Source organism: Streptomyces sp. NPDC043853 (genome assembly GCF_056436025.1).
In genome coordinates, this window is record NZ_JBWKDJ010000001.1 from 1,028,777 (window position 1) to 1,085,794 (window position 57,018).

The following is a 57,018-nucleotide window of genomic DNA, read 5'->3' on the forward strand; positions in this document are numbered from 1 at the left end:
ACCCGTTCAGCCCAACAACGACACGACCGGCGTGGCGCGTGAGACGCGGTTGCCAATCCCACCCCGATGTGAGTTAGGTTAGGCATACCTAAGTCAGCTCGTCGTCCAACCCTCGGGATGGAGAGATCCGCATGCGCCTGCCCGGCTTCCCCGCCTCCGACCCCGCCCCAGCGCGGCCCACCGACGCCGAGCGGGTCCGGTCGGTGCTCGCCGCGGCCCACTCGATGAGCGTGGTCGTCGACGGGCTGCGCACCGAGGTCCACCGCCTGGACGGCACCGACGTGCTCGGCCGCTTCCACCTCCACCCCGCGCCCGGTCTCTCCGGCCCGGAGCGGCTCGCGCGGGTCGGGGACCACCCGCCCGTCCGGCTGGAGTTCACCGATGTCGCGCCCACCCCGGTCCGCGATCGCGTACGCGCCCGGGTCACCGTACTCGGCCGGCTGCTCACCCCGTTCCCGGCGGAGCTCTCGGACGCCTCGGCTCCCTCCGCGAGCACCTGCGTGGAATACGCGCAGGCCGTCCTGGAGACCCCCGAGGGCATCTCGTACGTCGGCCTGGACGAGCTCGACGAGGCGTACCCCGACCCGCTCGCCACCCACGAGGCCGGCATGGTCACCCATCTGCTGGACGGACACGCCGATCTGGTGCCGCTGCTCCTCCGGCTGGCCCCGCCGCCCGCCCCGGGCTCCGCGGTGGTGCGCGTGCTGCCGCTCGCGATGGACCGCTACGGGCTCACCCTGCGCATGGAGTTCAGGCAGGGGCACCACGACGTGCGGCTGCCCTTCGCCTCCCGGCTCGACGACGTCGACCAGTCCGGCGCGCAGATCCACGCGCTCGTCAGCAAGGCCCGCCGCCTGTCCCACCGGAACACCCTGCCGGCCTGAGCCCGGCCGGAGCCCGGCCCGACCCGGCCCCGGACCGGACCGGCCCGCCCCGGCCCCCGGAATACCTCCGCGCGGCGCCCGGTTGGCCTTGATCATGAAGGCAATAACGTACAGCGCATACGGAACACCCGCCGCCCTGGAACTCGTCGAGGCTCCGTTACCGAAAGTCGGCCCCGAAGAGGTCCTCGTCCGGGTGAAGGCCGCCGGAGTCAACCCGATCGACTGGAAGGTGGCCGCCGGATACCTCGACTCCACCCTGGAGGTCCGATACCCCGTCGTCCCCGGGTGGGACGTGGCCGGAATCGTCGAGGCGGTCGGCGAGGACACCACCGACTACGCCGTGGGCGACGAGGTGTACGGGTACGTCCGCAAGGAGTGGGTGGAGCTGGGCACCTACGCCGAGCTGGTCTCCGCCCCGGTACGGACCCTCGCCCGCAAGCCCCGGGGGCTGACCTTCGAACAGGCGGCGGGCATTCCGCTGGCGGGCCTGACGGCGTACCAGGCGCTGCGGCGGGTGGGCGTGAAATCCGGCGAGACCGTGGTGATCCACTCGGCGGCCGGCGGAACCGGGTCGCTCGGCGTCCAGATCGCCGTCGCCCTCGGCCTGCGCGTGATCGGCTCGGCCGGCGCGCACAACCACGACTACCTGCGTTCGCTCGGTGCCGAGCCGGTCCTCTACGGCGAGGGGCTCGGGGACCGCATCCGCGCGCTGGCGCCCGAAGGGGTCGACGCCGGCCTGGACTTCTACGGCGACGGGGTCGAGCTGTTGCTGTCCCTGGTCCGGGAGCAGGGGCGGGTGCTCTCGATCGCCGATCAGGACGCCGAAGCCAAGGGCGCCAAGAAGATGTGGGCCCGGCCGGACAGCGCCGACCTGACCTTCCTCACCGAACTCGCCGACGCCGGGAAGCTGTCGATCAGCGTGGAGCACGCGCTGCCGCTCGCGGAGGCCGCGCGGGCCTGGGAGCTGAGCACCTCCGGCCGCACCCGCGGCAAGATCGTCCTGACCGTCTGACGCGGCCCGCACCCGGGCCGGCGGCAGCAGGCGCGGGTGCCGCCGGAGTCCGAGCCCTGGACTCCGGCGGCACCCGCGGCCTACGACGGCGGCCGGCTCCGGGGGCACGCGGTCATTGCGCGGCCCGTGCGTACCGGTTGGCCGGGCGGGGCAGTCCGTAGTGCTCGCGCAGGGTGCGGCCGGTGTACTCGGTGCGGAACAGGCCGCGCCGCCGGAGGATCGGGACGACGTGGTCGACGAAGTCGGTGAGGCCGGTGGGCAGCACCGGCGCCATGATGTTGAAGCCGTCGGCCGCGCCACTGACGAACCACTCCTGGAGCTGGTCGGCGATCTGCTCCGGGGTGCCGGCGAACACCCGGTGGCCGCGGCCCGCGCCGAGCCGGGCGATCAGCTCGCGCAGGGTGAGGTCCTCGCGCCGGGCGAGTTCGGCGACCAGGGTGAACCGGCTCTTGTTGCCGTTGATGTCGCGTTCCCCGGGCAGGTCGGGCAGCCGGCCGTCGAGCGGAAGCCCGGTCAGGTCCACTCCGAGCATGCCGGAGAGCTGGGCCAGCCCGTACTCGGGCACCTGCAGGTCGGTGAGCTCCTGCTCCAGCGCTCTGGCCTCGGCCTCGGTGGAGCCGATCACCGGGGCGATGCCGGGCAGGACGAGCAGGTCGTCCTCGGCGCGGCCGTGGCGGGCGAGGCGGGATTTGAGGTCCTTGTAGAAGGTCTGGCCGTCGGCGAGGGTCTGCTGCGCGGTGAACACGGCCTCGGCGTACTGCGCGGCGAACTCCTTCCCGTCCTCGGAGGATCCGGCCTGCACCAGCAGCGGGCGGCCCTGCGGGGAGCGGGGCACGTTGAGCGGTCCGGCCACCTGGAAGTGGGTGCCGCGGTGGGCCGCCGGGTGGAGCTTGTCGGTGTCGGCGTAGACGCCGGCCTCCTTGTCCAGGACGATCGCGTCGTCCTCCCAGCTGTCCCACAGCTTGCCAGCCACCTCCAGGAACTCGCGGGCCCGTTCGTAGCGGACGGCGTGTGCCAGGTGCTCGTCCCGGTTGAAGTTCCGGGCCTCGTCGAGGGTGCCGGAGGTGACGATGTTCCAGCCGGCGCGGCCACCGCTGATGTGGTCGAGGGAGGCGAACGCGCGGGCCAGGTTGTAGGGCTCGTTGAAGGTGGTGGAGACGGTGGCGATCAGTCCGATCTGCTCGGTGACCGCGGCGATCGCGGACAGCAGGGTGAGCGGCTCGAACCCGCCGAGGGCGTTGTGCCGGGCCTTGCCCCACAGGGCGACGCCGTCGGCAAGGAAGATCGAGTCGAGCCTGCCGCGCTCCGCGGTCCGGGCCAGCTCCTGGAAGTAGGACAGGTCCGTGATCCGCTCGGGCCGGGAGCCGGGGTGCCGCCAGGCGGCGTCGTGGTGGCCGGCGTTCATCAGGAACGCGTTGAGGTGGAGGGTGCGGGGCGTCTGGGTAGTCATCTGCGTTTCCCTAGGCGGAGGCGGGGACGCGCCACAGGCTGAGGCGGCGTTCGACGGTGACGAGGAGCTGGTTGAAGGCGACGCCGATCGCGGAGATCGTGATGATGCCCGCGTACATCTGCGGGATCGCGAAGTTGAACTGCGAGGCGTTGACGAGGTAGCCGAGGCCGGCCTTGGCGCCGATCATCTCGGCGGCGACCAGGACCAGGATGGAGACGGCGCCGGCCAGCCGGATGCCGGTGAAGACGGTCGGGACGGCCGCCGGGAGGATGACCTTCTGGAACATCCGGGGCGTGGACAGGTCCATCGACCGGGCGAGTCTGACCAGGGTCGGGTCGGCGTTGCGGACGGCACTGATGGTGTTGAGGAGGATCGGCCAGACGCAGGCGTAGACGACGATGGACACCTTCGAGGTCTCGCCGATGCCGAGCAGCAGGACGAAGACCGGCAGCAGGGCCAGGGCCGCGGTGTTGCGGAACACCTCCAGCAGCGGTCCGAGCAGGTCGGCGACGGGCCGGTACCAGCCGATCAGCAGGCCGAGGGGGACGGCGACGGCCACGGCGATGCCGAAGCCGCCGAAGGAGCGGACCAGGCTGGCCTTCGCGTGCTCGGCGAGCTGTCCGTCGCCGAGGAGCTCCCACCAGGCGGCGGCGACCTCGCTGACCGGCGGCAGGAAGGTGGCGTCGACCAGGCCGGCGCGCGGGGCGATCTCCCACAGCGCGAGCAGGGCCAGGATCGCGGCGCTCCGGAGGAAGAGGGTCCTCGCTCCCCGTACGACGGACCGGGCGACGGCGGACAGGGTGGCGGCGGCCCCCCGACGGAGCACGGCCGTGGCGGTGGTCGCGGCACCGGCCGCGGCCGGTGCCGCCTCGGGCTCCGTGCGCTCCGTACCCCTCGTACGCTCCGTACGCTCCCTACCGCCGCCGGCCGGGGTGCCGGGGGCCGGGGCGCCCGCGGCCGCGGCCGCGGCCGCCAGGACGGTGATATCGGTTCCGGTGGTCATGCTGCCGCCGCCTCCTTCTCCAGTTGCCGGGCGCGGGCCACCTCGTCGTGGAGCAGGGTCCAGATCTCGTGCCGTCTGCGGGCGAACTCCGGGCTGGACCGGAGGGCCTCGCCCAGCAGTCCCTCGCTCTCGCCGAAGGTGACCGGGACGACCTCCTTGATCCGGCCGGGCCGGGAGGTCATCACGGCGACCCGCCGGCCCAGGTAGACCGCTTCCTCTATGCCGTGCGTGATGAACACCACGGTCTTGCCGGTGCTCTGCCAGATGCGTCGGAGCTCGTCCTGGAGCGATTCGCGGGTCTGCGCGTCGAGCGCCGCGAAGGGCTCGTCCATCAGCAGCACGTCCGGGTCGTAGGCGAGGGCGCGGGCGATCGCCACGCGCTGGCGCATGCCGCCGGACAGCTCGTGCGGGTGCCGGTCCTCGAACCCGGTGAGCCCCACCAGGTCCAGGAACTCCCGGGCGCGGGCGGCGCGCTGCCGGCGCGGCACCCCGGTGGCCTCCAGGCCGAACTCGACGTTGCCCTGCGCGGTGCGCCAGGGCAGCAGCGCGTACTGCTGGAAGACGATGCCCCGGTCCAGCCCCGGTCCGGTGATCGGCTTCCCGTCGAGCAGGATCCGTCCGCCGCTGGGCCGGGACAGGCCGCCCAACAGGTCCAGCAGGGTGGACTTGCCGCAGCCGCTGGGTCCGACGACCACCAGGAACTCGCCGTCGGCTATCTCCAGGTCGATGCCGTCGAGGGCGGTGAACCCGCCGAACGCCTTGTGCACGCCCTCGATCACGATCTTCGCCATGGCGGACGTCACCCCTTCCCGTAGCCGTTGAACTCGTTGGTGTAGAGCTCGGCGGCCTGCAGGCGGCCCTGCTTGATCTCGCCGCGCTCGCCGAGCCAGTCCAGCCACAGCCGGAAGTGCTTGTCCTCGATCCGGCCGCCCGTCTCGGCGACGCCGTAGGAATGCCAGTACTTGAGGTTCGCGGCGTCCTCGTTCCGCCCGCGCTTCCCGACGATCTCGGTCTGCCGGGCGACGACCTGCTCGCGCGGGGTGCTGCGGGACCACTCGATGGCCTTGGCCACGCCGGTGACGAAGGTTCGGACGGTGTCCGGGTTCTGCTTGATGAAGCGCTGAGTCATGATGTAGGTGCCGGCGCTGAACGGGCCGAGCAGCTGGGTGTCGGTGAACAGCGGGCGGATGCCGCCGGTCGCCAGGGCCTTGTCCCGCAGGATGCCGCTGAGCACACCGACTTCGATCTGCTTCTGCCGGATCGCCTGCTCGGTGTTGACGGGCGGCACCACCAGCGGCTCGACCTCGCCCGCCTCGGACGCGGAGAGTCCGTTGCGGCTCAGGTAGATGTCGAGCAGGGCCTGGTAGTGGGCGCCCAGGGTGTTCATCCCGACCTTCTTGCCGATCAGGTCCCTGGCCGAGCGGATCGGGCTGTCCTCCAGCACGTAGTAACCGCCGTAGGTGTGCTGGTCGGAGCCGTAGGAGGAGATGACGGCCTTGATCGGCGCCCCGCCGGCGGCCAGCTTGATGACCGCGCCGTTGAACGCGCTGCCGAAGTGGGTCTGGCCGGTGGCGGCGGACTGGATGTCCTGCGGGCCGCTGATGGTGTTGCCGACCCACTCCAGCTCGAGGTCTCCGAGGAGGCCGAGGTCGGCGGCGAGCTCCGGGAGGGTGACGGCGCCGACCGCGCCCTGGTACTTGAGGGTCTTCACCTGGCTGCCGGAACCGGCGCCGCCGCCGGCCGTGGCCGTGCCGCAGCTCACCGCGGCCGCCGAGATGCCGAGCAGGGTGAGGAACTGGCGCCTGGAGGTGGTGGACGGGGTGAGTGCTGCGGGCATGGCTGGTTCCTGGATGGTGAGTCGGTACGGGGAGGGGTGGGTCAGCCGGCGGTGGTGACGGCCGAGGCGCCGGCGCGGACGGAGTGGGCGCGTACGGCGTGGGCGCGTACGGCATCTGCGAACTCGTCGACGGCCTGGTACAGGTCGAGTTCCGCCTCGGGGCGGAGCCGGCCGGACCCGGCGGGGCCGCGCTCCACCACGGAGTCGAGGACGAACCGGCCCGCGGTGACGTGCCGGGCGCCGAGCGCGGAGAGCACCGGGCGGAGGGCGTAGTCGAGGGTGAGGACGTGGGCCAGGCTGCCGCCGGTGGCGAGCGGCAGCACCGTCTTGCCGTGCAGGCCGTCCTGCGGGAGCAGGTCGAGGAAGGCCTTCAGCAGACCGGTGTACGAGGCCTTGTAGACGGGGGTGGCGATGACCAGGCCGTCGGCCTCGGCAACTGCCTCCAGCGCGCGGCGCAGCTCCGGCTGCCCGGTGCGGGCGGCCAGCAGGTCGGCCGCCGGGAGCTCACGGACGGGGAGGTGCCCGGTGTCGAAGCCGGCGTGCGTGAGACGGCTCAGGGCGTGCTCGGCGACGACGGCGGTGCGGGAGTGGACGGAGGGGCTGCCGGTGAGAGCGAGGATGCGGGGCACGGTTTTCTCTTTCCGGGGATTCGGCGGTGCGGGGATCGGGGACGCGGGCGGATCGCGGACGCGGAGGCCCGTGCGGTCAGACGGGTTCGGGAGCGGTGGATCCGGGAGCGGTGGATTCGGAAGCGGTGGACTCCCCGGAGGCGATGCCGAAGCCGGGCGCGGGGACCGTCTCCGGGCTCAACAGCACGGAGGCACGGCCGTCCGCGCCCACCGGGACGTCGCCGTCGACGGTGACCCGGCGCAGGGTGCGCTCGTGGTCGTCGGAGTCGTCCACCCCGTAGTGCTGGGTGGCGCGGTTGTCCCAGATGGCGACGTCACCGGACTGCCAGCGCCAGCGGACGGTGTTCTCGGGGCGCTCGATGTGCTCCTGGAAGAGGTCCAGCAGCGCACGGGAGTCGCGGCCGGTGAGGCCCTGGACGCGCTGGACGAAGTTGCCCAGGAGCAGGGTGCGTTCGCCGGTCTCGGGGTGCACGCGGACGACCGGGTGCTCGGTCCGGAAGGTGGTGGAGGTGAAGACCTCGCGGTACTGGGCGAGGGCCTCGGGCAGCGCGTCGGGCTTGAGCGCCACGTAGTCGTACTCGTTGGTGTGGACGGCGCGGAGGGCGTCGGCGAGGGCGCGGAGCGGCTCGGGCAGGTGGTCGTAGGCGGTGGCGGTGTTGGCCCAGAGGGTGTCGCCGCCGTACGGGGGGATGGTGACGGCGCGCAGGATGGAGAAGGCCGGGTAGGCGGGCACGAAGGTGACGTCGGTGTGCCACTGGTTGGCACGGGCGCCGTGGTGGGAGTCGATGCCCAGGGCGTAGCGGCCGTCGGCGGAGGGGACGGTGGGGTGGGCGACCGGGGTGCCGAGCAGCCGGGCGAAGGCCTCGTGGCCCTCCTCGTCCAGGTGGTGCTGGCCGCGGAAGAAGACGACCTTGTGGGCGAGTGCGGCGTGCCGGACGGCGGTGACGGTCTCGGGGTCGAGGTCCCCGCCGAGCCGGACCCCTTCGATGACGGCGCCGATGCGGCCGCCGACGGGCGTGACGGTGATCTCGGAGGCGGCGATCTCGGACGGGGTGCTCTGGGAGGCGGAGGTCGGGGTGGCGGTGGCCATGGTGGCTCCTCGGGGCGGTCGGAGGGTCGGACGGGCGGTGGTGCAGTGCCGTCGGCGCGCAGCGGCGCGGAGGCAGGGGTGCGCAGGCACGGCGACACGGGTGGCACGGGTGGCATGGGTGGCACGGGTGGCACGGGTGTTGGGGGTGACACGGGTGGTGCGGCGTGCGAGCGGTGTGGGTGTGACAGGGACGGCGTGCGCGCGGTGTCGGCGGTGTACGCGGTACGGCGGTACGGGGGCGGGACCCGACCGGCCCCGCACGGCGGAGGCCACTGGGCCCGCGCCCGCCCGGGGCGTGTCACGCCTACGTCGGCCGACGGGGTACGCGGATCGATCGTTTGCTCAGCGGAAGGCGTAGGGCGCGCGACGCCGGTGCCGCAGCGGCACACGGTGCGTGCCGGGCGGCACCGGTGGCGCCGGCGGCGCGCCGGTGGTGCCGGTGGTGCGCCGGTGGTGCCGGCGGTGCCGGGTGCGCTCAGGCGGAGCAGGAGGGGGCCGTACAGCGGCCCGGACACGCGGTCGGCACGGTGGTGGTGCCGCCTGAGGTGTGGAGCCGCTCGGCGAATCGCTCGGTTGCGGACATGGCCAGGAGCGTGTCATCGGGGCCCCGGCCGGTCAAGGAGGTACGGAGCTCCGTCCGGTCCGGCCGGGCCCATGCTCCCCCGACCCGGCGCAGCCCCGCCAAACCCCCTCTGACCTGTGATTTCTTCTCGCCGGCCGGGGTTCTCCGGGAGTCCGCCGGCACCGTCGGGGTCCCGCCGGATTTCACGGCACCGCAACGCGTCCGCCACGCCGCCGCACGCTCCGCCACGTCCCGTACACACGAGAACCGGCCACTGGCGGCACCGTCGAACCTGCCGTGCCCGCGCGACCGGGGCCACCCCGAACCGGCGCACATGTCCCGCTCGGCACCGGTCTTCGAGAACATGGCCGGTATGCCCGGTATCCCCGCTATCGGCTGGTTACTCATGGGTGCGAGATCACATCCGGTGGTTATGGTCTCGCCTGAGCGACCCCCCTAGCATTCGAGCCATGACGGTCCTGCCTGATGACGGGCTCTCCCTGGCCGCCGAGTTCCCTGACGCGACGCATGAGCAGTGGCAGCGCCTGGTTGAAGGCGTACTGCGCAAGTCGGGCAAGGAACCTGTCGGCGCGGCCGCGGAAGACGCGTTGTCCACCCAGCTCCAGGACGGGCTCAGCACCCGCCCGCTGTACACCGCGGCCACCTCCGCCGCGCCCGACGCCGGCGGCGCCGGCCTTCCGGGGTTCGCGCCCTACGTGCGCGGCGGCCGCGCGGCCGGCAACGCCGCGACCGGATGGGACGTACGCCAGCGGCAGCTGCACACCGACCCGGTCCGGCTGAACGAGGCCGTCCTCACCGACCTGGAGAACGGCGTCACCTCGCTCTGGCTGGCCGTCGGCCGGGGCGGCGTCCCGGTCTCCGGGCTGGCCCGCGCACTGGCCGGGGTCTACCTCGACCTGGCCCCGGTCGCCCTGGACGCCGGCGCCGAATACGCGCAGGCCGCACGGGAGTTGTTCGGCCTCTACGCCGAGCGCGGGGTGTCCCCCGAGGACGCCCGCGGCAGCCTGGGTGCGGACCCTCTCGGCCACGAGGCCCGTACCGGCGAGGTCCTCGACCTCGGACCGGCACTCGCGCTGGCCCGGGAGACCGCGGAGACCTGGCCCGGCCTGCGGGCCCTGACCGTGGACGCGCTGCCCTACCACGAGGCGGGCGGTTCGGCGGCCGAGGAGCTCGGCCTCTCGCTGGCCGGCGGCGTCGCCTACCTGCGGGCCCTGACCGAGGCGGGCCTGACCGTCGAGGCCGCCCTGGGACAGCTGGAGTTCCGCTACGCCGCCACCGCCGACCAGTTCCTGACCATCGCCAAGCTGCGCGCCGCGCGCCGCCTGTGGGCGCGGGTCGCCGAGGCGTCGGGCGCCCCGGAGGCGGGCGCGCAGCGGCAGCACGCGGTGACCTCGCCGGTGATGATGACCCGGCGCGACCCGTGGGTGAACATGCTGCGCACCACGGTGGCCTGCATGGCCGCCGGGGTCGGCGGCGCGGACGCGGTGACCGTGCTCCCCTTCGACCACGAGCTGGGCCTGCCGGACGCGTTCGCGCGCCGGATCGCCCGCAACACCTCCACCGTGCTCCTGGAGGAGTCGCACCTGGCCCGGGTGATCGACCCGGCCGGCGGCTCCTGGTACGTGGAGTCCCTGACGGACGAACTGGCCCACGCGGCCTGGGAGTTCTTCCGCGAGATCGAGAAGGCGGGCGGCCTGCCGGCCGCGCTGCGCTCCGGCCTGGTCGCCGAGCGCCTGGCCGCGACCTGGGCCGAGCGCTCCAAGAAGCTCGCCAAGCGCCGCGAACCCGTCACCGGGGTCAGCGAGTTCCCGAACCTGGGCGAGAAGCTGCCGGTGCGCGAGCCCGCCCCGGCGCCGCTCTCCGGCGGTCTGCCGCGGGTCCGCCGCGACGAGGCCTACGAGGCCCTGCGGGCCCGCTCGGACGCGCACCTCGCGGCGACCGGCACCCGGCCGCGGATCTTCCTGGCCGCGCTCGGCACGGCCGCCGCGCACACCGCCCGCGCCGGCTTCGCCGCCAACCTCTTCCAGGCGGGCGGTATCGAGCCGGTCCACGACCCGGTGTCGGTGGACGCGGCCACGGCCGGCCCGGCGTTCGCCGCGAGCGGCGCCACGACGGCCGTGCTGTGCTCCAGTGACGCGCTGTACGAGGAGCAGGCCGCCGGGGTCGCGCAGGCGCTGCGCGACGCCGGCGCCACGACCGTGTTCCTGGCCGGCCGGCCCGGCACCGCCGCCGGCTCCGTGGACGAGTACGTCTTCGCGGGCTGCGACGCCGTCGCCGTGCTGTCCTCCGTTCTCGACCGGATGGGAGTGTCCTGATGGGGATCCCCGACTTCGCCGAGCTGCCGCTCGGGCCGGGCGCCCCCGCCGGGGCGACCGAGGACCAGTGGCGGGCGGCCGTCAAGGAGTCCACCGGCACCGCCGCCTCCGACCTGCTGTGGGAGACCCCCGAGGGCATCGGGGTGAAGCCGCTGTACACCGGGCGGGACCTGGAGGGCCTGGACTTCCTGGAGACGTACCCGGGCGTGGCCCCGTACCTGCGCGGCCCCTACCCGACGATGTACGTCAACCAGCCGTGGACGATCCGGCAGTACGCGGGCTTCTCCACCGCCGAGGAGTCCAACGCCTTCTACCGGCGCAACCTCGCGGCCGGCCAGAAGGGCCTGTCGGTCGCCTTCGACCTGCCCACGCACCGCGGCTACGACAGCGACCACCCGCGGGTCACCGGTGACGTCGGCATGGCGGGCGTCGCCATCGACTCCATCTACGACATGCGGCAGCTGTTCGACGGCATCCCGCTGGACAAGATGTCGGTGTCGATGACGATGAACGGCGCGGTGCTGCCCGTTCTCGCCCTCTACATCGTGGCGGCGGAGGAGCAGGGCGTCTCCCCCGACAAGCTCGCCGGGACCATCCAGAACGACATCCTCAAGGAGTTCATGGTCCGCAACACCTACATCTACCCGCCGAAGCCGTCGATGCGGATCATCTCCGACATCTTCGCCTTCACCTCGCAGCACATGCCGCGCTACAACTCGATCTCCATCTCCGGGTACCACATCCAGGAGGCGGGGGCGACGGCCGACCTGGAGCTGGCGTACACCCTGGCGGACGGTGTGGAGTACCTGCGGGCCGGGCAGGGCGCCGGGCTGGACGTGGACGCGTTCGCGCCCCGCCTGTCGTTCTTCTGGGCGATCGGCATGAACTTCTTCATGGAGGTCGCCAAGCTGCGCGCGGCCCGCCTGCTGTGGGCGAAGCTGGTGAAGCAGTTCGACCCGAAGAACACCAAGTCGCTGTCCCTGCGCACCCATTCGCAGACCTCCGGCTGGTCGCTGACCGCACAGGACGTCTTCAACAACGTGACGCGCACGTGCATCGAGGCGATGGCCGCCACCCAGGGCCACACCCAGTCGCTGCACACCAACGCGCTCGACGAGGCCCTCGCCCTGCCGACGGACTTCTCGGCCCGCATCGCCCGGAACACCCAGCTGCTGCTCCAGCAGGAGTCGGGCACCTGCCGCGTCATCGACCCGTGGGGCGGCAGCGCCTACGTCGAGAAGCTGACGTACGACCTGGCGCGCCGGGCCTGGCAGCACATCCAGGAGGTCGAGGCGGCCGGCGGCATGGCGCAGGCCATCGACGCGGGCATCCCCAAGCTCCGGGTGGAGGAGGCCGCGGCCCGCACCCAGGCGCGGATCGACTCGGGCCGGCAGCCGGTGATCGGCGTCAACAAGTACCGCGTCGAGAACGACGAGCAGATCGAGGTCCTGAAGGTCGACAACTCCTCGGTGCGCGCCCAGCAGATCGCCAAGCTGCGGCGGCTGCGCGAGGAACGCGACGAGGCGGTCACCCAGGACGCGCTGCGCGCCCTGACGAACGCGGCGGACCGCGGCGACGGCAACCTGCTCGCGCTGGCGGTGGACGCGGCCCGCGCCAAGGCCACGGTGGGCGAGATCTCGGACGCCCTCGAGAAGGTGTACGGCCGGCACGCGAGCCAGATCCGTACGATCTCCGGTGTGTACCGGAACGAGGCAGGAGAGTCCCCGAACGTGGAGCGCACCCGCGCCCTGGTGGACCGGTTCGAGGAGGCGGAGGGCCGCCGTCCGCGCATCCTGGTCGCCAAGATGGGCCAGGACGGCCACGACCGCGGCCAGAAGGTGATCGCCACCGCCTTCGCCGACCTGGGCTTCGACGTGGACGTCGGCCCGCTGTTCCAGACCCCGGCGGAGGTGGCCCGCCAGGCCGTCGAGGCGGACGTCCACGTGGTGGGCGTGTCCTCGCTGGCCGCCGGCCATCTGACCCTCGTCCCGGCGCTGCGGGAGCAGCTCGCGGAGGAGGGCCGTGAGGACATCATGATCGTGGTGGGCGGCGTCATCCCGCCCGCCGATGTCCCCACGCTGCTGGAGATGGGCGCGACGGCGGTCTTCCCGCCCGGCACGGTCATCCCGGACGCGGCGCACGACCTGGTGACGCGGCTCGCCGCGGACCTGGGCCACGAGCTGTAGGCGGGGGCGGCCGCGGAATGCCCCCTCGTACTCGGATCGACATCGAGGCGTACGCGAAGGGTGTGCTCGACGGGAAGCGCGCGCAGATAGCGCGCGCGATCACCCTCGTGGAGTCCACCCGTGCCGACCACCGGGTGCTGGCCCAGCAGCTGCTGTCGGAGCTGCTGCCGCACTCCGGCGGTGCGCGCCGGATCGGCATCAGCGGTGTCCCCGGCGTGGGCAAGTCCACCTTCATCGACGCCTTCGGCACGATGCTGACGGGCCTGGGGCACCGGGTGGCGGTGCTGGCGGTGGACCCGTCCTCGACCCGGACGGGCGGCTCCATCCTGGGTGACAAGACCCGGATGGAACGCCTGTCGGTGGACCCGGCGGCCTTCGTCCGTCCCTCCCCCTCGGCGGGGACCCTGGGCGGGGTCGCGAAGGCCACCCGCGAATCCATGATCGTGATGGAGGCGGCGGGCTACGACGTGGTGCTCGTGGAGACGGTCGGCGTCGGCCAGTCGGAGACCACGGTCGCCGGCATGGTGGACACCTTCCTGCTGCTCTCCCTGGCCCGTACGGGCGACCAGTTGCAGGGCATCAAGAAGGGCGTCCTGGAACTGGCGGACGTGCTGGCGGTGAACAAGGCCGACGGCCCGCACGAGCGCGACGCGAAGGCGGCGGCCCGCGAACTGTCCGGCGCCCTGCGCCTGATGCACCCGGCCGACGCCGCCTGGACCCCGCCGGTCCTGACGTGCAGCGCCCGCGAGTCCGCCGGGCTGGACGAGGTCTGGTCCCGCCTGGAGGCGCACCGCGAGCTCCTGTCGGGCACCGGCCGCCTGGCCGCGAAGCGGGCGTCCCAGCAGGTGGAGTGGACCTGGTCGATGGTCCGCGAGGCCCTGCTGGAGCGGCTGCACGCCCACCCGGGCGTCCGGAGCCTGGCCCCGGAACTGGAGGCGGAGGTCCGGGCCGGCCGGCTGACCGCGACATCGGCGGCTGACCGCATCCTGGGGGCGTTCGGGGAGGCGTGAGCCACCGGGTCAGGCGTACCGCACGCGCACCTCGGGGGCTAGGGCGTCGACGTGGTGGACGCGGTCGGGCGGAACGGGCAGGACGAGGTATTCCAGTTCCGGCAGGCCCGCCAGCGATGCCAGGTCGAGGGCGCCCCTCGCTCCCGGAGCCGCGCGCAGGGTGAGCCCCTTCAACCGGGGGCACGCGCCCCGCAGGCGGTCGAGGACCAGTTGGCCGTCGTAGGCACCGCCGCCCCGGAGTTCGAGGGTGGAGACTGCGGGCAGGAGCAGCCCGGCGGGCAGGCTCATGACGGAGTGCGCCGTCACGGTCAGGTGGTTGAGCAGGGGGAGACGTCCGATCTCCAGCCAGTCATCGGCCGAGGCCGGGCCGACTCCAGGGCTGAGGTACAGGGCTTCGAGACCGCGGAGGCCGCTCAGCCCGGCCAGCCCGCGCAGGGGGCGGTCCGCGCACTCCAGGTGCAGGTTCTGCAGCAGGGGTCCGGTGGGCAGCAGGTCCACGTCCCAGTCCGCGGTCGGGGACAGAGCGACCGACAGGTAGCGAAGCGCGAGCAGCGTCGCCACCGGATGCCTGCGCAGGTCGGGCGTACCGCCGATGGCCAGGTACTCCAGCGGCAGCCCCCCGATCGCCGAGAGGTCCGACAGGGCGGGGCACGCCTGGGTGTCCAGGTCCTCCAGGGCCTCCTGTGAGGCGAGGAATCCGAGGTGGGAAGCCTCCGGGTGGGCGAGCACGAGTTCGGTCAGCCCGGTCTCGTCGGCGTACGAGGCGAGAGCCCTGACCGGGACGGCACTGCGGACGTCCAGCCTGCGCGGCGGCTCGGGGAGCCGGCGCAGGTGTTCCAGCTGCTCCACCGACTGGACGGTGTACCGGAGCCGTTCGGGATCCAGCCGGGCCACGACCTCGTCGGCGTAGGCGGCGAGGTCGAAGCGCGACCATGCCCACACGAGCTGGGACCTGACCGGAGGGAAGGGGTGCCGGGCGTACCGGGCCAGGAAGGGCAGGGCGGCATCGGACGCGACGTGGGAGGCGGCGATGACCACGAGGTGGGCGTCGGAGGGACTCAGTTCCTCCGGGCCCGGAAGGAGCCCGAGCACCAGCGGGCCGACCTCGGCCAGGGCACGGGCCTCCTCCTCGTCCTTCGGCGGGATGAGGGTCACGGTGCGCTGTTCCACGGCTTCCCGTACGGCCGGGTCGAGCACAGTGGCGTGCTCCAGGCAGGCGGCGGCCAGCAGCAGGACGCGCACCTTGCTCCGCCGGTCCGGGGACCGGTCTCCCGCGGTGATCAGGCCCCGGAGGATCTCCGCCCGCTCGCGAGGCTTCGCGAGGGCCACCGCCATCCGGATGACGTCCTCCCACTGGTCGTTCGCGGCGCGATCGACGAGCAGGCCGAAATCGCCCTCTTCCACCGCCGCGCGGGCCCCGAGGAAGTCCTGGAACGTCTTGTGCACGAAGTCGACCGTGTCCGGGGCCGGTTCCCGCAGCAGACCGCTGCGCAGCAGGAAGTGGTCGAAGACGGCGGCGGCTTCGCCGAGGGCGGCCAGCTCGGGTACGGCGGGCAGTGCCCGGCCGATGATGTCCTCGGCCCGCGAACGGTCCATCTCCGTGCGGCCGTTCTTGATCATCCAGTAGGCGAGCCGCTGGAGCAGGTCGAGCTGGGCGTCCTCCCCCAGTTCCGGCACCTCGATGTCGCGTTCGCGGTCGCGGCGGCTCAGCAGCATGGACAGCGCGGCCTCGTAGAGGTCCTTCCGGCCGTGCGGCAGATAGCCGCGCCGGTCCCGGTGCAGGGCGCAGATCAGGCCGCACATCAGCGGGTTGGTGGCCAGCCGCCCGAGGTCCTGTTTGGTCCTTACCGCGGTGAGCAGCTGCTCCTCGTACGCGTCGAGTTCGGCCGGGTCGTCGGCGTCCGGACGGGCGGCCGCGTGCCAGCGGCGGATGAACGTGGCGACCTCGGCGGGGCCCATCGCGGACAGCGTGAGCTCGCTGAACGACTCGTCCGCCAGCCACCGCTCGCCCACGGCGGCCGGGCGGGAGGTGACCAGCCAGCGGTTGTCCCCGTCGTACGCCTCCATCAGGTCCCGCAGCCACCGGCGGGTCCGCTCGCGCTCGCGTTCGGGGACCTCGTCGATGCCGTCGATGAGGACGAGGCCGCGGCCGGCGGCGAGCACGCGCTGCTCCCACCCGACCGGCTGGGACCCGGCGAGCGGGGAGTCGACGGCGCCGAGGAAGTCCCTGGGCGCGGGCAGTCGGCCGCCGTTGCGGGTGATCGTACGGAGGGGCAGTACGAACGGGATCCGGTCGTGCAGGTACGCCAGCTCCGGGGCGGCGCTCCGGCCGGTCGTGCCCGTCGCCAGCCACTGCACCAGAGTGGTCTTGCCCGATCCGGCCTCGCCCCGGAGCAGGACGCGGCGGCTGTTGGCGAGCACCGCGTCCGCGGGCTGGGAGAAGATGCTCCGCAGGAGGTATTCGTTGACTCTCCGGTGGTACTCCGCGTGTTCCGGGTCCGCCTCCACCCCCTCCTCCTCGGGGAATGCCTCCCGGTAGAGCTGCTCCGCGACCTCCTCGGGCATGTCCTCGGGTTCGACGGACGGCTCCGGTTCCTCGTCCGGAGGGCCGTCGTAGGGGTGGAACCCTTCGTCACACGGGTCGTCGTAGTGCGGCCACGGCGGAGTCGTGGAGGTGGTGGCTTCGAGGCTGAGGTACGCCACGTCCAGGGGCCAGCGGGCCGGGGAGCGGTTGAGGTCGATGCCGTAGATGGTCAGCTTGCCGTGCTTCCTGGCGATGTACCGCAGGTACTCCTGCTCGAACGCGGCGTCCTCCGCGCCCGGCAGCGGATTGCGGCGGATCAGTTCGTCGACCCTGGCCGTCAGGTCCGCGACCGCGCGGGTCTGCTCGACCAGGGTGTGGGCGACGAACGTGGACCGCTGGGTGAAGAAGTGCAGGATGTGCAGGCAGGCGGAGTCGAGCAGCCGCTCGTAGAAGTAGGTGGCGTCGGCGGTGAGTTCGCGGGTCGGGTCGCCATCGGCGGCTCGGCGCAGCGCGCGGGCGAACTCAGGCGCGCCGAGCCCGACCGCGTCCAGGTCGGTGATCTTCAGCTCGCCCAGGGCGCGCAGGGTGGCGGCCAGCGCATCAGCGACCGCCTGCTCCTCGTCGGCGGCGATCGGCCGCTCGCCACCGGTCCGCAGGGCGTGCCTGACGATCTTCGCGGCGAGGGCGCGTACGTCACCCTCGGTCAGGCTCCGCTTCTCGCCCCGGAAGGAGACGTACCCGGAGATCCGGACCGGCTTGTCCACGACCCCGGCGCCCGGTCCCTCGCTGACGAACAGCTTCCGCACCAGCGGCCCGAGCACGCTCGAAGCCAGCCGGATGCCGATGGTCCCCGGTTCCATGTACGCGCCCCCCGCTGAGCCGAGCCGATGCCCGGGACCATTTTATGTCCCGAACACCGGCCCGCTCGGGCGGAGTTACGCGCCGACCAGCGTCTTCGACTCGGCCGCGCCCAGCACCTGCCGCAGCACCCGTTCCTGCTCCGCCCGCTCGCCGGAGGCCAGCAGTGCCGCGAGGAGGGCGATGCGGGCCTGGCCGGCGCGCAGGGTGCCGGTCGGGACGGCGCCCGCGGCGACCAGGTCGACGGCCCCGCCGTGGGTGTAGATCTCGGTGACCGGCCCGGCGGGCACCCGCGTGGTGAGGGCGACGAGCACGCCCCGCGCGGTGGCCTCGGCGACCGCCTCCACGAACTCCGGGGTGGCGTTGCCGGCGCCGGTGGCGACCAGCACCACGCCCCGCGCCCCGGCGTCGAGCGCCGCGCGGAACAGCAGCGGGTCGCCGTCCGCGTGGTGCATGACCATGTCCACGCGCGGCAGCGCCTCCGGCAACGCCGGCAGGGCCAGCGCCCGCGGGCGCTGCGGCTGCCGCAGCACGGTGACCTTCCCGAAGCCGATCTTGCCGATCCAGTCCCCCGAGGGGTCGGCGAACGCGTCGGCGGCCAGGGTCTGGGTCTTGACGGTGCCGCGGGCGCCGTGCACCCGGCCGGCGAAGGAGACGAGGACGCCGAGCCCGCGCGTGGTGGCGGCCGTCAGCAGCGCGTCGTACAGGTTGGCGGGGCCGTCCGCGCCGTCCGCCCCCATGGGGAGCTGCGCCCCGGTGAAGACCACGCTGCGCTCGTCGTGGTGGTGGAGGTCGACCAGGAAGGCGGACTCCTCCAGGGTGTCCGTGCCGTGGGTGACGACGATTCCGTCCACGCCGGGGTCGGCGAGCACCTCGTGCACCGTGCGCAGCAGGGTCAGCTGGTGGGCGGTGGTGAGGCGGGGACTGTTCACGCTGAACAGGTCGACGACCTCGACGACCACGTCCTCCGGCAGCGGTGCCGTGGCCATGACCTCGTTGCCGTCCGCGTCCGCGGCGAACCCTGACCCCTGCCAGCGGCTCGCTATCGTCCCGCCGGTGCTGATGACGACGATCCGTCCCACGGAATGCCCACCTTTCGCCTGGCGCCAGACTTCACACACACGGATTTCGCACGCACGTGCGCAGCAAGCAATGGTACGGAGTTCTTCACGCAATGTGATTGCGGATTCTGGCCGTCCGTTCATATTCGCGGGTGGATAATTGCCCCATGGACGCGATCGACCGGGAAATCTTGCGCCAGCTCCAGCAGGACGGCAGGCTCAGCAACCAGGAGCTCGCCCAGCGCGTGGGCCTCACCCCGTCCCCCTGCATGCGCCGGGTCCGCCAGCTGGAGCAGGACGGGGTGATCCAGGGTTACCGTGCGGTGATCAACCCCGAGGCGGTCGACCGCGGCTTCGAGGTGCTGGTCTCCGTGGAGGTACGACGGGACCGCGAGGCGGTCGAGGCCTTCGAAGCCGCCCTCCAGGACATTCCCGATGTGGTCGAGGCGTACCGCCTCTTCGGCAGCCCGGGCTGCCTGCTGCGCATCGCGGTCGCCGACCTCCGCGCGTACGAACGCCTCTGGATCGAGCAGCTCACCGCCCTCTCGGGGGTCACCGAGGTCAACTCGCAGATCATCATGAAGCGCATCAAGGAACCGACGGGCCTCCCGGTCGGTCGAAGCTGACGCTCCACACGTCCCCGTGCCCGGACCACTCGTCCCGCCCCTCGTCCGGATCGTCGACGACCAGCACCGACACCCCGGCGGCCGGGCCGACCAGGCCGTGTAGGGAGCGCTCCGGTCACGGCCGGCCGGCCGGCCACGGTCACCGGCGGCCGATGCGGGCGACGAGGTCCTCCGCCAGCGGGTACGGACGCTCGGCGGGGAGCAGCCCGGCGGCCGTGTCGAGGTCGCCGGCGCGCACGGCCGCGTGGACCTCGTGGGCGAGGGAGGTCACATCGCGGATGCCGGTGATCCACTCGTCGGTGTAGCGGTCCACCGCGGAACCGGAGAGGCCGATCTGGATCGCCCGGTGCGGCAGCGCGTTCAGGTGGAGGTCGCGTTCCGGGTCCCACTGGACGCGGACCGGGCTCGCCTTCAGCTGCTCGCGCCACTCGGCCTCGCTCGCGAAGCGGTCCCGGTCGTAGTGGCTGAGGGAGGCGTGGGCGAGGGCCCACTCGAAGCCGTCCCGGGTGATGTCGACGGCCAGCACCCGCTCCTGGTCGGGCTTGGCGCCCCAGCCGCAGCGGTACATCATCCACAGGAAGGAGGGCTTGATCCAGGTCATGCGCTCCCGTTTGAAGGGCGGCACGAAGGTGCCCGCCGCCAGCGCCGGTCCGGCGATCCGCGCGGAGTACGCCTGGTAGACGGTGATGGTCTCGTCCGTGTACAGCGCCCGCACCTCGTGGCTGCCGGCCCGCGCCTCATCGGTGTTCGCCCGTATCTCCCGGGTGTTCCCGCCCGCCCCCGCCGTCATACCGACATCTCCTCCGCCCATACGCCGGTGTCCACCACCGGGCCCCGTTCCACCGACCGCGCCCCTGCCGTGTACAGCAGGAACCGCAGCTCCTCCCAGGAGAACACCTGCTCGCCCCGGGAATCCACCCATATCCGCAGCCGGCCCGGTGCCGCCGGGGAGCGGGTGAGGTCCCAGAACGCCCTCGGTCCCGTGCTCCATCTCAGACCCCGCCCTGCAGCCGTACTCCCACGCCGACCACGCCGCAGTCCTCGGCGGTGAAGGTGAACGACCGGTGCGGGCCCACCGCCGCGACCGCGAGCCGGCCGTCAGGGCCGGGCTCCAGGGACATCTCGCGTTCCGCGTCCGCGAGGATCCCCCGGATCCGGAGGTCCGCCACGGCACGGAACACCAGCGAGAACACGAAGGTGTTGTACGCGGTGTCCGCCCACTCCGGCCGGGGCCGGTCGGGCAGCACGCCGGTCTCGAAGCCCAGGGTCACCGCCGCGTCCCGCTCGTCGACGTGCACGGAGAACATCCGGCAGCCTCCCGGGTCGGGCGGGGTGTCGTACAGCTCTGCCAGTTCACCGGGCCAGGGGCAGTGCTCAGAGGTGCTCATAAAACGTCTTCGCGGTAGGGGGCGGAACGGTCCGGTACAGGCGGGAGTCCAGCGTGCGCACGAACCGGTGCGGACCGCCGTCCCCGCCGTCGGCGTCCCGCGTGAACACGCTGACGTGTCCGGCCAGCGGGGAGGCGTCCGCGGTGAAGGACACCCGCACGCCGGATCCCGCGACGCGGACGGCGAGCCGGTGTCCGGGCAGCTCCTCGCACGTGATGTCCACCAGGGCAGGCGGCTCCCAGCCGTCCATCGCGAACTCCTCGACGTGGCCGAACTGCAGGTGGCACTGCACGGTGTCGCCCGGCTCGCCCTCCCAATGGTCCGCGAACCGCGGCAGGTCGATGCGCAGGGTGACGGTGGGCGCCCAGCCGTCGATCCGCACCGACCGCAGCCGCACCCCGCTCAGCGGGGGCGGCTCGTCGTACAGCGGGTCGAGGACCTGCCGCCGGTTCGCGATCAGCCGCTCCGGCCCCACGCTACGCACCCTTTCCCGGGAACGCCTCGAGGAACCGTTCGGCATCCGGCTCGACGTACGGCCCGAGATCGACCAGGATGCCGAGGATCCCGCGCAGTTCCGCCGCGAGCTCGGGTTCGGCCCGCCAGGTGTCGGGGTTCACCGTCAGGACCGCGGTCAGCAGGTCGTCGTCGTAGAAGCCGCCGGCCGCCTGGCCGGGGGCGGTCTCCAGGAGGATCTCCAGGGCGACCGGGAGCAGCCACCGCAGGCCGACCTCCTGGCCGATGAGACGGGCGAGCTCCTCGACCGTGAGCCGCTCGACCGGCCGGCGCCGCAGGGCGTGCACCGCCTTCACCAGGCCGGTGCTGTCCTGCGGCGGTTCCGGCCACCGCCGTCCCTCCAGTCGCTCCAGGGAGAGGCTCCGGTCGAACGCGCGTGTCATGCGTGCCAACCTACCCCGCCGGTCAGGCGCCCTCGTGACGATGTCGCCGTCGGATGCCGGGGCCGCGGTCACCAGTTCCCAAAGGTGTCCACCAAGTTGGCGATCAGCGCACGAAGGGCACCGACGCGGTACCGGTCCTCGCTCTGATCGCGCAGGGCTTCATCGGCGGCCCGCAGGCGGGCCAGGGCGGCCGGCTCCCGGTCCTCCACGTCATAGATCACCGGATCGGTGGCCAGGTCCAGGCATTCGGTGAGCAGCCGACGGGTTGCAGGGGAGGGCGGGTTGGGGTCGGGATCGGTGTACGGGGTGGTCAGGTACCGTGCAGGATCCGTGAGGCTCCAGCCGACGACGGCGCCGTGCTGGACCAGGAGCGCCCTCGGGGGCGATACCGATACGAGCCTCCAGCGGCTCCTCGAGGACATCGAGGTTGCGCAGACAGGTCAGCACGGCGTCCCCGGGAGCGCGGCACGATGCCCAGGGTTTCGCCCGTCACTGTCGCGGTCCAGTCGTCGTCGAGGGTGAGTCTCATGGCGAATGCCGCCTTGTCGAACGAGCCCCGGTCACCAGTTCCCGTAGTCCTCCACGTAGGTGGCGATCAGCTGGAGCAAGACGTCGGCTCGGCGCCGGTCCTCACGCTGCTCGCGCAGGGCCTCGTCGGCCGCCCGGAGTCGGGCCAGGGCGGCCGGTTCACCGTCGACCAGGTCGTCCACCACCGGCATGGTGACCAGGTCCAGGCACTCGGTGAGCAGGCGGCGGGTGGCGGCGGCGGGCGGGTTGGCGTCGGGGTCGGCGAATCCACTGGTCAGATACCGGGCGGGGTCAGCGAGGCTCCACCCGACGACTGCGCCGTGCTGGACGAGGAGTGCCAGGTCGGGGGCGATGCCGATGCGGGCGTCCAGCGGCTCGTCGAGGACGTCGAGGTCGCGCAGACAGGTCAGCACGGTGTCCCCGGGGGCACGGCACAGCACCGTGCACCGCTCGTGCCGGAAGTCCCGGGCCTCGTCGGCCCGGAGCCCGCCCGGGCGCACCGCGGGCGTGAGGGGCAGGCGGGCGGCTTCCTCGGCGGAGGCGGACTCTTCCGGCCAGTGCAACTCTGCCCCGACCAGCTCCCGGCCGGCCTTGTCGAACCGGAGGACGTCAGGTGCGTCCCACAGCTGGTCCTGGCTGCCGAAGGTGTCGGCGAGGAACCGGTCACGCTCCATCACGTCCGCGTAGCGAACGACCTTCACCGAGGCGTCGCCGGTGAAGCGGGGTGTGATGCGCAGCGGTTCGTCCGTCACCGTCGCGCCCCAGTCGCCGTCGAACGTCAGCTTCGTGGTCATCCTTGCCTCATCTGATCTGCTTTGCCGGGGCCATGTATCCGTCCTTGAGTGGCACCCTGCCCTGCACAAGGTCCTCGTGGGTAATCGGCGGGTGGGGGTCCGTGGGATTCCCGCCGAGCGCCTTCGCCCCGCTGTCGCCCTTGATCCCGGACGAACCATAGGCCGTGATGGCCTGGCCCTGGGTGTTGCCGGGCCCGTCGAGCACGACGATGTCCTCGCCCTGCCGGAAGATCAGCCTTTGGCCCGTGCCCGTCGACTGGTACACGGCATCCGGGTTCTTGAGGATCTCCGTGACCCGTTCGTCGCTGAAACCGTGCCTCGTGTCCCCGTGATAAGTGCTGTGCTTCTTGAACCCCCCGTCCTGCGCTTTCCCGATCACGTCATCCACGACCTTGTCGAGGCGCTTCTGGGCCTTCTCCTCCTTCGTGTACTTGGGCATGAGGCCCAGCGGGTCGCACCCGCTGTGCGGGTTGTCCACGTACGCGAGGGGGTTCGGGGCGGGGGCCAGGCCGAGGGGGTCCGGGGAGGTGTAGCGGCCGGATTCCGGGTCGTAGTGGCGGAAGAGGTTGTAGTGGAGGCCGGTCTCGGGGTCGTAGTACTGGCCGGGGAAGCGGAGCGGGGTGTAGGTGCCGCTGCCGCGGGTCCAGGCGGTGGTGCCCCACAACGTGGCCCGCGCGCGCCAGGCGATGTCGCCGGACTCGTCGATCAGTTCGGTGGGGGTGCCGACGAGGTCGGTGGCGATGGCGAAGAAGCGGCGGTCGATCTCCTCCTGGCGTGCGTCGGGCGTGAGGATGCGCTCGGTCTGGGCCAGGGGGACGTCGCTGCGGTGGTCCCAGGTGAGGGCGACCGTGTGCGGGAGGTCCGGCTGGTGGGTGGTCTGTTCGCACAGGGTCAGGCCGTCCCAGGTGAACCGGACCTCCTCGGCCACGGTCTCGCCGTCGGCCGCCAGGCGCTGCTTCGCGGTGCGGCGGCCGAGCGGGTCGTAGCGGTACGTCCACCGCGTTCCGTCGGGAGTGGTGACGGAGGTGAGGCGGTTCTCCGTGTCCCACGCGTAGTGCCAGGTGTCCGGCTTGCGGGAGAGCCGGGTCTTCTGCCGCAGGACGATGCGGCCGAGGGCGTCGTGTTCGAAGCGGACTCCACCGGCCCGGGTGAGGGAGGTGCCGGCGTAGGTGCGTGGTCCGGTGGCCTCGCCGCCGGGGTGGCCGGACGGCCAGGACGCCGAGGTCTGGTTGCCCGCGGCGTCGTAGGTGTAGCGCTCCGTCCAGTCCCGGGCGTGGACGGCGGTGACCCGGCCCGCAGGGTCCAGGTCGAAGGTGCGGGTGCCCGACAGCCGGTCGGCGACGGATGTGAGGTGGCCGTCGGCCCGGTAGGTGTAGGCGCGGCTGTTGACCGCGTTCCCTCGGGCCGTGATGTGCTGCTCGGAGAGCCGTCCGGCCTCGTCCCAGGCGGAGGCCATGGCGACCGTGTCACCGAAGACGCGTGAGAGCTCCCGGCCGGCGGCGTCGTGGGTGAAGTCGACCCGGTGGTGGCCGGTGGTCAGACGGTTCGGCGCTCCGTCGGCGCCGTAGGTGTAGGTGGTGACGTGGCCGGTGGGGGTGGTGCGGCGGGTGCGGCGGCCCAGGGCGTCGTAGGAGTAGGTGACGGGACGGCCGTCGACCAGCTCGGTCTTCACCTTGCCCCGGCGGTCGTACTGGTAGCGGAGTTCGCCGTCGGGTCCGGTCGCCTCCAGCAGGCGTCCGGCCGCGTCGTAGGCGTAGGTGGTCACCCGGCCGTCCACGTCCTTGGTGACCGCCCGGCCGAGCAGGTCGCGCTCGAAGGAGATGGTTCCGCCGAGGGCGTCGACCCGGGCTTCGAGCCGGCCTGCGGCGTCCAGCCGGTAGGCGAGCGTGCGGCCGTCGAAGTCGGTCTCGGAGACGATGTCGCCGGCGGCGTCGTACTCGTACGTCCAGGTCAGCCCGTACGGGTTGGTGACGCGGGTGAGGCGCAGATCGGCGTCGTGCTCGAACTCGTAGCGCGCGCCGTCGGGGCCGGTGCGGGAGACCGGCAGGTCGAAGTGGGTGTACTCGAAGCGGGTGACGCCACCGGAGGCGTCGGTACGGGTGAGCTGGTTGCCCTCGCCGTCGTAGGTCCACGACTCCGTGGCGCCGTCGGGGCCGGTGCGCCGGGCGAGGTGCCCGTCGGCGTGCCACTGCAGCCGGGTGACGCCACCGACCGGGTCGGTGATGCTGACCGGCCTGCCGAGGGCGTCCCGCTCCGTCCGGGTGATGGCGCCGGCCGGGTCGGTCACCTCCACGGGCAGCCCCGCCGCGTTGCACACCACGCGGGTCGTCGCCCCTTCGGCGTCGGTGAGCGAGGTGAGCCGGCCGCCGTGGTCGTAGGTGTAGCGGGTGGTGGAGCCTGCGGGATCGGTGACGGCGGTGCGGTTGCCGCGTTCGTCGTACTCGTGGAGCATCCGGGAGCCGTCCGCCGCGACGACCTCCACGGGCAGACCGAACCGGCCGCGTACGGTGCGCAGTTCGCTGCCGTCCGGCCGGATCGCGCGGACGGCCCGGCCCGCGTCGTCGTAGGAGAAGGCGGTGGTGAGGCCCAGCGGGTCGGTGCGGGTCAGCAGGTTGCCGCGTCCGTCGTAGGTGAAGCGGGTGGTGTGGCCGAGCGGGTCGGTGACGGCCAGGAGGCGGCCGCCGGGGCCGAACAGGTGGCGGGTCGCGTGCCCGTCGGCGGTGGTGAGCGTGGTGGTGCGGTGGCCCGTGGCCGGATCCGGTTCGGTGTAGGCCAGGCGGATCTGGACGTGGCCCGCTTCGCCGCCCTCCGCTATGACCCGGTCGCGGTCGTCGTAGACGTAGTCGTAGCGGCTTCCGTTGGAGTCGGTCCAGGCGGTGACGCGACGGCGGTCGTCGTACGTGAAGACGGTGGTGGCGCCCGAGGGCTTGGTGACCGCGGTCAGGTCGCCGTTCTCGTAGCCGTAGCCCATCAGGGGCAGGTCGGTGCCGTCCTCGCCCTCCCCGGCCAGGGACAGGGCTGTGACCAGGCCGTCCGTGACGGACAGCTTCACTTCGTGGCCCGCGGAGTGGGCCAGGGCCAGCGGCAGGCCGTCCTCGTCACGCTCGATGGTGATGGAGTGGCCGTTGCGTTCGGTGATGTCGGACAGCCAGGCGACTCCGTCGCTTCCCGGTTCGTCCTCGACCGTGGCAGTGAAGTGGAAAGTCAGGCCGCTGTCGGGGGCGGTGACGGTGTAGTCGCCGTGGGCGTCGCGGGTCAGCAGCGCACGGGCCATGCCCGTTTCCGGCTCGGTGGACACGCCGGGAGCCGGATGCGGGTACGGGATCAGCAGGCCCTCGGCGGTGACGTGGAGGACGCCGGCCGCGTCGATCTGCAGACGCTCGTCGACCGTGGACGTCCAGGCCGGCCCCAGGAAACGGCCGACCGCGCAACCGGACTCGGTGCGGCGGGTGAAGACCAGCGGCAGGATGCCGGGCAGCTCGACGTCGGTCTGGGGCAGGTACATCCGGCCCGTGGCGAGGTCCACCGGGTCACCGCCGGCCTTGCGCTCGCCGTCCACGGTGTTGCGGGAGCCCTCGGGGGCGTCGTCGAGCACTTTGCGCAGCCGTGCGGCTTCGGCGGCCTCCTTGGCGAGGCGGGCCGCCTTCACCCCGGCGCCGCCGCCACCGGTGGCCGCGGTCAGCGCGAGGTCGGGGATGAGCTTGCCGATGCCCTCGGAGGGGTCCTTCATGAACTCGTTGACCATGGTCTTGGCGGTGCCGACCGGGTCGTTGGCCGCGAGCGCGAGGCCGGTGACGGTGTTGTTGAGGTTGGTGAGGTACTCGGCGGGGTGGGTGATGTTGTACGGGTCGGTCGGGTTGACCGACCGCGCGAAGTTCACGATGCCGGCCGCGCCCTTGATGACGCCGCCGCCCAGGTGCCGGGCGTCGATCTCCAGGCCCTGCAGGCCGTCCTTGACCTGCTCGGCGTACGATGGCTTGGGCGGGGCGGCGTCCCGGGCCGCGGTCAGCGCCGTCTTGGCGGTCTCCGCCGCCTCATTGCGCTGCTTGCGGGCGTTGATGACCTTGTCGTAGGCGGCCTTGACGCCCGCCTCGCCCGGATCCTTGAAACCCGAGGGGCGCGGCGGCAGGTCGTCCTTCTTCGCCTTGACCGCGTCGTTGTACTCGTCGACCTTCGCGTTGTACGCGGTGCGCGCGTCCTCGGAGGCCTTCTTCGCCTTCTTGTACGCCTCGATCGCGTCCCGGGCCTCGTTCTGCGCCCACTCGACGGTCTCGGCGAAGCGGGTCAGCGCACCCTCGGCCTTCTCGAAGGCGTCGGCGGCCTTGAACCACTTCGGCGGCTGCTTCGCCGTGTGCTCCGCGTAGGAGTCGGCGGTCACGCCCTTGATGGCATCCGCGCTCAGGCCCTTGATGCCGTTGCCGACCTTGTCGAAGTTGGTCTGGAAGTCCGCCAGGTGCTTGGCGTTCTCCCGGATCTTCGACACGCTGCCATAGATGATCTTCTTGGGGTCCTCGGTCTGGTCGAGCTCCATCTCGGCGACCTCGGCGCCCATGGAGTTGGCCAGCGAGCGGCTCTTCTCCCGGACCCAGTCGGCGCCTTCGTCCCAGCCCGCCTTCTCGGCCAGGTCCGCGGTCTTGTCGCCGAGCCACTCGACACCGTCGCCTATGCCCTCGACGACGTCCTCACCGGCATCCTCTATGAAGTCCGGAGTCCAGTCCCGCCAGCCCATCAGCCCTTGCCCCCGTCGCCCTTGGCCTGCTCCAGCAGGTCGTTCAGCGACCCGATCTTCCCCGTCGTCTTCAGCGTCTCCCCGGTCTGCGACCAGTTCTCCGAGACGTCCTGTCGCATCTTCTCGAAGGACTCACCGCTGTAGTCCGGCTTGTAGACCTCCCACGGCGGGCGGGTGATGTCGTCCCAGGACTTCTTCTCGATCTCGTCCTCGGAGGCGTGCGGGTTGCCGTAGAGGGAGTTCACCCCGACCTTGAAGGCGCCCTGGATGTACTGGTCCTCCTCCCACACCGTGCCCGCCGCGATGCCCAGGGTGGAGGCGAGGCTGCTGGCGTCCTGGACCAGGGCCCGTACGCCCCACTCCCACTTCTCGCAGAAGTCCTCGAACAGGTCGGCCACGCCCGGGTGCCCGGCCTCCATCCCCGTCATCGACAATGACTCGAAACCCGCGCCCATCGAAGCGCCGCCGGCCGTGCCGACCTCGCGCAGCTCCGCGATCGCCCCGCGCAGCCCGTCCTGGATGTTCTTGACCGCGGCCGGGTCGAGCCCGAGGTCCTCGTTCCCGCTCACCGGTCGGACTCCTCCGCCCGTTCCGCCCCTACCACCCGTTCCGCCCGTACGTCAACGGCGACGGCATCGGGCACGATCCCGCTCACAGGCGGGAACAGCATCGACCCGTCCTCGTCGGCAACATTCACCGCGACCCCGGTCGGCCCGTCCAGGTCCGGCACGATCCCGTCCACCAATCGCGCACCGAGAACCGCCAGATACTCCAGCTCACGCGTCGGGGCGATGCCCCGTGCCGTGGTGAACCGGGCCAGCGCCTCCTCGTCGGTGAAGGCGTAGATCCACCGGATCCCGCCCTGATGCCCCGACATGAGCCCGCCGCCGGCCAGCGGCGCGAGCAGCAGGGCCCGCCGGAACTCACCCACCAGTCTGCCGGGATCACCCTGACCGGCCCGCATCCGGGCTATCTCCTCCACCAGTTGCATGTCGCGCCCCCGTTCGGTTTCGACCGTCCAACCTATGGGACGTCGCGCGGCAAGCCAAAGGCAGGGTGAAGGTCTCCACGATGTCCCCACGGCCCTGCACGGCCGGACACCCCCGCACGAAGTCCGGTGCGGGGGTGTCCGGGGGAGCCGGTCCGACGGTCAGGAGCCGGCCGGCCGGAAGGACCGCAGCCTCAGGGAGTTGCCGACCACGAAGACCGAGGAGAAGGCCATGGCCGCTCCGGCGATCATCGGGTTGAGCAGTCCGGCGGCGGCCAGCGGCAGTGCGGCGACGTTGTAGCCGAAGGCCCAGAAGAGGTTGGACTTGATGGTGCCCAGGGTCTTCCGGGACAGCCGGATGGCGTCGGCCGCGGCCCTCAGGTCACCGCGGACCAGGGTCAGGTCGCCGGCCTCGATCGCTGCGTCGGTACCGGTGCCCATGGCCAGCCCGAGGTCGGCCTGGGCGAGCGCGGCGGCGTCGTTGACCCCGTCCCCGACCATGGCCACCGACCGGCCCTCGGCCTGGAGGCGCTTGACGACCTCGACCTTGTCCTCGGGCATGACCTCGGCGATGACCTGCGCGATGCCCACCTCGGCGGCGACCGCCTCGGCGACCGCCTTGTTGTCCCCGGTCAGCAGGATCGGGGTGAGGCCCAGCCCCTTGAAGCGGGCGATCGCTTCCGCGCTGGTGTCCTTGACCGCGTCGGCGACCTCCAGGACCGCCCGGGCCTCGCCGTCCCAGGCCACCGCGATGACGGTCCGTCCGGACGCCTCCGCCCGGTCCTTGGCCTCCTTGAGTTCCGCGGGCAGTTCGATCGCCCAGTCGGCGAGCAGCTTCTCGCGGCCGGCCAGGACCGCGTGGCCCTCGACGATGCCCTGGACGCCGAGCCCGGCGACGTTGGCGAAGTCCTCCGGGGCGGGCAGTTCGCCCAGCTCGGCGGCGGCGCCCCGGGCGACGGCCTGGGCCACGGGGTGCTCGGAGGCGTGCTCCAGGGCTCCGGCCAGCCGCAGCACCTCCCGCTCATCGGTCCCCTCGGCGGTGTGTACGGCGAGGAGGGTCATCCGGCCGGTGGTCACGGTGCCGGTCTTGTCCAGCACGATGGTGTCGACGCGGCGGGTGGTCTCCAGCACCTCGGGACCCTTGATGAGGATGCCGAGCTGGGCGCCGCGGCCGGTGCCGACCATCAGTGCGGTCGGGGTGGCCAGGCCGAGGGCGCAGGGGCAGGCGATGATCAGTACGGCGACCGCGGCGGTGAACGCGGCGGTCCAGCCGGCGCCGTTGCCGAGCCAGAAGCCGAGGGTGCCGAGGGCGAGCGCGATGACCACCGGGACGAACACCGCGGAGATCCGGTCGGCGAGCCGCTGGGCCGCGGCCTTGCCGTTCTGTGCGTCCTCGACGAGCTTGGCCATCCGGGCCAGCTGGGTGTCCGCGCCGACCCGGGCGGCCTCCACGACCAGCCGGCCACCGGCGTTCAGGGTGGCTCCGGTGACGGCGTCGCCGGCCGCGACCTCCACGGGCACCGACTCTCCGGTCAGCATGGAGGCGTCCACGGCGGACGCGCCCTCGACGACCACGCCGTCCGTGGCGATCTTCTCGCCCGGCCGGACCACGAACCGGTCCCCCACCCGCAGTTCCGCGACCGGTATGCGCTCCTCCCGCCCGCCGCGCAGCACGGCGACGTCCTTCGCACCGAGCTCCAGCAGCGCCTTCAGCGCGGCCCCGGCCTTGCGCTTCGAGCGGGCCTCGAAGTAGCGGCCGGCCAGGATGAAAGCGGTGACTCCGGCGGCCGCCTCCAGGTAGATGTTCCCCGCGCCGTCGCTGCGGGCGATGGTGAACTCGAAGGGGTGGGTCATGCCGGGCGTCCCGGCGGTGCCGAAGAACAGCGCCCACAGCGACCACAGGAACGCGGCCGAGGTACCCACCGAGATGAGGGTGTCCATGGTGGCGGCGCCGTGCCGGGCGTTGGTGAACGCCGCCTTGTGGAAGGGCCAGGCCGCGTACGTGACCACGGGGGCGGCCAGGGTCAGCGACAGCCACTGCCAGTACTCGATCTGCAGGGCCGGGACCATCGCCATCGCGATCACCGGCACGGCCAGCAGGACGGCGGTGACCAGCCGCTGCCGCAGCGGGCGCAGCTCGTCGGCCGGGTCCTCGGCCCCGCCGCCGGCCTCGGCGCGGCCCCCGGGCGGGGTGCCCGGTGCCCGGGGCGGTTCGGGCTCCCGTGCGGTGTAGCCGGTGGCCTCGACCGTCCCGATGAGATCGGCGACGGTCACCCCGCCCTCGTAGCTGACCTTGGCCTTCTCGGTGGCGTAGTTGACCGTGGCGGTCACGCCCTCCATCCGGTTGAGCTTCTTCTCGATCCGGGCTGCGCACGAGGCGCAGGTCATGCCGCCGATGGCGAGCTCGACCTCGGCGGCGCCGGTGGTGGCGACGGTCATGTGCATCTCCTCATGCGGGGGCGTACGGGGCGTACGGGAGGGGGTGGCCGGGGAGCGGGTGGCCCGAGGGGGGCGGGCCCCTGCCGGGCCCGGCAGGGGCCCGGCGGCTCGGGGCCGAGGGGGGCGGGCCGCGCGGTGCGCCCGAGGGGTCAGTCCGCGACGCGGCCGGTGACCTCGTATCCGGCCTCGTCGACGACACCGGCGATCACGGAGTCGTCGAGCGGACCGGCACTGATCACGGTGACCTGCCCGGCGTCCAGGTCCACCTCGACCCGCGTGACGCCCTCCAGCGCACCGATCTCCCGGGTGAGCGTGGCCTTGCAGTGTCCGCAGGTCATGCCTGCGACCGCGTAGACGGTACGGAACCCCTCCACGGCGACGGCGGTCTGCGCGGTGCCGGTGGAGCAGGTGTGGTTCGGGGAGCAGCAGGACGAGGACGACGACGAGGACATGGCGTTCTCCGGAGTCTCGGGTTGCGGATTGCGGATTGCGGATTGCAGGTCTCGGATTTCGGGGCGATTTCACTTGGTACCCCTGGGGGGTATGTCGTGGCGCTGGTTCATGTATACCCCCACCCCGTATCGATGGCAAGTCCTGAGCACCGCTTGACTGGGTACCCCCCAGGGGTATTGTGAACACGCAAGACGGCATCAGGGACAGACGGAAACAGGGAGACGACCATGAACACGGCAGCCAAGATCAGCCTCTTCGGCGCGGCCCTCGCGGCGGCCTTCACCGGCTCGTACGCCCTCGGATCGGTGGCCGCACCCGTCACGGGCGGCACGGCCCCCCGCCACACCGCACACGCCGCACACGCCGCACACGCGGAGAACACCCCCGCCGCCGCCCGCCCCGGCACACCGGCCCCCGCCGGCCTCCAGGTCTCCCAGGACGGCTACACCCTCGCCCTCCAAACCGCGCGCCTGACCGCCGGCCGGGAGGAACCCCTGCGCTTCACGATCAAGGACGCGGCGGGCAAGCCGGTGACCGCCTACCGCACCAGCCACGACAAGGAACTGCACCTGATCGTCGCCTCACGCGACCTGAACACCTTCCGGCACGTGCACCCCACCCGTGCCGCCGACGGCACCTGGAGCACCCCGATCGACCTGCCCGCGGCCGGCGACCACCGCGTCTTCGCCGACTTCACCCCGGCCGCCGAGGGCGCCGGCGCCCTCACCCTCGGTGCGGACCTGGCCGTCGCGGGCCCCTACGAGCCCCGCGACCTGCCCGCCCCCGGCCCCACCGCGCAAACGGACGACGGCTACACCGTCACCCTCTCCGGCGGCCTCACCCCGGGCCGCACCGCCGGGCTGACCCTCACCGTGTCCAGGAACGGCCGCCCGGTCACGGACCTGGAGCCCTACCTCGGCTCCTACGGCCACCTCGTCGCACTCCGCGCCGGAGACCTCGCCTACCTCCACGTCCACCCCGAAGGCACCCCCGGCGACGCGGCCACCACCCCCGGCCCCGCCGTCTCCTTCTCCGCCACCGCCCCCACCCCCGGCACCTACCGCCTCTTCCTCGACTTCAAGCACCAGGGCACGGTCCGTACGGCCGCCTTCACCGTGCCGACGGCCCCCGGCGCCCCTGGCGCCCCTGCCGCCCCCGCACCCGAAGCCACCGGCACTAGCACCGGCACCGGCACGGGTGGCCACGGTGACCACGGCGACGCCCACTGACGGCGGGACCGCAGCACACAAGGAGGGAATCCGCGCCTTTGCGGCATGCCGCGGCGGCCCCTCCGATGAGTTGCGGGGGCCCGTCACCGAGCCGATGATTGCTGACGACGCGGCTTGCTTGAATGGGAGTTCCCCATGAAAAGAGCACAGACGCCCGATGCGGCCGACAGCGGCTCGCCGGTCCGCGCGAACATCGCGCTGGACGTCAATGGACGCGTGCGCCACCTCACCATCGACACCCGGATGTCCCTCCTCGACGTCCTGCGCGATTCCCTCGATCTGACGGGACCGAAATCCGGGTGCGACCGGGGCCATTGCGGCTGCTGCACCGTGCTGGTGGACGGCCGACGCGCCTACAGTTGCCTGACACTCGCCGTGGCCTGCGGTGACGCGCCGGTCCTGACGGTGGAAGGACTCGGCGGGACGGACCTCCATCCGCTGCAGCGCGCGTTCGTGAACCGCGACGCCTTCCAGTGCGGTTTCTGCACCCCCGGGCAATTGTGCTCCGCGGTCGGAATGCTCGACGAGATGTCCAGGGGTTGGCCCAGCTCCGTTTCCGGACGTTCCCCGGCTGCTCCGGCTCTGACCGAGGAAGAGGTCCGTGAGCGCATGAGCGGAAACCTGTGCCGTTGCGGCGCCTACCAGAACATCGTGGCAGCCGTCATGGAAGCGGCATCGTGACCCACGGGCCGCCCGGCACGCGCGCCACGGGGGTTCTGGTGCACCGGGCCGTCGGCGCATCCGTTCCACGGCGCGAGGCCCGGGAGAAGGTCACGGGTACCGCCCGCTACACCGGCGACCTGGCGCTGCCGCAGGTCGCCCACGTCGCCGCGGTCCCGTCGACGGTCACTCACGGACGGGTCCTGGCCGTTCACCCCGAGATCGCCCTCGCCCGGCCCGGCGTGCTGGCCGTGCTCCACTGCGGCAACTGCCCCCGTCTGTACCGGACCGGCGATGCCGACCTGTCCGTGTTCCAGTCCGCCGCCGTGACGTATCGGGGCCAGTTCGTCGCCGCGGTCGTGGCCGAGTCCCCGCAGATCGCCCGCGAAGCAGCGGCAACGGTGGGTGTCGACTACGCGGTCGGCGCCGGCGCGCACCGGGTCAGCCTGGACACCGCCTGCTCCGGGTTGCACCGGCCGCCCGACCACGGGCCGTGGTTTCCCACCGACTGCACCCACGGCGACGTGGAGTCGGCGCTGACGCGCGCTCCGGTGCGGATCGAGGCCACGTACACCACGCCCCTCTACCACCACCACGCGCTCGAACCGCACGGGACGGTCGCGTACTGGCACGAGGGCGAACTGACCGTCTACGACACCACGCAAGGGCCCTCGGGAACCCGCGACATCCTCGCGCACCTCTTCGGCATCGCCCCCGGCCGGGTGCGGGTCGTGGCCCACCACGTGGGGGGAGGGTTCGGCTCGAAGGCCGCGCCGAGGGCCCAGCTCGTCCTCGCCGCCGTGGCCGCACTCGTCGTCGGCCGGCCGGTCAGGACCGCCCTCACCCGGGAGCAGCTCAGCGTCGTCGCCGGATACCGGACCCCGACCGTCCAGCGGATCCGGCTGGGTGCCGAGGCGGACGGGCGCCTGCTGGCCGTCTCCCACGTGTCGTTCGAACAGACGTCCCTGACGAGGGACTTCTCCGAGTACTCGGCCGCGCCGACCCGCACCATGTACGCGGCGCCGAACCGCGAGACCAGGCACTGGCGGGCGAGGCTGCACGTCCCGTCCCCGACCTGGATGCGCGCACCCGGCGAATGCCCGGGGATGTTCGCGCTGGAGTCGGCCATGGACGAACTCGCCGTGGCGTGTGCCGTCGACCCGGTGGAACTGCGCCTGCGGAACGACACCGCGACCGAGCCCCACAGCGGCCGGCCCTTCAGCTCCCGGAACCTCGCCGCCTGCCTGCGCCTGGGGGCGGAGCGGTTCGGCTGGGCCGAACGGGACCGACTTCGCGCGGAGCACGGCGACGGTCGCCGGCTCGTGGGCATGGGCGTCGCCTCGTCGACCATTCCGCAGTACCGGTTCCCCTCCCGGGCAACCGCCCGCGCCGACGGCCACGGCCGCTACACCGTGCGGATTGCGGCCGCGGACATCGGCACCGGGGCGCGCACCGCCCTCGCCCAGATCGCCGCCGACGCCCTCCGCGCCGACCTGGACCGCGTCACCGTGGAAGTGGGCGACAGCGCCTTCCCGGCGGCGAGTTGGGCCGGGCGGTCCAGCGGAACGACCTCCTGGGGGACGGCGGTGGTGCGCGCCTGCGAAGCCCTGCGCGCCGAGATCGGCCGGAGTGGCGGCCTCCTGCCCGCCGAAGGCCTTCAGGCCTCCTCCGACACCCTGGCGGAACTCGCCCCGCCGCGCGCTTTCGCCCAGCACGCGTTCGGTGCGCAATTCGCCCAGGTGAGCGTGGACAAGGCCACCAGGGAGATCCGCGTGTCGCGCATGCTGGGGGTCTTCGCCGTGGGCCGGGTGATCAATCCCACCACCGTACGGTCGCAGCTGGTCGGCGGCATGGTCATGGGCATCTCGATGGCCCTGTGCGAGGAGGGCGCCGTGGACCGGACGTACGGGCACTTCCTCAGCCGCGATCTCGCCGCCTACCACATCGCGACGTTCGCCGACGTTCCCGAGATCGAGGCCGTCTGCATCGACGAAGAGGATATCCGCACGAGCCCCATGGGCGCCAAAGGCGTGGGGGAGATCGGCATCGTCGGAACGGCCGCGGCCGTGGCCAACGCCGTCCACCACGCCACCGGCCACCGGATCCGCAGCCTGCCGCTCAGCGTGCGCCACCTCGTGGACGCGGCCGGCGGGCCTCCGGCAGGGACTGGACGAGCAGGGCGATGAAACCGTTCGCCTACCGGCGCCCGGCAACCGCCCCCGAAGCCGTCGCACTGGTCGCGGGGCACCCGGGGGCGGCATACGTGGCCGGCGGCACGAACCTCTTCGACCACCTCAAACTGGGCATCGCCGGGCCGTCCCTCCTGGTGGACGTGACCGCACTGCCCCTGGACACGGTCGAGGAACTCCCCGACGGCGGACTGCGCATGGGAGCGACCGTCCGGAACTCCGATCTCGCCGCCCACCCCGCGGTGCGCACCCGCTACCCGGTGGTCTCCCAAGCGCTGCTGGCCGGCGCCTCACCACAGCTGCGCAACATGGCCACCCTGGCGGGGAACCTGATGCAGCGCACGCGGTGCCTCTACTTCCAGAACCCGGACACACCGTGCAACAAGAGGGAACCCGGCTCCGGCTGTGCCGCCGCGGAGGGCCGGGCCGAGCACAACGCCGTCCTCGGCGCCTCGGACTCCTGCAGGGCGGTGCACCCGTCCGATCTGGCGGTCGCGCTGTCCGCCATGGACGCCGTCGTCTGCGTGCTGGGCCCCACCGGCCCCCGCCGCATCCCCGCCACCGCCTTCCACCGCCTCCCCGGGGACCACCCGGAACGCGACACCGTCCTCGAACACGGAGACCTCATCACGGCAGTGGAGCTGCCCACCCTCCCGATGGCGGCCCGCTCCTGCTACCGCAAGGTCGGCGACCGGGCCTCGTTCGCCTTCAGCCTGGTGTCCGTCGCGGCGGCGGTCGACCTGGACGGCGACACCGTCAGGGACACCCGCATCGCCTTCGGAGGACTGGCGACCAAGCCGTGGCGCGCCACCCGGGCGGAAGCCGCCCTGCGCGGCGCCCCACCGACCGCGGACCGCTTCACCGCTGCCGTACTGGCGGAACTCTCCGCTGCCCGCACGGTCCCCGACAACGCCTTCAAGGTCCCGCTGGCCCGCGACACCTGTACCGCCGCCCTGCTCGACCTCTGCGAGGAGCCGCGGACCAGGCCCGTGCCCCCGCCCCCGCCGGCCTGAGCGGAGCCTCGCCGGAAACACTGCCCACCGCGCTCTCGGCAGGGCACGGGCTGCCCCGGCAGGCGGGGCCCCTTGCCAACCGGACCGGCGGTCCGTATCTTCGACACATACGGACCGCCGGTCCGTTTATGTTCTCGTGCGGTTCCTCCGCGGCTGATGTCGCACGCCGGGTGACGAGAAGTCGTTCCCCGCCCGCCGGAGCCGCCGCGTCTTCGAGATGATGCGAGAAGAGGGGGAGTCCCGACCATGACCGTGCAGATGACCGCCGCCGACCTGTACCACCACGGCTTGCGACTGCTGTTGGAGAAGGACATCCCGGGCTGGGTGGACCTGTGGGACGAGGACGGTGTCCTCGAGTTCCCGTTCGCGCCCGGGGGCTGGCCCGAGAAGCTGGAGGGCAAGGCCGCGGTGGGCGCGTACATGCGCCACTACCCCGACCACATCGACCTGCACGACTTCCCCGACGTGACGGTCCACCAGACGACCGCCCCCGAAACGATCGTGGTGGAGATGCGCGGCGTCGGCCGCCTGGTGGAGACCGACAGCCCCTTCGGCATGACCTACATCGCCGTGGTCACGGTCAGGGACGGACTCATCACCTCCTACCGCGACTACTGGAACCCTCTCGCCGTGGCACAGCCCGGCGCCGACTTCGTGGGAGGGAACCGATGAACACCGCCGACGCCACCCTGGTCATCGGGGCCACCGGCACCACCGGCAGCCGCGTCACCGCCCGACTGGCCGCCGAGGGCCGCCGCGTCAGGGCCGCCGGCCGGAAGGGCACCCCGGTCGACGGGGCGGAGGCCGTCCGCTTCGACTGGAACGAGTCCGCGACCTGGGCCGGTGCCCTCGCCGGCGTCGACCGCGCCTACCTCGTCCCGCCCATCGGCTCCTCCGACCCGGCCGCGGTCATGCTGCCCTTCCTGCGGCAGGCGCGCGCGGCGGGTGTGCGCCGCGCCGTGCTGCTCAGCTCCTCGGCGATCCCCGCGGGCGGTCCCGCGGTCGGACAGGTCCACGGGGAACTGCCCGGCCTGTTCGAGGAGTGGGCGGTGCTGCGGCCCTCCTGGTTCATGCAGAACTTCGCCGGCCACGCCCCCCACGCGCGCAGCATCCGCGAGGAGGGCGCCATCCGGACGGCCACGGGGAACGGCCGGGTCGGGTTCGTCGACGCCGCCGACATCGCCGCCGTCGCCGTACGCGCCCTGACCGACGAGCAGGCCCCCGACACCGATCTCATTCTGACCGGGCCCGAGGCACTGAGCTACGACGATGTCGCCGCGATCATCACCGAGGTCACGGGCCGGCCCGTCGAGCACCGGCACCTGACCTTCGAGGAGCTGCGCGACCGGTGGGCAGCCGAGATACCGCTGCAGTTCGCCACCATGCTGGCCGGCATGGACCGTGCCATCGCCGGCGGCGCGGAGGACCGCGTCACCGACACCGTCCAGCGCCTCACCGGCCGCCCCGCGGGCACGCTGCGCAGCTTCGTCGAACGGGAGGTCCGATGAAGCAGCCGGTGTTCCACGACGATCCGTCCTGCTTCCACGACGATCCGTCCCGGTTCCACGACGATCCGTCCTGACCTCGGCCGCGGAGGAGGGCGCCGACGCGCACCGGCACCCGGGTGGCCCTCCGCCCGGCGGCGGCGCGTATCTTCGACTGGCTCGACGACAGGCTCCGACCCGTCGGGCGCCACACCCCCGACAGGAGAAAGAACCGAGGAGGTCCAGTGACCCGGCGGACCGAACGCGCGGACGCCCTGCGCAACCGAGAGGCCGTCCTGGCTGCCGCCGACGCCCTCTTCGCCGCCAGCGACAGCCCGCACAGCGTGTCCATGGACGACATCGCCACGGCCGCGGGCGTGGGCAAAGGCACCCTCTTCCGCCGCTTCGGCGACCGGGCCGGCCTGATCGGCGCAGTGATCGCCACCCGGCTCGAACCCCTGCGGCACGCCGTTCAGGACGCCCGGGAAACGGCCGGCTCCACACCGCGCCAACGGGTGCTGGACCTCCTCGACACCGCGCTCCGCTTCAAGATCGAGAACCGGCACCTGATGTCGGCGGCCGAGGAAGCCGGCCTCAGCAGCCCGTACCGGGCCGAGCACTACGGATGGTGGCACGACACCCTCCGTACGGCACTGGACCGGGTACCCGGCGTCCACGACAGCGACTTCACGGCCCACGCGCTGCTGGCCGCCATCCGCGCCGACCTGATCCAGCACCTGATCGACGACCGGGGGATGACGCCCCAAGGCCTGCGGTCCGCGCTCTCGTCCCACCTCGACAACGTCCTCGGGAGCGACTGAGGTCCTGCCGGGCGGATGTCCCCCTCCGCACACGGGCCGTTCGCGCCGACGCCCGTCCTCCGCGAGCGCGCGGTCAGCTCGGTTGGCGCAGGCCGGCGACGAGGAGATCGACCAGCGGGCGGGCGTCGTAGCGGGGATCGTTCTCGGCGCCGATGCAGAGGTTCCCGATGCCGCGCATGAGGTGGTAGGCGTCCGGGCCGGAGCGGATCTCGCCGGAGGCGGTCGCGGCGTCGAGGAGCTGGGCGCACACCGGCAGGAGCCGGTCGAGGAAGTGGGCGTGCAGCGTTTCGAAGCCCGCGGCGTCCCCCTGCATCGCGGCGGCCAGGCCGTGTTTGGTGACCAGGAAGTCGACGAAGAGGTGGACCCACCGCCCCAGGGCGGCGTGGGGAGTGGGACCGGCCGCCAGCAGGGCGGGGCCCGCTTCGGCACAGGCGTCGATCTGGTGGCGGTACACGGCGACGACGAGGTCCGCGCGGGTGGGGAAGTGGCGGTAGATCGTGGCCACCCCGACACCGGCCTCGGCCGCGATATCGCGTACCGGAGCCTCCACACCCGAGGTCACGAAGACCGCGGCGGCCGCGTCCAGCAGGGCCTGCTGGTTGCGGCGGGCGTCCTTGCGGGGGGACTTGGCCGAGCTTCCCGGGCTCTGACTGCCGTCGTTCACCGCAGCCCTCCTTCCATGACCGACCCCGCAAACGGACCGGCATTCCGCACCATATATGGAACAAGGTTCCGTTTCGTTCATGATGGCAGACCGACAGGCCGACGGCCACCCGCCGCACGCATCACGTTCCACCCGGGACCGGAGAAGCCATGCCCCCGTCGCTCCCCCTCCACCGTCGCCGCCCCGCCTGCCCGGACAGCCGCAGACCTCGCGTGCGAGGCTGGGCGGCATGAGTACGCCGATGCCGCCTGCCCGGATCCTCGTCGTCGACGACGATCCGACCGTCGCCGAAGTCGTCACCGGATACCTGACCCGGGCCGGCCACACCGTCGACCACGCCGTCGACGGCCCCACCGCCCTGGAACGGGCCGCCGGGCAATGGCCCGACCTGGTCGTCCTCGACCTGATGCTGCCGGGCATCGACGGCTTGGAGGTGTGCCGCCGCCTGCGCGCCGACCGCCCCGTGCCGGTGATCATGCTGACGGCGCGGGGGGACGAGGACGACCGGATCACGGGCCTGGAGGTGGGCGCGGACGACTACGTCACCAAGCCGTTCAGCCCGCGCGAACTCGTCCTGCGCGTCGAGTCCGTACTGCGCCGCAGCCGCACGGCGACAGCGGCGGCGGAACACGAGCCGACGGTGCTGCGCGGGGCCGGCATCCGGTTGGATCCGGAGACCCGCCGGGCCACCAAGGACGGCGAGGCCCTCATGCTCACCCTGCGGGAGTTCGACCTGCTGGCACATTTCCTCACCCGACCCGGGCGGCCGCACAGCCGGGAGGAGCTGATGCGGGACGTGTGGGGCTGGGACTTCGGGGACCTGTCCACCGTCACGGTCCACGTGCGGCGGCTGCGCGCCAAGATCGAGGACGATCCGGCGGCGCCACGCCTCATCCAGACCGTCTGGGGCATCGGCTACCGCTTCGACGTGCCCGCCGAGGAGGCCGTGCGGTGAAGGACGTCCTGCTGATCGCCCTGTTCGCCCTCGGCGGGGCGGCCTGCGCGGGCGCACTCGGGGCCCTGGCACTCCGCCTGCTGAGGTACCGGTCGCTCATCGTGTCCCTGGCCGTCGTCGCCGTGGTCACGGTCACCGCCATGCTCTCCGGCACCCTGGCCGTGGCGTGGGCGATGTTCCTGTCGCCTCACGACCTGACCGTCGTCACCCTCGTCGTGGCCATGGCCGGCGCCGTCTCCCTGGGCACCGCCCTGCTGCTGGGCCGCTGGGTCGTCGCCCGGAGCCGGGACCTCGCGCGGGCCGCCCGGGACTTCGGCGAGGACGGCAACTTCGCCGCCCCGCCGGCCAGGGCCACCGCGGAACTGGCCGAACTCAGCCGGGAACTGGCCGCCACCAGCGCCAAGCTCGCCGCTTCACGGGAACGCGAACGGGCTCTGGAGAGCTCGCGCCGCGAGCTGGTGGCCTGGATCTCACACGACCTGCGCACCCCGCTCGCCGGGCTGCGGGCCATGGCCGAGGCTCTGGAGGACGGTGTGGCCGCGGATCCCTCCCGCTACCACCGGCAGATCCGCACGGAGGTCGAGCGCCTCGACACCATGGTCGGCGACCTCTTCGAGCTCTCCCGCATCAACGCCGGCGCACTGGAACTGACCCCCAGCCGGATCTCCTTGCGGGACCTGGCGGCCGATGCCCTGCTGGGCGCCGATCCGCTGGCCCGGGAGCGCGGTGTGCTCCTGCGGGGCGAGGACGTCGCCCACGCACCCGTCGACGTGGACGGCAAGGAGATGACCCGGGTCCTGGCCAACCTCCTCGCCAACGCCATCCGCCACACCCCGGCCGACGGCACCGTGGCCGTGGCCGTGGACCAGGGGGCGGACACCGCAGTGCTGTCCGTCACGGACGGCTGCGGCGGGATCCCGGCGGAAGACCTGCCGAGGGTCTTCGACACCGGCTGGCGCGGCAACCCGGCCCGTACGCCGCCGGTCGGCGCGGGGCTGGGACTGGCGATCGTACGCGGCATCGTCGAGGCCCACGCCGGACAGGCGCGGGTACGCAACGTGCCCGGCGGCTGCCGCTTCGAGGTGACCCTGCCGCTGGCCGCGGCCACGGAGGCCTGAGGAACACCCGGACCCCCGGCACCGGCATCGGGGTCGGGGGTCCGCGACGGCGTCGGCGTCGTACGGATGGGCCGCGGCCGCCCCCGGATCGCACACGAGCCGGCCGGTGCCCGTACGGCCCGGCGGCGGTCGTCCGCGCACCGGGCCGTACGGCTCGCTCCGTCACCGTCCGGCGGGAGGACCACCGCCGGACGGGGTCTCAGGCCGCGGTCAGGGCAGCGGCGCCGAAGGAGACGTCGAAGCGGTCGCACCAGATCGTGACGCTGGAGTACTCGGAGGGCTTCACGTCCGCCGGGATCGAGTAGTTCTGATCACCCTTGTTGCCCTTGAGCTTGCCCAGGCTGACGTGTTTGCCGTCGTCGAAGACGCGCCACCCTTCCACGCCCTCCTTCACCGGGGCGTCGGTCAGCCAGACGCGCAGGTCCGGCCCGTTGCTCGTGTCCAGCCCCTCCAGCCGCAGGACGTGCGAGCCGTCGGCCAGCCGGACGACCTTCACCGTGCCGGTGGTGCTGTGCTCGTGACTGATCAGACGTCCCTGGGAGACGGTATGCAGTCGGTCGGCGGCCGGAGGCGCGCTCCCCACCGGGCCCGGCACCGACGCGGCCGGTCCCGCGCCGGGCAGTGCCTCGCTGACCGCCTGGTCCTGCCACAGCTTCCACGGCTGGAACCAGTACAGCCCCACCGCAACCAGCACCGCCGCCAACGCAACCGTTCCGGCCACCAGCGGCCCGCGCCGCCCGCCCCAACGTCCCACGACCTGCTCCTTCGTCCGTGCTCTGAGCGCATTGAACGCCATGCAGAACCGCACGGGCCACAGGCCCACCCATGACGGAAGTCTTACGCCCGACACCTGGCCCCGCCGCCCCGACGACCGATACACCCCCGCCTCCCGCCAGGCCGCGGCACCCCCGCCCAACTCAAGCGCCTGACACCGGCGGACGAGGGGGACACGTACACACGCATCACGCACCCGAAGAACCCTCAGGTCAGGCGTCTTCGCGGATCGGCTCCAGGATCGCCACGCACTCCACGTGGTACGTCATCGGAGAAAGATCTAGCAAAAGCATGTGAAAGGAACCCGCAGGTCAGCGCCCTGCATGGCGCAAATTGGACAGGCCTCCGGTGTGCGTTACGTGCAGAGTGGGCGGGATGTGGAGCGCGCTGACGCTTCCTGCCTGTGTCCGGGCCAGCGAAAGGAGCCCAGCGAGGGCCGAACGGTAACGCCTCGCGCCGTCCCTTCAGCACCCGTGCGTCCGGGAAGCCAGTGAGTCGCCGAGAGAAGGGCCTCCCGAGAGGTCGGTCTGGAGATCGGCCCGGACGCGACCGAGGCTCCTGCGCCCACCACCAGACCCCGCCGAGACGGCCACTCCACCTCTCTGGAGGAGCCGCCCCACCCGTCCAGCAACAGCCGGGATCTTGTTCGCCAGGACCTTCATGGAGGCGATCCTCCAAGACCAGGCGACTCGGAACACGAAGGCGACCGGTCACACGCCGTGCCTCGGCAGGCTCCCGCGAGCGCCACCATCGCAGGTATGCGTATCGCGGGGCCTCGGTATCGGGCATGCTGATGAGCATGAGCAGCAGGTACGCACAGCTCCGGCCCTACACCCTGCCGGACTCGCTCGGGGAGCTGAGCGGGCCGGTGGACGGCCTTGTGGTCCTGCCCCGGCACCTGGACTGGGGCCCGCACTACGAGTACGACCCGGCCGACGACGCCGACGTGCTGCTGATGTACTAGCGGGTGATCCGCGAGGCGCAGACGTCCGAGGACCTGTCCACCCCCGACTTCACCCGGCTCACCGCCTGGGTCGCCCTCCGCGACCGCTTCCTCGGCCTGTCGCCCGACCCTCTCGACCGCACGGGCAAGGGCTTCCGGCACAACGGCTGACGTACGGCTCGGCTTCCCACCCTCCCCTCTCAACGCTCTGGAGCAGTTCTCTGCCGGCAGGTGACCAGTCGGCCGGCGTCGAGGACTGCGGTTCGGTCGGCCAGGGCTTCGCCGGCCGCCCCGTCATGGGTGATGAACACCAGGCTCAGGCCGTCCCGTTCCCGGAGCCCGGCCAAGTGGGTGAGGATCGCGTCCCGCGTGCCCGCGTCGAGCCCAGAGGTGATCTCGTCGCAGACCAGGACGGCGGGCTCGGCCAGCAGGGCCCGGGCCAGAGCGGCCCGTTGGAGTTCGCCGCCGGACAGTGCGCCGGGGCGGCGCAAGGTCAGCTCCTCGGCCAGGCCCAGGTCCTCCAGGGTTCGTACGGCGGTACGGCGGGCGGTGTCCCGGTCGGCGCCGCGCAGCCGGACCGCCGTGCGGGCGACCTGGTCCAGGACCGGCCGGTGCTCGTCGAAGGCCGCCCTGGGATCCTGGAACACGTACTGGACGGCAGCCAGTTCGGTGCGGGCGCGGGCGCGGAGGCTGCGTGGCAGCGGTGCTCCGTCGAGCAGGACCGTGCCGTCGTACGCGGAGTGCAGCCCGGCCAGGCAGCGACCCAGGGTCGTCTTGCCGCTGCCGGACCGGCCGGTGACGGCGAGGCACTCTCCCGGCGCGACCGACAGCGTGACGCCGTGCAGGACCGGAACGGTGCCGTGCGCCGTTTGGTGCCGGGCGGTCAGCTCCTGTACCGCGATGCGGGTCGGGGCGGTCCGGGCAGCGGCTCGTGGCTTGGGGAGCACGGGCCGCGTGGGGGCGGGCAGCACCACGTCCGCGGGCCCCCGGTCCACGACCCGGCCGGCCCGCAGCACGACCGCCTCGTCGGCCAACTGCCTTACGACGTCCCAGTCATGGCTCAGCAGGACCAGGGCAATGCCCTGCTTGGCCACGTCGGCGAGCGCCTCGACGACGCCCCTCTTGGTGGCCGGGTCCTGGCCCGTGGTGGGTTCGTCAGCGACGATGACTCTGGCCCCCAGGAGCAGCGCCTGTGCGATGACGACCCGCTGCTGCTGTCCGCCGGAGAGCTGGTGAGGGTAGCGGCGCAGCACCATCTCGGGGTCGGGCAGCTGGGCCTGGCGCAGGGCGTCCTCGACGCGGTCGCGGATCTCGCCGCGGGTTCCTCCCCGCTGGGCGGCGATGTCCCGCAGGAGTGCTCCGGCTCGGCGGGCGGGGTTGAGGACGGCGGCGGGGTGCTGGGGTACGTAGCCGACGGAGCCGGGTCCCGGGGTGCTGATCCGGCCGTCGATCCGTGCCCCGGCCGGGAACTCGCCGAGGAGCGCGCGTCCGGTGGTGGTCTTCCCGCTGCCCGAGGGCCCGACGAGGGCCGTTATCCGCCCGGCACGGGCCGTCAGGCTCACCCCGTCGACGAGCGTGCTGCCGGCCACCTCCACCCGCAGTCCATCCACTTCCGCTACCGGCTTCATACCCGGTCTCCTTTCCAGCCGGTCTTGGCAGGTGTGTGCAGGGCGGCGTCGAAGAGCAGGTTGGTGCCCATCGACAGGGCTGCGATGAGCAGGGCGGGTACCACCACGGCCCATGGCTGGAGGAACAGGCCGGTGCGGTTGCGGTCCACCATCACCGCCCAGTCGGCGGCGTCCGGTGGGACGCCGATGCCGAGGAACGCGGCCGTGGCGACCAGGTACAGGGCTCCGGTCAGCCGGATCCCCGCGTCGGCGGCGAGGGTCCGGCGCATGCAGCGGGCGACGTACCCGATCGCCGTACGCCACCAGGTCTCGCCCTGCATCCGCAGGGCCTCGACGGCGGGCCGGGCGGAGATCTCGGCCGCCGCCGCGTGCACCACGCGAGCTGCGTCGGGTACGGCGGCCAGCCCGACCAGGGCGGCCAGGCCGGCCGGCCCCGGGGTGAGGGTCGAGGCCACCAGCAGCACCAGCAGGAGCGACGGGACGGCGATCAGGACATCGAGAGGCCGCATGAGGGCCTCCTCCAGCCAGGTGCGACGGGTGAGCGCCGCGGTCAGCCCGATCGGGACGGCGACGAGGTAGGCGAGTCCGGTGGCGGCGAGCGCCACGAGGACGACGGAGCGGCCGCCGAGCAGGACCTGCCGCCAGACGTCCCGGCCGGAGAAGTCGGTGCCCAGCCAGTGCCCGGCGCCCGCCTCGAAGGACACCGAGCGCGGTCCGGCCGGACCCGCGAGCAGCGGTCCGATTGCAGCCAGCAGCAGGGGCGCGGCGATGAGCCCCACGGCAAGGGCGTACCTGGATGCGTGGCGCCTCACGCGACCACCTCCGCGCGGGGGGCGAAGCGGCGGGCGACGAGGTCGGCGCCGAGGTTGGCCAGGACGGTGACCACGCCGAAGACGACGGCCATGCCCTGGACGACGGGCACGTCCCGGGCGGCGACGGCGTCGATGAGCACGGTTCCCAGGCCGGGGATGACGAAGAGGGCTTCGACGACGATCACTCCGCTCAGCAGCCAGTCGCAGGTCCGGGCCAGTTGCTGGGCGGCCGGAGCAAGGGCGTTGGGCAGGGCGTGCGTCCAGCGGACGCGGGCGCCGCTGACGCCGTAGCGCTGGGCCTGGGCGACGTATGGCGAAGCCATCGCGTCGATCATCCCGGCGCGCACCAGGCGGCTGATGGTGCAGACGGGCCGCGAGACGAGTACGAGGACGGGCAGGACCAGTACGGCCGGCTCGGTGAGCGGGTCCGCGCCGACGGCCGTGGGCGGCAGCCAGCCCAGCCACAGCCCGAACAGCGTGGCCAGCAGCACGCCGAGGGCGAACTCGGGCACGGAGTGCACGGCCAGGGTCAGCGCGCTGAGGGTCCGGTCCAGCGGGCCGCCCTCGCGGCGGGCGCAGAGCACGCCGAGCCCGACCGACATCGGTAGGAGTACGAGGAGAGTGGCGCAGGCGAGCGTCACCGTGGGACCGAGGCCACCGGTCAGGTAGTCGGCGACGGGCCGCCCGCTGACCAGGGAGGTGCCGAGGTCACCCCGGACGAGGCCGGCCGCCCAGTCCAGGAAGCGTTCGGCGGCGGGTCGGTCCAGGTCCAGTGCGGCGCGGATCCGGGCGATGCGCTCCGGGTCGGGCTGGTCGCCGGCCAGGGCGACCGCCGCGTCGCCGGGCAGTGCATCGGTGAGGACGAAGACGAACAGGACGACCGCCGCCGTCTGCCCCAGACCGAGGAGCAGACGGCGGCCGATCCAGTTCAGCTGCCGGGTCACGCGAGCCAGAGCTTGTCGAAGCGGGCCCAGTCGAGGGTGTTGGCGGGGGCCTGCTTCGAGACGCCGTGCACCGCTGGCGCTGTGGCGACGATCCAGTCGGCGAAGCCCCAGATCAAGAAGCCCCCTTCGTCGTGCAGGCGGCGCTGCATCCGCTCGTAGAGGGCGGCCCGCTCCTTCTCGTCGCGGGTGGACTGGGCTTGCTGGTACAGGTCGTCGAAGTCCTTCTGCTGCCACTTGGTCGCGTTGGTGGTCGAACCGGTCAACAGCCGCTGCGAGATGTGGGACTCGATGGGCATGGACCCGGACCGGTAGGAGGCGAAGGTGCCGTTGTCCAGGATGTCCTTCCAGTAGGTGTCCTTGTTGCCCACCTTGACCTCGACGGTGACCCCGGCCTTGGCAGCCTGCTCCTTGAAGATCCCGGCGGCCTCGACGAAACCGGTGGCGGCAGGGGCGGTGTCCAGAGTGACCTTCAGGTTCTCGGCGCCCGCCTCCTTGAGGAGAGCGCGGGCCCGGTCGAGGTCCTGGGTGCGCTGCGGCAGGTTGGAGGCGTAGTACTGGTAGCCCTTGCCGAAGAGGTCGTTGCCGACCTCGCCGGCGCCGGACAGAGCACCGTCGACGAGTTCCTTGCGGTCGGCGATGAGGAAGAACGCCTGGCGGACCCGCTTGTCGTCGAACGGGGGCCGGTCGGTCTTCATCACGAAGCCCTGCATGGAGCTGCCGGGCAGCCGGACGACCTCGATCTTCCCCTTGCCCTCGTGGGTGCGGGCGGTGGCGGGGCTGAGCTCGTGGGCGTACTGGACCTGGCCGCCGAGCAGGGCGCTCGTACGGGCCGATTCCTCCGTGGCGACGACGAACTCGACGCCGTCGAGGTGGGGCGCGCCCTCCCAGTAGGCGTCGTTGCGCTTGACGACCAGGGACTTGCCGGGGGTGAAGGAGCCGAACGTGAAGGGGCCGGAGCCAACGGGCTTGTCGAAGGACGTGGTGTCCTTCGGGACGATGTAGGCGCCGAACGCGGCGAGCACGTTGGGGAATTCGGCGTACGGGCGCTTCAGCTTGAACTCGACGGTGTTCGCGTCGAGGGCGCGGCTGGCGGCGAGGTCGATCGGCTCCAGGGAGGCCTTGGCGCGGAAGGTGCCCTTGGGGTCGGCGATCCGGCGGTAGCTGTAGAGGACGTCTTCGGCGGTGACCGGGCGGCCGTCGTGGAAGGCGGCCTTGCGCAGGGTGACCTTCCAGGTGTCGAGGCTCTCGTTGGGCTCCCAGCGCTCGGCGAGCCGAGGGACGGGCGCGAGGTCGGAGCCGAAGTCGGCGAGCTTGTCGTAGAGGGCCTTGGCCCGGGCGGCGTCCACGAACAGGTTGGCGGCGTGCGGGTCGAGGGTCTCGTTCGCGCCGCCGCCCGCGAAGGCGGCGCGCAGGGTGCCGCCGCGCTTGGGGGTGCCGGCTGCGGCGGCGTTCTTGGAGTCGGCGGTCTTGCCGGTGTCGCCTGCGCAGCCGGCGGTGAGGGCGAGGGCGGCAGCGGTTGCCGTTGCGGTGGCGAGGAGGAAGCCTCGGCGGACGAGGCCGGAGCGGCGCTGGTTCACGGTGTGGTGTCTCCGTTGCTGTTGTGCTGGGGAGTGTTCTGGGGACTGAGCCGGGCGACGAGGTGGAGGCGGTCGGAACTCGTGGTTCCGTGGGGGGAGTCGCCTTCGCTCCACACCGGTTCGGTGCGGGGACCGGGGCCGTCGTGCAGGGCGAGGACCTCGAAGCCGGCGATGGTGAGGAAGTGCCGCAGTTCCTGGGGGAAGAGCAGCCGCCAGGCGGAGTGCTGCTCGTCCGGCTCCGAGCCGTCGTCGGCGGTCCAGGTGCGGCGGCGGCGCAGGAGTTGGGCGCCGTGGTCGATCCACAGGGTGGTGCGGGAGGTGTACGTCGTACCGCGCCAGTCGAAGGAGGCGGTGCGCGGCCCGTCGAGGAGTTCGGTGTTGCCGAGGAAGAAGGCGCCGTTGCGCATCTCCGCGACGAGCAGTCCGCCCGGGCCCAGGTGGCGGCGGATGGCGGCGAGGCAGGAGGTGAGGTCTTCGTTGGTGTGGGAGTAGAGCAGGGCGCTGTCCAGGCAGAGGACGGCGTCGAAGGTGCGGCCGAGGTCGAAGTCCCGCATGTCGGCGCGGCGGTAGTGCGGGCCGGGGTGCCGGCGGCGGGCATGGGCGAGCATGGACTCGGCGGTGTCGATCCCGGTGACCTGGCGTCCGGCCTGGTGGTGCAGCCAGGCGGCGTCGCGGCCGGTGCCGCAGCCGAGGTCCAGCACCTGGACTCCCGCGCCGTGGCGGCGCAAAGTGTCCTCGGTCCAGCGTGCGGCGAGCCGGTCGGGGTCGGGGAAGCGCTCTTCGTAGAGCTCGGGGTGGTCGGTGAGGAGGTTTCCGGTGCTCATCTGGTCTCGCTCAGGGGACGGGGGTCGGGGGTAGCGGACGTCGCATTCGCGGGCGGGTCCAGGTCCTCCGGGGCCGACGAATCCGTGGCAGCGGCTGGCGCCGCGGTGGCAGGCGGCCGGGGCAGGGCTCGGCATCGGTGCAGCAGGGTGACGGCCGTCGCCGAGGCAAGGCCGAGGGCCGTGCAGCAGGCGTACGGAAGCCAAGCCGGGCCGCCATGGGTGGCGGCGTCCATGGCCCACCCGACCCCCGCGCCGGTGCCCGCGGCGGCGACCCCGGACACGGCGTAGAACAGGCCGTAGAAGGTGCCGGTGAGCTCCGCGCGGCCGAAGGCGGGGATGAGTTCCATGACGAAGGGCTGCGCGGTCATCAGGCCGAGGTACAGCAGCAGCGCTCCGGCCAGGACCGGCAGCAGCAGCACTGGGTGCGCCCCCTCCGCTCCCGCCGCCGGCATCGGTGGCAGGAAACCGAGCCCGCTGAGGGTCAGCCCGGCGGCGATCCACCGGCCCCGGCCGCCGGCCCGGGCGGCCAGCCGGCGGGTGATGCGCAGCTGGAGCAGGAAATTGGCGAGGGTCCCGACCACGAAGAGCAGCCCGACGGCCCCTGCCCAGCCGGTGGCCTGCCGCGCGGCATGCGGGAGCAGCAGGTAGAGCTGGCTCTCCATGCCGTACATGCCGACCATGGCCAGGGCGAAGGCCACGAAGCGGCGGTTGCCGGCCACCTCCCGCCAGTCACCGAGCACGGTGCCGTTCGGTCGCGGCACTGCCCGGGCGGGCAGCACCACGGCCTGCGCGATGGTGAGCAGGGCGAACACGCCCGCCGCGGTGAGCGCCGCCGTCCTGAAGCCGCCGAGCAGCAGCAGGCTCCCCAGCAGCGGCCCGATCAGCGCGCCCGCCGTGGCGAACACGTTGAACAGGGCGAACGCCTCCGCCTTGCGGTCGCCGGACTCCTGGGCAACGTACGTCCGCACGGCCGGGTTGAACAGGGCGCCGGCCAGGCCGCTCAGCGCCGAAGCCGCGATCAGGACGGCCAGGTTGTCGCCCAGGGCGAACAGCGCGAAACCGAGGGTGCGCAGGCCGCAGCCCGCGATAATCACGCCCCGGGCCCCGAGGCGGTCGGCGGCGGATCCCCCGATCAGGAAGAGCCCCTGCTGGCTGAGGTTGCGCACGCCCAGGACCAGTCCGACCACCGCCGCCGACAGCCCGAGGTCGTCGGTGAGGTGCGTGGCCAGGTACGGGATGAGCAGGTAGAAGCCGATGTTGACGCCGAGCTGGTTGACGAGCAGGAGCCGTACTGCGGGCGGAAAGCCGCGCACCGCGGCGATGGTTCTCATCGTGCGGCGCCCACGGGTATGGCGGCGTGGGGCAGCACTCCCAGGCCGCCGCGCGGGGCGGGGCGTACGGTGCCGTCGGCCCCGCCGATTCCGGACCACGGGTCGTCGGCGAGGAGCAGGTGCCCGTCGAGGTCGACCCAGCGGGCCCGGTCGACCAGGTGGACGGCGGGCGCGATGCCGAGCGAACTGGCGGTGAGGCAGCCGAGCATGAGGTCGGTGCCGCTGCCGTCCAGCGCGGCGTGGATCCGCAGCGCGGCCCGTACGCCCCCGCACTTGGCGAGCTTCACGTTGACCCCGTGGACCCGCCCGGCGAGGGCGGCGGCGTCCTCGTAGGTGACCGCGTCCTCGTCGGCGATCACGGGGATCGGGGAGGCGGTGGCGACCCGGGCCAGGGCATCGGGCCGGCCGGCGGCGATCGGCTGCTCCACGGCCGTCACGCCGAGGGCAGCGAACCGGGGCAGCAGTGCGTGGGCCCGCTCCTCGGTCCAGGCACCGTTGGGGTCGAGCAGCAGGCTCGCGGCGGGCGCTCCGGCACGGACGGCCTCGACCCGGGCCAGGTCCTCGGCCGGGTCGGGGGACCCGGCCTTGACCTTCAGACCGGTGAAGCCGGCCACGGCGAGCCGACTGGCCTGGGCGGCAGCGGCGACGGGCGCGACGATGCCGATGGTGCGCGCCGTGGCCGCGGACGGCGGCGAAGCACTGCCGAGCAGTTGGTGCACGGGTTCACCGGCTCGCTTGCCCACGAGATCCAAGACGGCTGACTCAACAGCGGCGAGGACTCCTGCCGGCAGGTCTGCGCCCACGGAGCCCGCGGGCGCGAGTTCGGCCCAGGCGGTCTCCGGGTCCGGCAGGCGCTCCACCGCCGGGCGAAGGGCACTCAGGTGGCGAAGGATGGTTTCGGTGGGCAGTCCGAGGTAGACGCTGCTGACCGCCTCCCCCCAACCGCGCAGCCCGCCGTGCTCCAGGCAGACCCAGACCGCGTCGCGGCGGGCCATCACTGAGCGGGAGATGCGCAGCGGCTCCGCCAGTTCGAGCGAGACGGTGTGCCAGGTGAGTTTCATACGGCACCTCCGGGGGCCGGAACGCGGGGAGCGCGGGCTCCGACGCCGGGGACGGCGACGGGATCGACGACGGTCCGGCAGCGGGTCCAGCCGAGGGCCTCGGCCGCACGCGGGTGCGGGATCTCCAGCGGGCGGGTGGCCGGGGCCGTGGCGGTCAGGCCGTGGGCGTGGCAGAAGTCGTCGTCGTAGACGGTGCCGAGGTAGCGGTGCGGCCCGTCGGGGAAGACGGTCGCGACGACGGCGCCGGGTTCGGCCCTGGCGGCCCATGCGGAGACCAGCGCGACGGCGCCGGTGCTCCAGCCGCCGCTGACGAAGCTGCCGCGGGCGAGCCGGCGGCAGGCGTCGACGGCCTCGGCGGCGCCCACCCAGTGCACCTCGTCGAACGCGCCGTGGCGGACATTGCCAGGGTGAATGCTGCTGCCGAGCCCGCGCATCAGACGCGGTCTGGCCGGCTGACCGAAGATCGCGGAGCCGACGGAGTCGACGCCGATCACCTTCAAGCGGGGCCAACGGCTGCGCAGCGGGCCGACCAGCCCGGCGCTGTGCCCGCCGGTGCCCACGCTGCACACCAGCACGTCCAAGTGGTCGAGCTGCCCGATCAGTTCTGCGGCCATGGACCGGTAACCCGCCGGATTGTCCGGGTTGTTGTACTGGTCCGGCCAGTACGCGCCCTCGGTGCGGGCCAGGACCTCGCGCAGCCGGGCGATGCGGGCGGCCTGCCAGCCGCCCTGTGCAGCGGGGCGGTCGACGAGCTCCAGGCGGGCGCCGTAGGTACGCAGCAGCTGCCGCATGGAGGGTTCGAGCTCGGTATCGCCGACGAGGACGACGGGGTGCCCGAGGGCCTGCCCGGCGAAGGCCAGACCGATGCCCATGGTGCCGGAGGTGGACTCCACTACCGGCGCCCCGGGGCGCAGTTCACCGCGCCTGCGGGCGCCGGTGAGCATGGACATCGCCGCGCGGGCCTTCATCCCGCCGGCGCTGAGGCATTCGAGCTTGGCCCAGAAACCGGGGTGGGGGTGGGGCAGGTCGGTGTGGATACGGGCGACGGGCGTACGCCCCAGCAGGGGCAGCAGACCGGGGTTGGCGGCAGCGGATGGGGACCGGTGTACGAGCGGAGCGATGGTCACGGGCAGCCTCCGTAGCGGTGGATGACCCCGGGGCCACCGTCGAGCCAGAAGAACGGGTACGGCTCGGCGGAGACGGCGCTCACCCCTGCCCCGAGGAAGCGGGGCAGGACGGCGCTGCCGGTCTGGGCGAACATCACGAGGGGCTTCCCGCTCCCGGCGGCGTGGTCGAGCAGGCCCTGGAAGGAGCCGTTGCCGAGGGTCATTCCGGAGGCGAGGACGGCGCCGCAGCGTTCCAGGTGCGCGGGCGCATCGGTGAGGACGGGCTCGCCCCACTCGGTGGTGCCGCCCTTGAGGTCACACGGCAGATAGTCGAGGCCCCGCGAACGCAGTTGCTCCAGTAGCGAGTTGACCACCCCGACCACCAGGACCGGACGGCGCTCACCGGACCGGGAGACATCGGCGGGCAGCAGGTCGACGACGGCGCGGGCCCGGGCGCGCGAACGGCTCAGCGAACTGCCGGCAGGCAGCGGACACGGGCGGGCGCCGTGGTCCGGCGTGTGCGGCCGTACATGGGCCAGGTAGGCGTCGAGCGCCGCGATCCGCACCGGCAGGAGCGGATGGCCGAGGAGCTCGGCGACGGTGGCGCCCACACAGTCGTCGAGGGCGCCTTCGGGCAGCGCCCCGGGTTCGACGGCGCAGGATCCGACGGCCGCGTCCAGCCGCAGGCTGAGCACCTCGTTGCGGTAGCCGCTGCTGCGCCCTTCGTGCCGGACGGCCTGGGCGGTCGTGAAGGCGAGCGAGATCCGCTCGCCGGCGGGGTCGGGGCCGTATGCCCCGGCCAGGACCGCGTCGACCAGCTGGCCGACGGTCCGGACGGCGGGGTCGGCGTGTGGGTGGCGCTCGCCCGCCAGGGAGTGCAGAGCGGGCAGGGTCATGCGGGCACCACCGGGGAGGGCTCGTAACAGGGGCGCAGGTCGGCGAGCAGCCGCTCGGCGGCCGCGCGGGCGCCGCCGCCCTCGGTGTCGGCGGTCATGACGTGGCCGAGGTACTCGTTGTTGCTGGTGGCGGCCCGCACCGTGCGGCCGGGTTCGGCGAGGGTCAGCTCCAGTACCTCGGGCCGGGCTCGTACGGCCTCCGCCCCCTCGATGTCGGCGAGGATGCCGTCGGTGTCGGGCAGCAGGAAGGAGATGGCGGCGCTGCGCACGCCGGTGGGTCGCGGTGCCAGGTCGGGCATACGCCCCAGGGCCACGTCGACGCAGGCGGCAGCCAGGTCGACGCCCGTCACGTGCCGGACGAGTTCGGTGATGCGGTTGCCCGCCGGGCGGGGGTTGACCTCGACCAGCCGGGGCCCGTCGGGCGTCAGCTTGATCTCGGTGTGGCAGACCACCTGGTCCAGCCCCAGCGCCTTCACCGCCCGCAGCGCCGTCTCGGCAGCCTCCGACCCCAGGGCATCCCCGATGCCAGCCGGGAACATGTGGCCGGTCTCGATGAAGGCGGGCGCACCGCCGATGCTCTTGTCGGTGACCCCCACGACGTGTGTGGTGCCGCCGAAGGAGACGGTCTCGACGCTGACTTCGGGCCCGTGCAGTAGTTCCTCGAGCAGGATGACGGGGGCACGATCCTGGCCGCGCGCGTTGACCGGGAACTCCGCCAGGGCCTGGCAGGCGAGCTCCAGTTCGTGCTCGTCGCGCACCGCGCGGACCAGCATGCCCGCGCACAGGTCCACCGGCTTCACCACGAGCGGGTAGCCGATCTCATGCGCGGCGACCGCCGCCTCCGCGGCCCCCTCGCAGAGCGCGAAGCGCGGCCCGGGGACGCCGGCTTCGGCAAGCACACGGCGGGTCAGGTCCTTGCGGCACGCCGCCTCGACGGCCTCCGGGTCCGGACCGGGCAGGCCGAGCCGCCGGGCGGTGTGCGCGACGGCCGGCAGGTAGTAGTCGCACGAGGAGACCACCCCGTCGAAGCCGAGGACGGCGTGCACGCCTTCGAGCCGGTCCAGGAGGGCTGCCGTGTCGTTGGTGTCGGCCGTAATGATGTTGCGGGCCGTGAGCAGCGGGTGCGGCCCATCCCCCGCAGGGGCTGAGCGCAGGTAGTGGTGCAGGTCGCGGGTGACGAAGGTGAACTCGTGCCCGTCTTCGCGGATGGCCCTGGGCAGCAGCCTGCTCATCGACCCCACCCAGCTTTCGATCACCAGCAGATGTCCCACCGGACTTCCTCCCAGACTGCCGTCGGCTCTGTGCGACGCAGACGTTATAGGAAATCGTTTTCATTTCCAATACGACAGTTTTCCGATAGCCTGCGGGCCCGGAGCATGAGAGGCGGAGTGCGATGACAGAGCTGACGCGGGATCAGAGGGTCGGGCCGTACACGGTGCGGCACGCGAGAGCCGAGGACCTGCCCGGCGCCCGGAGCGTCATGCTGGACACCTTCTACCGGGAGTTCGGCTACGGGTACGTGCCCGACTGGCACCCCGACGTCGTCGACCTCGACGGCACCTACCTGCGCCATCCACGCCACACCCTCGTCGTGGCCGTACGCGACGACGGGGAGGTGGTCGGCACCACCGCACTCAACTCACGCGGCCCCGCCCATCCCCCGCACCCGCGAAGCCTCGTCGAGCGCTACCCCTCGGGACGGACCGCGCAGCTGCTGCGCGTCTACGTACGCCCTGACCACCGCCGGTACGGGCTCGCCCGCGCCATGGTGCACACCGCCTGCGCGTTCGCCGCGGCCGTACCCGGCTACGAACGCGTCTACCTGCACACCAACGTCGACATCCCCGGCGCGGAACACTTCTGGCGCAGCATGGCCACCGAGGTCTTCGACGCCCGCACCACTGGCGAACACGGAGGCTTCGGGACCGTGCACTTCGAGATGCCGCTCCCCGCGGCGGGAACGGATTCCGAGCCGGGGAAGGGACCTGACCGGGAGCCGGCCGCGGTCAGGTGACCCGCCGCTCCTCCAGGGGCGCCGGCCTGAGCGTGTCCTCCTCCACCCGGGGCAGGTGCGGGGTGTGGTTGACCAGGCGGGCCGAGTTGCCCACGACCGCGATGCTGCTGGTGTTGTGCAGCAGCGCCGCGAGCACCGGGTTCATGGAGCCACCCGCGCCCGCGACCAGCCCAAGCAGGTTGACGCCGATGGCGAGCCCGTAGTTCTGCCGTACGACGCGCAGGGTGTGACGGCTGAGCTCGACCACGGCCGCGACCTGACGCAGGTCGTTGCCCGCCAGCGCGATGTCCGCGGTCTCCAGGGCCACATGGGAGGAGTGCTCGCCCATCGTGATCCCGACGTCCGCGAGCGCCAGGGCGGGGGCGTCGTTCGTGCCGTCGCCCACCATCGCCACGGTGTGGCCTTCGGCCTGGAGGTCACGGATCAGCTGGAGCTTGGCTTCCGGCAGGGCGTGCGCGTGCACTTCGGTGATGCCGAGGGCGTCCGCCACGACCTGGGCGGTCTCCGGGGCGTCACCGGTGAGCAGGAGCAGCCGCGAGACGCCCAGGTCACGCAGCTGCCGGACGACGATGTCGGCGCCCGCCCGGACGGCGTCGGAGACTCCGAGCAGGCCGATGAACTCCTCGTCCTGCGCCAGGCAGATGACGGTCTCGCCGCCCCGGCGCAGGTGATCGGTCCAGCCCTGCGCGTCCTCGGTGAGCTCGATGCCGTGCCGGCGCAGCAAGGCGGGGCTGCCCACCAGGAGCCGGGTGCCGTCGAGTTCGGCGCGCATCCCCATGCCGAGGACTACCTCGCAGGCCTGGTGGAGGGGGACGTGCAGGTGCTGCTCTTCGGTGTGGGTGACGATGGCCTGGGCGAGGGGGTGGCGGGCGTGGAGCTCGCCGGAGGCGGCCAGGCTGAGCACCTCGTCGGCGCCGAAGCGCTCGTTGAGGGTGACGACGCTGGTGACCAGGGGGCGGCCGAAGGTCAGCGTGCCCGTCTTGTCGAAGACCACGGCGGTGACCCGGCCGATGCCTTCGAGGTGGGTACCGCCCTTGATGAGGGTGCCGCGGCGGGCACCGTTGCCGATGGCCGCGCTGATGGCGGTAGGGGTGGCCAGGCCCGCAGCGCAGGGGCAGGCGATCAGCAGCATCGTCATCGCCCGGCGCGCATCGCGGGTGACCACGTAGGTCAGGGCGGCGAGCGCGAACGACACGGGGACGAAGCGCTGGGTGAAGCGGGTGGCGACCGTCTGGATCGGGGCCCGGTCGGTCTGGGCCTCCTCGACCCGTGTGATGATCCGGCCGACCGTGGTGTCCCTCCCGACGGAGTCGGCTCGTACGGTCAGGGAGCCGGAGGTGACGATGGTGCCGGCGTAGACGTGGGAGCCCGCCCGGGCGTAGACCGGCAGGGCCTCGCCGGTGACCGCGGCCTGGTCGACCAGGGCCTCGCCGCCGGCCACGTGTCCGTCGACGGGGATGCGGTGGTGCTCGTACACGGCGACGACATCGCCGGGAGTCAGTTCCTCCAGCGGGACCTCGACCTCCACGCCCTCCTCCCGGACCAGCCAGACCCGCTCCTCGCCGATGGTGAGCAGGTCCTCGATGGCGCGGCGGGTGCGGCGCAGGGTGAGGGTTTGGAGGAACTCCCCGATGTTGAGCAGCCACAGCACGGTGAGGGCCACCACGTTCTCGCGCAGGACCAGGGAAATGA

51 protein-coding genes (1 of these 51 running past the window's edge) are annotated in these 57,018 nt (G+C 72.6%); 18 read left to right on the top strand and 33 right to left on the bottom strand.

Annotation, left to right across the window (positions count from 1 at the left end; genetic code table 11):
- Positions 1-131: 131 nt before the first annotated feature.
- Positions 132-884 (top strand): DUF2470 domain-containing protein, encoded by a 753-nt coding sequence (locus AC067U_RS04335; RefSeq protein WP_478828066.1) that lies wholly within the window; start codon positions 132-134, stop codon positions 882-884.
- Between the two features lie 94 nt (positions 885-978).
- Positions 979-1,896 (top strand): NADP-dependent oxidoreductase, encoded by a 918-nt coding sequence (locus tag AC067U_RS04340; protein ID WP_478828067.1) that lies wholly within the window; start codon positions 979-981, stop codon positions 1,894-1,896.
- 112 nt (positions 1,897-2,008) lie between these two features.
- Here AC067U_RS04340 and AC067U_RS04345 read toward each other — a convergent pair whose 3' ends face one another.
- The 6 genes from AC067U_RS04345 to AC067U_RS04370 all read right to left on the bottom strand — a co-directional run bounded on the left by AC067U_RS04345 (position 2,009) and on the right by AC067U_RS04370 (position 7,905).
- A complete protein-coding gene (locus AC067U_RS04345; protein WP_478828068.1) occupies positions 2,009-3,346 on the bottom strand; it encodes an LLM class flavin-dependent oxidoreductase in 1,338 nt (445 codons plus the stop codon).
- 10 nt (positions 3,347-3,356) lie between these two features.
- Positions 3,357-4,349 (bottom strand): ABC transporter permease, encoded by a 993-nt coding sequence (locus tag AC067U_RS04350; RefSeq protein WP_478828069.1) that lies wholly within the window; start codon positions 4,347-4,349, stop codon positions 3,357-3,359.
- Positions 4,346-5,140 carry an ABC transporter ATP-binding protein gene (locus AC067U_RS04355; RefSeq protein WP_478828070.1) on the bottom strand — a complete coding sequence of 265 codons (795 nt, stop codon included), beginning with the start codon at positions 5,138-5,140 and terminating at the stop codon, positions 4,346-4,348. The genes AC067U_RS04350 and AC067U_RS04355 overlap by 4 nt, the downstream gene beginning before the upstream one ends.
- A gap of 8 nt (positions 5,141-5,148) precedes the next feature.
- Positions 5,149-6,186 (bottom strand): ABC transporter substrate-binding protein, encoded by a 1,038-nt coding sequence (locus AC067U_RS04360; protein WP_478828071.1) that lies wholly within the window; start codon positions 6,184-6,186, stop codon positions 5,149-5,151.
- Between the two features lie 41 nt (positions 6,187-6,227).
- A complete protein-coding gene (gene ssuE / locus AC067U_RS04365) occupies positions 6,228-6,815 on the bottom strand; it encodes an NADPH-dependent FMN reductase (RefSeq protein WP_478828072.1) in 588 nt (195 codons plus the stop codon).
- A 76-nt stretch (positions 6,816-6,891) separates the two neighbouring features.
- Positions 6,892-7,905 (bottom strand): TauD/TfdA dioxygenase family protein, encoded by a 1,014-nt coding sequence (locus AC067U_RS04370; protein ID WP_478828073.1) that lies wholly within the window; start codon positions 7,903-7,905, stop codon positions 6,892-6,894.
- A 1,032-nt stretch (positions 7,906-8,937) separates the two neighbouring features.
- On the opposite strand from AC067U_RS04370, the gene AC067U_RS04375 reads away from it, so the two are divergent.
- From AC067U_RS04375 to meaB, 3 genes are read left to right on the top strand one after another with little or no spacing between them, the layout of a single operon-like run.
- Positions 8,938-10,803, top strand: a complete 1,866-nt coding sequence (locus tag AC067U_RS04375; protein ID WP_478828074.1) for a methylmalonyl-CoA mutase family protein — start codon at positions 8,938-8,940, stop codon at positions 10,801-10,803.
- The gene (gene scpA, locus AC067U_RS04380; protein ID WP_478828075.1) at positions 10,803-12,989 is read left to right on the top strand and encodes a methylmalonyl-CoA mutase; all 2,187 of its coding nucleotides are present in this window, start codon (positions 10,803-10,805) and stop codon (positions 12,987-12,989) included. The genes AC067U_RS04375 and scpA overlap by 1 nt, the downstream gene beginning before the upstream one ends.
- A gap of 17 nt (positions 12,990-13,006) precedes the next feature.
- Positions 13,007-13,999: a methylmalonyl Co-A mutase-associated GTPase MeaB gene (gene meaB / locus AC067U_RS04385; protein ID WP_478828076.1), complete on the top strand. Its 993-nt coding sequence runs from the start codon at positions 13,007-13,009 to the stop codon at positions 13,997-13,999.
- 9 nt (positions 14,000-14,008) lie between these two features.
- Here meaB and AC067U_RS04390 read toward each other — a convergent pair whose 3' ends face one another.
- Together AC067U_RS04390 and AC067U_RS04395 are read right to left on the bottom strand one after the other, a co-directional pair.
- A complete protein-coding gene (locus AC067U_RS04390) occupies positions 14,009-17,383 on the bottom strand; it encodes an NACHT domain-containing protein (RefSeq protein WP_478828077.1) in 3,375 nt (1,124 codons plus the stop codon).
- A 75-nt stretch (positions 17,384-17,458) separates the two neighbouring features.
- On the bottom strand, positions 17,459-18,463 hold the full coding sequence (locus tag AC067U_RS04395; protein WP_478828078.1) for an asparaginase: 1,005 nt from the start codon (positions 18,461-18,463) through the stop codon (positions 17,459-17,461).
- 146 nt (positions 18,464-18,609) lie between these two features.
- Between AC067U_RS04395 and AC067U_RS04400 the strand changes: the two genes are divergently transcribed.
- Positions 18,610-19,068: an Lrp/AsnC family transcriptional regulator gene (locus tag AC067U_RS04400; RefSeq protein ID WP_478828079.1), complete on the top strand. Its 459-nt coding sequence runs from the start codon at positions 18,610-18,612 to the stop codon at positions 19,066-19,068.
- A 139-nt stretch (positions 19,069-19,207) separates the two neighbouring features.
- Here the strand turns inward: AC067U_RS04400 and AC067U_RS04405 are convergent, their stop codons facing one another.
- The 12 genes from AC067U_RS04405 to AC067U_RS04460 form a co-directional block, all read right to left on the bottom strand.
- Positions 19,208-19,858 carry a DUF4291 domain-containing protein gene (locus AC067U_RS04405; protein ID WP_478828080.1) on the bottom strand — a complete coding sequence of 217 codons (651 nt, stop codon included), beginning with the start codon at positions 19,856-19,858 and terminating at the stop codon, positions 19,208-19,210.
- The gene (locus tag AC067U_RS04410; RefSeq protein ID WP_478828081.1) at positions 19,855-19,986 is read right to left on the bottom strand and encodes a hypothetical protein; all 132 of its coding nucleotides are present in this window, start codon (positions 19,984-19,986) and stop codon (positions 19,855-19,857) included. Before AC067U_RS04410 ends, AC067U_RS04405 begins: the two co-directional genes overlap by 4 nt.
- A gap of 74 nt (positions 19,987-20,060) precedes the next feature.
- The gene (locus tag AC067U_RS04415) at positions 20,061-20,456 is read right to left on the bottom strand and encodes an Imm50 family immunity protein (RefSeq protein ID WP_478828082.1); all 396 of its coding nucleotides are present in this window, start codon (positions 20,454-20,456) and stop codon (positions 20,061-20,063) included.
- Entirely contained in the window at positions 20,443-20,931 is a 489-nt protein-coding gene (locus tag AC067U_RS04420) for an Imm50 family immunity protein (protein ID WP_478828083.1), read from the bottom strand. The genes AC067U_RS04415 and AC067U_RS04420 overlap by 14 nt, the downstream gene beginning before the upstream one ends.
- A 1-nt stretch (position 20,932) precedes the next feature.
- Complete coding sequence (locus AC067U_RS04425) at positions 20,933-21,352, bottom strand: contact-dependent growth inhibition system immunity protein (RefSeq protein WP_478828084.1); 420 nt, start codon at positions 21,350-21,352, stop codon at positions 20,933-20,935.
- Between the two features lie 68 nt (positions 21,353-21,420).
- Entirely contained in the window at positions 21,421-21,774 is a 354-nt protein-coding gene (locus AC067U_RS04430) for a hypothetical protein (RefSeq protein WP_478828085.1), read from the bottom strand.
- A gap of 138 nt (positions 21,775-21,912) precedes the next feature.
- The gene (locus AC067U_RS04435; protein WP_478828086.1) at positions 21,913-22,674 is read right to left on the bottom strand and encodes a hypothetical protein; all 762 of its coding nucleotides are present in this window, start codon (positions 22,672-22,674) and stop codon (positions 21,913-21,915) included.
- 7 nt (positions 22,675-22,681) lie between these two features.
- Complete coding sequence (locus AC067U_RS04440; RefSeq protein ID WP_478828087.1) at positions 22,682-27,403, bottom strand: putative T7SS-secreted protein; 4,722 nt, start codon at positions 27,401-27,403, stop codon at positions 22,682-22,684.
- Entirely contained in the window at positions 27,403-27,972 is a 570-nt protein-coding gene (locus tag AC067U_RS04445; protein ID WP_478828088.1) for a hypothetical protein, read from the bottom strand. The genes AC067U_RS04440 and AC067U_RS04445 overlap by 1 nt, the downstream gene beginning before the upstream one ends.
- Entirely contained in the window at positions 27,969-28,394 is a 426-nt protein-coding gene (locus tag AC067U_RS04450; RefSeq protein ID WP_478828089.1) for a hypothetical protein, read from the bottom strand. Before AC067U_RS04450 ends, AC067U_RS04445 begins: the two co-directional genes overlap by 4 nt.
- Before the next feature lie 159 nt (positions 28,395-28,553).
- The gene (locus AC067U_RS04455) at positions 28,554-30,830 is read right to left on the bottom strand and encodes a heavy metal translocating P-type ATPase (protein ID WP_478828090.1); all 2,277 of its coding nucleotides are present in this window, start codon (positions 30,828-30,830) and stop codon (positions 28,554-28,556) included.
- A gap of 149 nt (positions 30,831-30,979) precedes the next feature.
- Complete coding sequence (locus tag AC067U_RS04460) at positions 30,980-31,282, bottom strand: heavy-metal-associated domain-containing protein (RefSeq protein WP_478828091.1); 303 nt, start codon at positions 31,280-31,282, stop codon at positions 30,980-30,982.
- 228 nt (positions 31,283-31,510) lie between these two features.
- Here AC067U_RS04460 and AC067U_RS04465 point away from each other — a divergent pair, with 228 nt between their 5' ends.
- The 7 genes from AC067U_RS04465 (at position 31,511) to AC067U_RS04495 (ending at position 38,679) form a co-directional block, all read left to right on the top strand.
- Positions 31,511-32,512, top strand: coding sequence for a hypothetical protein (locus tag AC067U_RS04465; protein WP_478828092.1), 1,002 nt, complete (start codon positions 31,511-31,513; stop codon positions 32,510-32,512).
- A gap of 135 nt (positions 32,513-32,647) precedes the next feature.
- Positions 32,648-33,193, top strand: a complete 546-nt coding sequence (locus AC067U_RS04470; RefSeq protein WP_478828289.1) for a 2Fe-2S iron-sulfur cluster-binding protein — start codon at positions 32,648-32,650, stop codon at positions 33,191-33,193.
- A complete protein-coding gene (locus AC067U_RS04475) occupies positions 33,190-35,358 on the top strand; it encodes a xanthine dehydrogenase family protein molybdopterin-binding subunit (protein WP_478828093.1) in 2,169 nt (722 codons plus the stop codon). The genes AC067U_RS04470 and AC067U_RS04475 overlap by 4 nt, the downstream gene beginning before the upstream one ends.
- Positions 35,355-36,374, top strand: a complete 1,020-nt coding sequence (locus tag AC067U_RS04480) for an FAD binding domain-containing protein (protein ID WP_478828094.1) — start codon at positions 35,355-35,357, stop codon at positions 36,372-36,374. Before AC067U_RS04475 ends, AC067U_RS04480 begins: the two co-directional genes overlap by 4 nt.
- A gap of 246 nt (positions 36,375-36,620) precedes the next feature.
- Positions 36,621-37,046, top strand: coding sequence for a nuclear transport factor 2 family protein (locus AC067U_RS04485; protein ID WP_478828095.1), 426 nt, complete (start codon positions 36,621-36,623; stop codon positions 37,044-37,046).
- On the top strand, positions 37,043-37,882 hold the full coding sequence (locus AC067U_RS04490) for an NmrA family NAD(P)-binding protein (protein ID WP_478828096.1): 840 nt from the start codon (positions 37,043-37,045) through the stop codon (positions 37,880-37,882). Before AC067U_RS04485 ends, AC067U_RS04490 begins: the two co-directional genes overlap by 4 nt.
- A gap of 221 nt (positions 37,883-38,103) precedes the next feature.
- The gene (locus AC067U_RS04495; protein ID WP_478828097.1) at positions 38,104-38,679 is read left to right on the top strand and encodes a TetR/AcrR family transcriptional regulator; all 576 of its coding nucleotides are present in this window, start codon (positions 38,104-38,106) and stop codon (positions 38,677-38,679) included.
- A 73-nt stretch (positions 38,680-38,752) separates the two neighbouring features.
- On the opposite strand, the gene AC067U_RS04500 is transcribed toward AC067U_RS04495, so the two are convergent.
- Entirely contained in the window at positions 38,753-39,343 is a 591-nt protein-coding gene (locus AC067U_RS04500; protein ID WP_478828098.1) for a TetR/AcrR family transcriptional regulator, read from the bottom strand.
- 229 nt (positions 39,344-39,572) lie between these two features.
- Between AC067U_RS04500 and AC067U_RS04505 the strand changes: the two genes are divergently transcribed.
- Together AC067U_RS04505 and AC067U_RS04510 are read left to right on the top strand one after the other, a co-directional pair.
- Positions 39,573-40,298: a response regulator transcription factor gene (locus AC067U_RS04505; RefSeq protein ID WP_478828099.1), complete on the top strand. Its 726-nt coding sequence runs from the start codon at positions 39,573-39,575 to the stop codon at positions 40,296-40,298.
- Entirely contained in the window at positions 40,295-41,416 is a 1,122-nt protein-coding gene (locus AC067U_RS04510) for a sensor histidine kinase (protein WP_478828100.1), read from the top strand. Before AC067U_RS04505 ends, AC067U_RS04510 begins: the two co-directional genes overlap by 4 nt.
- A 199-nt stretch (positions 41,417-41,615) precedes the next feature.
- On the opposite strand, the gene AC067U_RS04515 is transcribed toward AC067U_RS04510, so the two are convergent.
- Positions 41,616-42,170, bottom strand: coding sequence for a DM13 domain-containing protein (locus AC067U_RS04515; RefSeq protein WP_478828101.1), 555 nt, complete (start codon positions 42,168-42,170; stop codon positions 41,616-41,618).
- 819 nt (positions 42,171-42,989) lie between these two features.
- On the opposite strand from AC067U_RS04515, the gene AC067U_RS04520 reads away from it, so the two are divergent.
- Positions 42,990-43,154: a hypothetical protein gene (locus tag AC067U_RS04520; protein WP_478828102.1), complete on the top strand. Its 165-nt coding sequence runs from the start codon at positions 42,990-42,992 to the stop codon at positions 43,152-43,154.
- 3 nt (positions 43,155-43,157) lie between these two features.
- The gene (locus AC067U_RS04525) at positions 43,158-43,304 is read left to right on the top strand and encodes a hypothetical protein (protein ID WP_478828103.1); all 147 of its coding nucleotides are present in this window, start codon (positions 43,158-43,160) and stop codon (positions 43,302-43,304) included.
- A 29-nt stretch (positions 43,305-43,333) separates the two neighbouring features.
- On the opposite strand, the gene AC067U_RS04530 is transcribed toward AC067U_RS04525, so the two are convergent.
- Genes AC067U_RS04530 through AC067U_RS04575 form a run of 10 tightly spaced genes read right to left on the bottom strand, consistent with a single transcriptional unit; the run spans position 43,334 to position 54,583 of the window.
- Entirely contained in the window at positions 43,334-44,761 is a 1,428-nt protein-coding gene (locus AC067U_RS04530) for an ABC transporter ATP-binding protein (RefSeq protein WP_478828104.1), read from the bottom strand.
- Positions 44,758-45,573, bottom strand: a complete 816-nt coding sequence (locus tag AC067U_RS04535) for an ABC transporter permease (RefSeq protein WP_478828105.1) — start codon at positions 45,571-45,573, stop codon at positions 44,758-44,760. Before AC067U_RS04535 ends, AC067U_RS04530 begins: the two co-directional genes overlap by 4 nt.
- A complete protein-coding gene (locus tag AC067U_RS04540) occupies positions 45,570-46,526 on the bottom strand; it encodes an ABC transporter permease (protein WP_478828290.1) in 957 nt (318 codons plus the stop codon). Before AC067U_RS04540 ends, AC067U_RS04535 begins: the two co-directional genes overlap by 4 nt.
- The gene (locus tag AC067U_RS04545; RefSeq protein WP_478828106.1) at positions 46,514-48,094 is read right to left on the bottom strand and encodes an ABC transporter substrate-binding protein; all 1,581 of its coding nucleotides are present in this window, start codon (positions 48,092-48,094) and stop codon (positions 46,514-46,516) included. Before AC067U_RS04545 ends, AC067U_RS04540 begins: the two co-directional genes overlap by 13 nt.
- Positions 48,091-48,918 carry a class I SAM-dependent methyltransferase gene (locus AC067U_RS04550; protein ID WP_478828107.1) on the bottom strand — a complete coding sequence of 276 codons (828 nt, stop codon included), beginning with the start codon at positions 48,916-48,918 and terminating at the stop codon, positions 48,091-48,093. Before AC067U_RS04550 ends, AC067U_RS04545 begins: the two co-directional genes overlap by 4 nt.
- On the bottom strand, positions 48,915-50,249 hold the full coding sequence (locus AC067U_RS04555; protein WP_478828108.1) for an MFS transporter: 1,335 nt from the start codon (positions 50,247-50,249) through the stop codon (positions 48,915-48,917). Before AC067U_RS04555 ends, AC067U_RS04550 begins: the two co-directional genes overlap by 4 nt.
- Entirely contained in the window at positions 50,246-51,310 is a 1,065-nt protein-coding gene (locus AC067U_RS04560) for a dipeptide epimerase (protein WP_478828109.1), read from the bottom strand. Before AC067U_RS04560 ends, AC067U_RS04555 begins: the two co-directional genes overlap by 4 nt.
- The gene (locus AC067U_RS04565; RefSeq protein WP_478828110.1) at positions 51,307-52,437 is read right to left on the bottom strand and encodes a PLP-dependent cysteine synthase family protein; all 1,131 of its coding nucleotides are present in this window, start codon (positions 52,435-52,437) and stop codon (positions 51,307-51,309) included. Before AC067U_RS04565 ends, AC067U_RS04560 begins: the two co-directional genes overlap by 4 nt.
- Positions 52,434-53,312, bottom strand: a complete 879-nt coding sequence (locus AC067U_RS04570) for a Rossmann-like domain-containing protein (protein ID WP_478828111.1) — start codon at positions 53,310-53,312, stop codon at positions 52,434-52,436. The genes AC067U_RS04565 and AC067U_RS04570 overlap by 4 nt, the downstream gene beginning before the upstream one ends.
- On the bottom strand, positions 53,309-54,583 hold the full coding sequence (locus AC067U_RS04575) for an ATP-grasp domain-containing protein (RefSeq protein ID WP_478828112.1): 1,275 nt from the start codon (positions 54,581-54,583) through the stop codon (positions 53,309-53,311). Before AC067U_RS04575 ends, AC067U_RS04570 begins: the two co-directional genes overlap by 4 nt.
- 122 nt (positions 54,584-54,705) lie before the next feature.
- On the opposite strand from AC067U_RS04575, the gene AC067U_RS04580 reads away from it, so the two are divergent.
- The gene (locus AC067U_RS04580) at positions 54,706-55,326 is read left to right on the top strand and encodes a GNAT family N-acetyltransferase (RefSeq protein WP_478828113.1); all 621 of its coding nucleotides are present in this window, start codon (positions 54,706-54,708) and stop codon (positions 55,324-55,326) included.
- Here AC067U_RS04580 and AC067U_RS04585 read toward each other — a convergent pair.
- A protein-coding gene (locus tag AC067U_RS04585) for a heavy metal translocating P-type ATPase (RefSeq protein WP_478828114.1) crosses the window boundary here: on the bottom strand, positions 55,319-57,018 show its 3' portion. It continues 487 nt past the right edge of the window; 1,700 of the gene's 2,187 nt are visible here — the last part of the coding sequence; its start codon lies beyond the right edge, outside the window — the gene reads right to left on this strand; its stop codon occupies positions 55,319-55,321. The two genes, AC067U_RS04580 and AC067U_RS04585, sit on opposite strands and share 8 nt — an antisense overlap.

Coding starts and splice junctions, on each gene's coding strand:
- AC067U_RS04460 (WP_478828091.1), bottom strand. CDS start 31,282: ATGTCCTCGTCGTCGTCCTCGTCCTGCTGCTCCCCGAACCACACCTGC.
- AC067U_RS04490 (WP_478828096.1), top strand. CDS start 37,043: ATGAACACCGCCGACGCCACCCTGGTCATCGGGGCCACCGGCACCACC.
- AC067U_RS04505 (WP_478828099.1), top strand. CDS start 39,573: ATGAGTACGCCGATGCCGCCTGCCCGGATCCTCGTCGTCGACGACGAT.
- AC067U_RS04465 (WP_478828092.1), top strand. CDS start 31,511: ATGAACACGGCAGCCAAGATCAGCCTCTTCGGCGCGGCCCTCGCGGCG.
- meaB (WP_478828076.1), top strand. CDS start 13,007: ATGCCCCCTCGTACTCGGATCGACATCGAGGCGTACGCGAAGGGTGTG.
- AC067U_RS04370 (WP_478828073.1), bottom strand. CDS start 7,905: ATGGCCACCGCCACCCCGACCTCCGCCTCCCAGAGCACCCCGTCCGAG.
- AC067U_RS04415 (WP_478828082.1), bottom strand. CDS start 20,456: ATGAGCACCTCTGAGCACTGCCCCTGGCCCGGTGAACTGGCAGAGCTG.
- AC067U_RS04405 (WP_478828080.1), bottom strand. CDS start 19,858: ATGACGGCGGGGGCGGGCGGGAACACCCGGGAGATACGGGCGAACACC.
- AC067U_RS04555 (WP_478828108.1), bottom strand. CDS start 50,249: ATGAGAACCATCGCCGCGGTGCGCGGCTTTCCGCCCGCAGTACGGCTC.
- AC067U_RS04340 (WP_478828067.1), top strand. CDS start 979: ATGAAGGCAATAACGTACAGCGCATACGGAACACCCGCCGCCCTGGAA.
- AC067U_RS04350 (WP_478828069.1), bottom strand. CDS start 4,349: ATGACCACCGGAACCGATATCACCGTCCTGGCGGCCGCGGCCGCGGCC.
- AC067U_RS04530 (WP_478828104.1), bottom strand. CDS start 44,761: ATGAAGCCGGTAGCGGAAGTGGATGGACTGCGGGTGGAGGTGGCCGGC.
- AC067U_RS04480 (WP_478828094.1), top strand. CDS start 35,355: ATGAAACCGTTCGCCTACCGGCGCCCGGCAACCGCCCCCGAAGCCGTC.
- scpA (WP_478828075.1), top strand. CDS start 10,803: ATGGGGATCCCCGACTTCGCCGAGCTGCCGCTCGGGCCGGGCGCCCCC.
- AC067U_RS04355 (WP_478828070.1), bottom strand. CDS start 5,140: ATGGCGAAGATCGTGATCGAGGGCGTGCACAAGGCGTTCGGCGGGTTC.
- AC067U_RS04470 (WP_478828289.1), top strand. CDS start 32,648: ATGAAAAGAGCACAGACGCCCGATGCGGCCGACAGCGGCTCGCCGGTC.
- AC067U_RS04580 (WP_478828113.1), top strand. CDS start 54,706: ATGACAGAGCTGACGCGGGATCAGAGGGTCGGGCCGTACACGGTGCGG.
- AC067U_RS04375 (WP_478828074.1), top strand. CDS start 8,938: ATGACGGTCCTGCCTGATGACGGGCTCTCCCTGGCCGCCGAGTTCCCT.
- AC067U_RS04430 (WP_478828085.1), bottom strand. CDS start 21,774: ATGTCCTCGAGGAGCCGCTGGAGGCTCGTATCGGTATCGCCCCCGAGG.
- AC067U_RS04560 (WP_478828109.1), bottom strand. CDS start 51,310: ATGAAACTCACCTGGCACACCGTCTCGCTCGAACTGGCGGAGCCGCTG.
- AC067U_RS04390 (WP_478828077.1), bottom strand. CDS start 17,383: ATGGAACCGGGGACCATCGGCATCCGGCTGGCTTCGAGCGTGCTCGGG.
- AC067U_RS04450 (WP_478828089.1), bottom strand. CDS start 28,394: ATGCAACTGGTGGAGGAGATAGCCCGGATGCGGGCCGGTCAGGGTGAT.
- AC067U_RS04455 (WP_478828090.1), bottom strand. CDS start 30,830: ATGACCGTCGCCACCACCGGCGCCGCCGAGGTCGAGCTCGCCATCGGC.
- AC067U_RS04400 (WP_478828079.1), top strand. CDS start 18,610: ATGGACGCGATCGACCGGGAAATCTTGCGCCAGCTCCAGCAGGACGGC.
- AC067U_RS04435 (WP_478828086.1), bottom strand. CDS start 22,674: ATGACCACGAAGCTGACGTTCGACGGCGACTGGGGCGCGACGGTGACG.
- AC067U_RS04360 (WP_478828071.1), bottom strand. CDS start 6,186: ATGCCCGCAGCACTCACCCCGTCCACCACCTCCAGGCGCCAGTTCCTC.
- AC067U_RS04485 (WP_478828095.1), top strand. CDS start 36,621: ATGACCGTGCAGATGACCGCCGCCGACCTGTACCACCACGGCTTGCGA.
- AC067U_RS04335 (WP_478828066.1), top strand. CDS start 132: ATGCGCCTGCCCGGCTTCCCCGCCTCCGACCCCGCCCCAGCGCGGCCC.
- AC067U_RS04570 (WP_478828111.1), bottom strand. CDS start 53,312: ATGACCCTGCCCGCTCTGCACTCCCTGGCGGGCGAGCGCCACCCACAC.
- AC067U_RS04425 (WP_478828084.1), bottom strand. CDS start 21,352: ATGACACGCGCGTTCGACCGGAGCCTCTCCCTGGAGCGACTGGAGGGA.
- AC067U_RS04550 (WP_478828107.1), bottom strand. CDS start 48,918: ATGAGCACCGGAAACCTCCTCACCGACCACCCCGAGCTCTACGAAGAG.
- AC067U_RS04520 (WP_478828102.1), top strand. CDS start 42,990: ATGAGCAGCAGGTACGCACAGCTCCGGCCCTACACCCTGCCGGACTCG.
- AC067U_RS04345 (WP_478828068.1), bottom strand. CDS start 3,346: ATGACTACCCAGACGCCCCGCACCCTCCACCTCAACGCGTTCCTGATG.
- AC067U_RS04440 (WP_478828087.1), bottom strand. CDS start 27,403: ATGGGCTGGCGGGACTGGACTCCGGACTTCATAGAGGATGCCGGTGAG.